The 57,671-nt window shown below is 40.7% G+C and carries 49 protein-coding genes and 1 pseudogene (2 of these 50 only partly in view); 41 read left to right on the plus strand and 9 right to left on the minus strand.

Going from position 1 to position 57,671, the window contains the following annotated elements:
* The 4 genes from IGJ28_RS13630 to IGJ28_RS13645 all read left to right on the plus strand — a co-directional run.
* A protein-coding gene (locus IGJ28_RS13630) for a carbohydrate ABC transporter permease (RefSeq protein WP_103300199.1) crosses the window boundary here: on the plus strand, positions 1-698 show its 3' portion. Its footprint begins 142 nt before the window's first position; the window shows 698 of its 840 coding nt (coding positions 143-840); its start codon lies beyond the left edge, outside the window; it ends in the stop codon at positions 696-698.
* A 25-nt stretch (positions 699-723) separates the two neighbouring features.
* Positions 724-3,705 carry a glycoside hydrolase family 2 TIM barrel-domain containing protein gene (locus tag IGJ28_RS13635; RefSeq protein ID WP_252711566.1) on the plus strand — a complete coding sequence of 994 codons (2,982 nt, stop codon included), beginning with the start codon at positions 724-726 and terminating at the stop codon, positions 3,703-3,705.
* Between the two features lie 4 nt (positions 3,706-3,709).
* Complete coding sequence (gene arfA / locus IGJ28_RS13640) at positions 3,710-5,236, plus strand: arabinosylfuranosidase ArfA (protein WP_081131967.1); 1,527 nt, start codon at positions 3,710-3,712, stop codon at positions 5,234-5,236.
* Positions 5,237-5,297: 61 nt separating this feature from the next.
* Positions 5,298-7,418 carry a glycoside hydrolase family 95 protein gene (locus IGJ28_RS13645; RefSeq protein ID WP_179135081.1) on the plus strand — a complete coding sequence of 707 codons (2,121 nt, stop codon included), beginning with the start codon at positions 5,298-5,300 and terminating at the stop codon, positions 7,416-7,418.
* A 335-nt stretch (positions 7,419-7,753) separates the two neighbouring features.
* Here the strand turns inward: IGJ28_RS13645 and IGJ28_RS13650 are convergent, their stop codons facing one another.
* Positions 7,754-10,366 (minus strand): HAD-IC family P-type ATPase, encoded by a 2,613-nt coding sequence (locus tag IGJ28_RS13650; protein WP_252711565.1) that lies wholly within the window; start codon positions 10,364-10,366, stop codon positions 7,754-7,756.
* A 248-nt stretch (positions 10,367-10,614) separates the two neighbouring features.
* Between IGJ28_RS13650 and IGJ28_RS13655 the strand changes: the two genes are divergently transcribed.
* The gene (locus IGJ28_RS13655) at positions 10,615-11,262 is read left to right on the plus strand and encodes an HAD family hydrolase (protein ID WP_175413528.1); all 648 of its coding nucleotides are present in this window, start codon (positions 10,615-10,617) and stop codon (positions 11,260-11,262) included.
* Positions 11,263-11,606: 344 nt separating this feature from the next.
* Complete coding sequence (locus tag IGJ28_RS13660; protein ID WP_252711563.1) at positions 11,607-12,944, plus strand: amino acid permease; 1,338 nt, start codon at positions 11,607-11,609, stop codon at positions 12,942-12,944.
* A 94-nt stretch (positions 12,945-13,038) separates the two neighbouring features.
* Here the strand turns inward: IGJ28_RS13660 and IGJ28_RS13665 are convergent, their stop codons facing one another.
* The 3 genes from IGJ28_RS13665 to IGJ28_RS13675 all read right to left on the minus strand — a co-directional run bounded on the left by IGJ28_RS13665 (position 13,039) and on the right by IGJ28_RS13675 (position 15,559).
* The gene (locus IGJ28_RS13665; RefSeq protein ID WP_081131963.1) at positions 13,039-13,398 is read right to left on the minus strand and encodes a hypothetical protein; all 360 of its coding nucleotides are present in this window, start codon (positions 13,396-13,398) and stop codon (positions 13,039-13,041) included.
* Positions 13,399-14,039: 641 nt separating this feature from the next.
* Entirely contained in the window at positions 14,040-14,936 is an 897-nt protein-coding gene (locus tag IGJ28_RS13670) for a hypothetical protein (protein ID WP_230322297.1), read from the minus strand.
* Between the two features lie 2 nt (positions 14,937-14,938).
* On the minus strand, positions 14,939-15,559 hold the full coding sequence (locus tag IGJ28_RS13675) for a helix-turn-helix domain-containing protein (protein ID WP_244323371.1): 621 nt from the start codon (positions 15,557-15,559) through the stop codon (positions 14,939-14,941).
* Between the two features lie 254 nt (positions 15,560-15,813).
* Between IGJ28_RS13675 and IGJ28_RS13680 the strand changes: the two genes are divergently transcribed.
* The 13 genes from IGJ28_RS13680 to IGJ28_RS13740 all read left to right on the plus strand — a co-directional run bounded on the left by IGJ28_RS13680 (position 15,814) and on the right by IGJ28_RS13740 (position 29,664).
* Complete coding sequence (locus IGJ28_RS13680) at positions 15,814-18,132, plus strand: VWA domain-containing protein (protein ID WP_438845550.1); 2,319 nt, start codon at positions 15,814-15,816, stop codon at positions 18,130-18,132.
* A 165-nt stretch (positions 18,133-18,297) separates the two neighbouring features.
* Positions 18,298-18,669 (plus strand): GntR family transcriptional regulator, encoded by a 372-nt coding sequence (locus IGJ28_RS13685; RefSeq protein ID WP_252711561.1) that lies wholly within the window; start codon positions 18,298-18,300, stop codon positions 18,667-18,669.
* Positions 18,670-18,672: 3 nt separating this feature from the next.
* Entirely contained in the window at positions 18,673-19,521 is an 849-nt protein-coding gene (locus tag IGJ28_RS13690; protein ID WP_003125549.1) for an ABC transporter ATP-binding protein, read from the plus strand.
* Entirely contained in the window at positions 19,521-20,177 is a 657-nt protein-coding gene (locus IGJ28_RS13695) for an ABC-2 transporter permease (RefSeq protein ID WP_171917291.1), read from the plus strand. The genes IGJ28_RS13690 and IGJ28_RS13695 overlap by 1 nt, the downstream gene beginning before the upstream one ends.
* Before the next feature lie 337 nt (positions 20,178-20,514).
* Entirely contained in the window at positions 20,515-20,967 is a 453-nt protein-coding gene (locus tag IGJ28_RS13700) for a MarR family winged helix-turn-helix transcriptional regulator (RefSeq protein WP_003125551.1), read from the plus strand.
* 184 nt (positions 20,968-21,151) lie between these two features.
* Entirely contained in the window at positions 21,152-21,862 is a 711-nt protein-coding gene (locus tag IGJ28_RS13705; protein WP_252711560.1) for a B3/B4 domain-containing protein, read from the plus strand.
* 358 nt (positions 21,863-22,220) lie between these two features.
* Positions 22,221-24,995 (plus strand): sigma 54-interacting transcriptional regulator, encoded by a 2,775-nt coding sequence (locus tag IGJ28_RS13710; RefSeq protein WP_438845452.1) that lies wholly within the window; start codon positions 22,221-22,223, stop codon positions 24,993-24,995.
* Between the two features lie 83 nt (positions 24,996-25,078).
* Positions 25,079-25,498, plus strand: a complete 420-nt coding sequence (locus IGJ28_RS13715; RefSeq protein ID WP_005470492.1) for a PTS sugar transporter subunit IIA — start codon at positions 25,079-25,081, stop codon at positions 25,496-25,498.
* A gap of 10 nt (positions 25,499-25,508) precedes the next feature.
* Positions 25,509-25,979: a PTS sugar transporter subunit IIB gene (locus tag IGJ28_RS13720; RefSeq protein WP_029486434.1), complete on the plus strand. Its 471-nt coding sequence runs from the start codon at positions 25,509-25,511 to the stop codon at positions 25,977-25,979.
* 17 nt (positions 25,980-25,996) lie between these two features.
* The gene (locus tag IGJ28_RS13725; protein ID WP_029486435.1) at positions 25,997-26,782 is read left to right on the plus strand and encodes a PTS mannose/fructose/sorbose/N-acetylgalactosamine transporter subunit IIC; all 786 of its coding nucleotides are present in this window, start codon (positions 25,997-25,999) and stop codon (positions 26,780-26,782) included.
* Positions 26,766-27,587 (plus strand): PTS system mannose/fructose/sorbose family transporter subunit IID, encoded by an 822-nt coding sequence (locus IGJ28_RS13730; RefSeq protein WP_034706995.1) that lies wholly within the window; start codon positions 26,766-26,768, stop codon positions 27,585-27,587. Before IGJ28_RS13725 ends, IGJ28_RS13730 begins: the two co-directional genes overlap by 17 nt.
* A gap of 12 nt (positions 27,588-27,599) precedes the next feature.
* Complete coding sequence (locus IGJ28_RS13735; RefSeq protein ID WP_060813775.1) at positions 27,600-28,649, plus strand: SIS domain-containing protein; 1,050 nt, start codon at positions 27,600-27,602, stop codon at positions 28,647-28,649.
* A gap of 10 nt (positions 28,650-28,659) precedes the next feature.
* Complete coding sequence (locus IGJ28_RS13740; protein ID WP_060813774.1) at positions 28,660-29,664, plus strand: SIS domain-containing protein; 1,005 nt, start codon at positions 28,660-28,662, stop codon at positions 29,662-29,664.
* Between the two features lie 514 nt (positions 29,665-30,178).
* On the opposite strand, the gene IGJ28_RS13745 is transcribed toward IGJ28_RS13740, so the two are convergent.
* Together IGJ28_RS13745 and IGJ28_RS13750 are read right to left on the minus strand one after the other, a co-directional pair.
* Positions 30,179-30,505 (minus strand): YbjQ family protein, encoded by a 327-nt coding sequence (locus tag IGJ28_RS13745; RefSeq protein WP_029486440.1) that lies wholly within the window; start codon positions 30,503-30,505, stop codon positions 30,179-30,181.
* A 16-nt stretch (positions 30,506-30,521) separates the two neighbouring features.
* Positions 30,522-31,253 (minus strand): MerR family transcriptional regulator, encoded by a 732-nt coding sequence (locus tag IGJ28_RS13750; RefSeq protein WP_252711558.1) that lies wholly within the window; start codon positions 31,251-31,253, stop codon positions 30,522-30,524.
* Between the two features lie 243 nt (positions 31,254-31,496).
* On the opposite strand from IGJ28_RS13750, the gene IGJ28_RS13755 reads away from it, so the two are divergent.
* Together IGJ28_RS13755 and IGJ28_RS13760 are read left to right on the plus strand one after the other, a co-directional pair.
* Positions 31,497-32,537: a DUF1002 domain-containing protein gene (locus tag IGJ28_RS13755; RefSeq protein WP_156247722.1), complete on the plus strand. Its 1,041-nt coding sequence runs from the start codon at positions 31,497-31,499 to the stop codon at positions 32,535-32,537.
* Positions 32,538-32,639: 102 nt separating this feature from the next.
* Entirely contained in the window at positions 32,640-33,011 is a 372-nt protein-coding gene (locus IGJ28_RS13760) for a YccF domain-containing protein (RefSeq protein WP_252711787.1), read from the plus strand.
* A gap of 296 nt (positions 33,012-33,307) precedes the next feature.
* Here the strand turns inward: IGJ28_RS13760 and IGJ28_RS13765 are convergent, their stop codons facing one another.
* Positions 33,308-33,682 (minus strand): VanZ family protein, encoded by a 375-nt coding sequence (locus IGJ28_RS13765; protein WP_252711557.1) that lies wholly within the window; start codon positions 33,680-33,682, stop codon positions 33,308-33,310.
* Positions 33,683-33,962: 280 nt separating this feature from the next.
* Here IGJ28_RS13765 and kdpA point away from each other — a divergent pair, with 280 nt between their 5' ends.
* The 5 genes and pseudogenes from kdpA (at position 33,963) to IGJ28_RS13790 (ending at position 41,536) form a co-directional block, all read left to right on the plus strand.
* Entirely contained in the window at positions 33,963-35,639 is a 1,677-nt protein-coding gene (kdpA, locus tag IGJ28_RS13770; protein ID WP_138371160.1) for a potassium-transporting ATPase subunit KdpA, read from the plus strand.
* 10 nt (positions 35,640-35,649) lie between these two features.
* Positions 35,650-37,686, plus strand: a pseudogene (gene kdpB / locus IGJ28_RS13775) (potassium-transporting ATPase subunit KdpB); the annotation flags it as partial.
* A 24-nt stretch (positions 37,687-37,710) separates the two neighbouring features.
* Positions 37,711-38,232, plus strand: a complete 522-nt coding sequence (locus IGJ28_RS13780) for a potassium-transporting ATPase subunit C (protein WP_003125567.1) — start codon at positions 37,711-37,713, stop codon at positions 38,230-38,232.
* Between the two features lie 25 nt (positions 38,233-38,257).
* Positions 38,258-40,834 carry a DUF4118 domain-containing protein gene (locus IGJ28_RS13785; RefSeq protein ID WP_438845453.1) on the plus strand — a complete coding sequence of 859 codons (2,577 nt, stop codon included), beginning with the start codon at positions 38,258-38,260 and terminating at the stop codon, positions 40,832-40,834.
* A 15-nt stretch (positions 40,835-40,849) separates the two neighbouring features.
* The gene (locus IGJ28_RS13790; protein ID WP_021150372.1) at positions 40,850-41,536 is read left to right on the plus strand and encodes a response regulator transcription factor; all 687 of its coding nucleotides are present in this window, start codon (positions 40,850-40,852) and stop codon (positions 41,534-41,536) included.
* A gap of 261 nt (positions 41,537-41,797) precedes the next feature.
* On the opposite strand, the gene IGJ28_RS13795 is transcribed toward IGJ28_RS13790, so the two are convergent.
* Positions 41,798-42,646, minus strand: a complete 849-nt coding sequence (locus IGJ28_RS13795; RefSeq protein WP_003125570.1) for a MurR/RpiR family transcriptional regulator — start codon at positions 42,644-42,646, stop codon at positions 41,798-41,800.
* A 151-nt stretch (positions 42,647-42,797) separates the two neighbouring features.
* Between IGJ28_RS13795 and gnd the strand changes: the two genes are divergently transcribed.
* The 15 genes from gnd to IGJ28_RS13870 all read left to right on the plus strand — a co-directional run bounded on the left by gnd (position 42,798) and on the right by IGJ28_RS13870 (position 56,762).
* Positions 42,798-43,700, plus strand: coding sequence for a phosphogluconate dehydrogenase (NAD(+)-dependent, decarboxylating) (gene gnd / locus IGJ28_RS13800; RefSeq protein WP_252711554.1), 903 nt, complete (start codon positions 42,798-42,800; stop codon positions 43,698-43,700).
* 16 nt (positions 43,701-43,716) lie between these two features.
* Positions 43,717-44,721: a D-isomer specific 2-hydroxyacid dehydrogenase family protein gene (locus IGJ28_RS13805; RefSeq protein ID WP_103300213.1), complete on the plus strand. Its 1,005-nt coding sequence runs from the start codon at positions 43,717-43,719 to the stop codon at positions 44,719-44,721.
* 12 nt (positions 44,722-44,733) lie between these two features.
* Positions 44,734-45,837: an iron-containing alcohol dehydrogenase family protein gene (locus IGJ28_RS13810; protein WP_081131955.1), complete on the plus strand. Its 1,104-nt coding sequence runs from the start codon at positions 44,734-44,736 to the stop codon at positions 45,835-45,837.
* 11 nt (positions 45,838-45,848) lie between these two features.
* Positions 45,849-46,679 (plus strand): PTS mannose/fructose/sorbose/N-acetylgalactosamine transporter subunit IIC, encoded by an 831-nt coding sequence (locus IGJ28_RS13815; protein WP_003125578.1) that lies wholly within the window; start codon positions 45,849-45,851, stop codon positions 46,677-46,679.
* A 21-nt stretch (positions 46,680-46,700) separates the two neighbouring features.
* Positions 46,701-47,558, plus strand: a complete 858-nt coding sequence (locus IGJ28_RS13820; protein WP_003125580.1) for a PTS system mannose/fructose/sorbose family transporter subunit IID — start codon at positions 46,701-46,703, stop codon at positions 47,556-47,558.
* Positions 47,559-47,576: 18 nt separating this feature from the next.
* A complete protein-coding gene (locus IGJ28_RS13825) occupies positions 47,577-48,083 on the plus strand; it encodes a PTS system mannose/fructose/N-acetylgalactosamine-transporter subunit IIB (protein ID WP_003125581.1) in 507 nt (168 codons plus the stop codon).
* Between the two features lie 123 nt (positions 48,084-48,206).
* Positions 48,207-49,079, plus strand: a complete 873-nt coding sequence (locus IGJ28_RS13830) for a hypothetical protein (protein WP_231598608.1) — start codon at positions 48,207-48,209, stop codon at positions 49,077-49,079.
* A 46-nt stretch (positions 49,080-49,125) separates the two neighbouring features.
* Positions 49,126-49,581, plus strand: a complete 456-nt coding sequence (locus tag IGJ28_RS13835) for a PTS sugar transporter subunit IIA (protein ID WP_252711553.1) — start codon at positions 49,126-49,128, stop codon at positions 49,579-49,581.
* 15 nt (positions 49,582-49,596) lie between these two features.
* Complete coding sequence (gene uxuA / locus IGJ28_RS13840) at positions 49,597-50,691, plus strand: mannonate dehydratase (protein ID WP_103300215.1); 1,095 nt, start codon at positions 49,597-49,599, stop codon at positions 50,689-50,691.
* A gap of 1 nt (position 50,692) precedes the next feature.
* Complete coding sequence (locus tag IGJ28_RS13845; RefSeq protein WP_252711552.1) at positions 50,693-51,325, plus strand: bifunctional 4-hydroxy-2-oxoglutarate aldolase/2-dehydro-3-deoxy-phosphogluconate aldolase; 633 nt, start codon at positions 50,693-50,695, stop codon at positions 51,323-51,325.
* A 74-nt stretch (positions 51,326-51,399) separates the two neighbouring features.
* Complete coding sequence (locus IGJ28_RS13850; RefSeq protein WP_081131951.1) at positions 51,400-52,116, plus strand: HAD family hydrolase; 717 nt, start codon at positions 51,400-51,402, stop codon at positions 52,114-52,116.
* Positions 52,117-52,433: 317 nt separating this feature from the next.
* Positions 52,434-53,417 carry a LacI family DNA-binding transcriptional regulator gene (locus tag IGJ28_RS13855; protein ID WP_029486451.1) on the plus strand — a complete coding sequence of 328 codons (984 nt, stop codon included), beginning with the start codon at positions 52,434-52,436 and terminating at the stop codon, positions 53,415-53,417.
* On the plus strand, positions 53,414-54,808 hold the full coding sequence (locus IGJ28_RS13860; RefSeq protein WP_252711551.1) for a glycoside hydrolase family 1 protein: 1,395 nt from the start codon (positions 53,414-53,416) through the stop codon (positions 54,806-54,808). The genes IGJ28_RS13855 and IGJ28_RS13860 overlap by 4 nt, the downstream gene beginning before the upstream one ends.
* Positions 54,809-55,038: 230 nt before the next feature.
* Entirely contained in the window at positions 55,039-55,842 is an 804-nt protein-coding gene (locus IGJ28_RS13865; RefSeq protein WP_003125590.1) for an AraC family transcriptional regulator, read from the plus strand.
* Positions 55,839-56,762: a DMT family transporter gene (locus IGJ28_RS13870; RefSeq protein ID WP_003125591.1), complete on the plus strand. Its 924-nt coding sequence runs from the start codon at positions 55,839-55,841 to the stop codon at positions 56,760-56,762. The genes IGJ28_RS13865 and IGJ28_RS13870 overlap by 4 nt, the downstream gene beginning before the upstream one ends.
* A gap of 425 nt (positions 56,763-57,187) precedes the next feature.
* Here IGJ28_RS13870 and IGJ28_RS13875 read toward each other — a convergent pair whose 3' ends face one another.
* A protein-coding gene (locus tag IGJ28_RS13875; protein WP_003125592.1) for an ROK family transcriptional regulator crosses the window boundary here: on the minus strand, positions 57,188-57,671 show its 3' end. Its footprint extends 683 nt past the window's final position; only the last 484 of its 1,167 coding nucleotides appear in the window; the start codon falls outside the window, past its right edge — the gene reads right to left on this strand; the stop codon is at positions 57,188-57,190.

Here is a 57,671-nt window from a genome sequence, read left to right on the forward strand (position 1 = left end):
ATCCATTAAGTGTCTTGCCGGAGCATGCCACCATGCAGAATTATCTCGATGCATGGTCCAGTCTAGATTTCGTAAGATACTTTACAAATACTTTGAAGTCGTCCGTTATTACCACGATATTGACGGTTATTGCCAGTGCAACGTGTGGCTTTGCATTTGCAAAATATGATATGAAGTGGTTGAAATTCTTTTTTGTCTGCATTATTGCAACAACGATGTTACCTACCGAAGTAATCATGAATCCAGTGTTTACAGTGATTCGAGAATTAGGTTTGTATGATAGTTTAGCCGGGATCATTATTCCTTCAATCAACACTGCTACAGGAATTTTCATGTTCAGAACCTTCTTCGTCTCTATTCCAGACGACTTAATCGAATCCGCACGCATCGATGGAGCCTCGGATGGGGAAATATTTATGAAAATCATGTTACCTATTGCCAAACCAATCATTATGACGCTGAGCATCTTTTCATTCCAATGGCGTTGGAATGACTACATCTGGCCCTTGATTGTTTTGAACGACCCCAAAAAATACACTTTTCAGGTAGCTATTAGGAGTTTGGTGGGGGCAGAAAATGTCAACTGGACCGTGTTGATTGCTGCTTCAGTGCTTTCAATTATTCCCTTAGTTCTCGTGTTTATCGTGTTCCAACGTTATATCTTAGATTCTGGTGCAACAACTGGTATGAAAGACTAATTATGAATGAAAGCGAGAAAAACGAATGTTTAAGACAAACTACTTGTCAGATCCCCAGCGCATTCATGAAAATAGACAAAGCCCGCGAAGTTATTATCTCCCCTATGCTCCAATGGATGATCATGACAATTCTTCGCGAGTTTTGTCATTGAATGGATTTTGGCGATTTCGATATTTTCCGTCTCATCTAGATGTTGAAAGGGAGCGGTTTTTTGCTGATGATTTTTGGCAAAATAGTCACCTGATTTCTGTACCAAGTAATTGGCAAATGGAAGGGTATGGACAACCGCACTATACGAATATACAATATCCATTTCCAATCAATCCGCCCTTTACGTTCTCTGAGATTCCGGTAGGGGTTTACCGATATGATTTTATTTGTGACTCTCAAAAAATGCGGCAATTTCTTAGGTTTGAAGGAGTGGATAATTGCTTTGCGTTGTATCTTAATGGTAAATATATAGGATTTAGTAAGGGCAGCCGCAATCCAGCTGAATTCGATGTAACCGCTTCTATCGAAAAGGGAGAAAATCAACTTGTCGTTGAAGTTTTTCAATGGTCCGATAGTTCATATATTGAAGATCAAGATATGTGGTGGTTGAGCGGCATCTTTCGTGATGTAGCTTTGCTGCATCGCCCCCAAGAATGTATCTGGGATTTCCACATTCAAACATCATTTGACAGCAACTATGAGAATGGTATTTTGACTATTGATTTTCCGAACATTCATGGTAATCAGCTCGATTGCGAAATTTTTTTAGAAAAAGAATCACTTGTCTTTCAAAAAAAGATTGTGATAGATAAAGAAAACCATCATTTTTCTTTTCCAGTCGTTTCACCTCAAAAATGGACTGCTGAAACACCAGAATTGTATCGGTTGCGCTTTGTCACTTCAGAAGAGGAAATTTGTCAGGAAATCGGCTTCAGAGAAGTGGCTCTTTTGGAAAACAAAATTTGTATTAATGGCAAGCCAATTCTATTTAAAGGAATCAATCACCATGAGTTTCATGAGACGAAGGGACGAGCTCTGCCAAAAGGTTTCTTGGAAAAAGAGATCCAGTTGATGAAAGAAGCGCATTTTAATGCCATTCGAGCAGCTCACTATCCTCATAGTCCTGAATTTTATCAATTGTGTGATCGCTACGGATTATACGTGATGGATGAGGCGGACTTAGAGTGTCATGGAATAGGGAGTACCGGAGATAAAAATTATTTGAGCAGCAATCAAGATTGGGAGGAAGCTTATCTTGATCGCATGAAACAAATGGTCGAGCGAGACAAAAATTATCCTTCAATCATTATCTGGTCGGTAGGAAATGAGTCTGGAAACGGAACAAACCACGAAGCAATGATTCGTTGGTGCCGCGAAAAAGATCCTACTCGATTGATTCATCATGAAGGAGAGTCCCGTGATTGTATTTCAGAAACAGATGGGCGTTACTTTAAAGATGTGCAGCAAGCCGATTTTAATTCTAGAATGTATGCGACGATTCAAGAATTACAAGAGGTCGCAGACAATCCGCAAGTTATCAAACCATACATCCTTTGTGAATATGGACATGCGATGGGGAATGGCCCCGGTTCGTTGAAAGAATACTGGGAAATGTTTTATAAAGAACCGCAATTACAAGGTGGCTTTTTATGGGAATGGAAAGATCAAGGAATCAAAGCAAAGCGGGAAGGGCAACCGACCTATTTATACGGCGGCGATTTTGGTGATATTCCTAATGACTACAATTTTGTTTTGGATGGGTTAATGACCCCTGATTTACAACCATCACCCAGTTATTTCGATATTCAACGACAACAAGAACCAATCGCCATTGATTTTTCCTTGTATGAAGTCGGAAAAATAATCCTACGCAATCGCAATCAATTCAAAGACTTGTTAGGGATGAAGTGTTGTTTTGAAATAAAGCGAGATCAAGAAGTATTGGTAAGTAAGATCGTGACAGTTCATTTACCCCACGAAAAAGACGTCGAAGTGATATTACCTAGCGAACTGTTGCACACAAAAAAGGCCAATTTGCTAAAAGTGCAGATTTTCGATGAGCAAAAGACGCTTCGTGGCAAATTAGCTCGTATTGTCGCATCTATGCCAATCGAAGGAGACTCTCTACCAGGGCAAGAACCTGATATACTCCTATTTAATGAAATTCAGGATGATGCAAAAATGTTGCTGCTCCGAAATGGGACAAATTATTTGAGAGTAGATAAAACTACTGGTAAATGGCAGTTCATGAACGAGCATCAAGACATTTATCTAGCCTCTCCAGAAAGTATTTTTTGGCGGCCGACAACAAACAATGATTTTATTTCTAGTGAAATATGGCGGGAATATGGTGTCGATCGCATGATGACAAATTTAATGAGCTGCAGCATTGTCGCCAATGATTCTGATAAATTGAAACTATCTTTAAAGGAAGCAATCGGGCCAGCAGGAAAGTTTTGGCATATTGAGCAAACAACGAATATCACTTTTTTCAAGGATGGACGAGTCACCTATGAAATATCTGGGGAGCCTAAAAACCATTATCCGCTGACAGTTCCTCGTATCGGACTTGTTTGGCAGCTGCATAAACGATTTACGAAAACTTGCTGGTCTGGAAAGGGACCTAAAGAAACCTATGCAGATACTGAAAATGGCAGTTACTTTGATGTGTTTTCTCAGGCAACAGATGAACTGAGTTTCCAATATTTATATCCACAAGAAAGTGGCAATCATTGCCAGACGAAGTGGGCGATATTCAAGTCGGACGATCAATTAGCACTCAAGTTCCAAGGAAACCATTCCTTTAATTTTAGTGTACATTCTTATTCTGCTGCGGCTATTGATTCCGCACAACATATTCATGAACTAAAAAAAGCAGACCGCTATTATTTGTACATCGATTATCAACAGCACGGGATTGGTTCCAGAAGCTGTGGTCCGGATGTACTAGACAAATACCAACTACATTTACAGGATTATCATTATCAATTTGAGATAAGAATAAAAGGAGTGTGATCAAGTGAAGGCTAGGGCACGTATTTCACAAACACAACAAATTTCGAGAATCGATCGCCGAATTTATGGTTCATTTATTGAACACATGGGAAGAGCAGTCTATGAAGGTATTTATCAACCAGATCATGAAACGAGTGACGAAAATGGCTTTCGGCAAGATGTTTTAAAACTTGTCAAAGAATTGGCAGTACCAATTGTTCGCTATCCTGGAGGAAATTTTTTGTCTGGCTATCGTTGGGAGGACGGCATTGGGCCAAGAGAAAAGCGACCTAAACGACTCGACTTAGCGTGGCAAAGTATTGAAACGAATGAAGTAGGTTTACATGAATATATGCGTTGGGCTAAAGAATGCGATACTGAAGTGAATATGGCCGTTAATTTGGGAACGCGGGGTATCGATGCAGCGCGTCATCTAGTTGAGTATTGCAATTTTGAAGGAGGCACCTATTGGTCTGATCTTCGAAAGCAAAATGGAGACGAAAAACCCTTCGCAATTAAAACCTGGTGCTTAGGCAATGAGATGGATGGAGATTGGCAAATTGGGCATAAGACAGCAGAAGAATATGGTCGTTTAGCAGAAGAAACTGCCAAAGCGATGAAATGGGTAGATGATTCAATTGAACTAGTGGTGTGCGGCAGTTCCAACAGCTCTCGCCCGACATTCGTGGATTGGGAATTAACGGTACTTGAGCACACATACGAATATGTCGATTACTTATCACTGCATCAATATTATGACAATAAAACTGACAACCTTGCTGAATTTTTGGCCAAGTCAGAAGATATGGACCGTTTTATCAAGTCAGTAATCGCCATTTGCGACACGATGAAAGCAAAAAAACGAAGTGACAAGACCATGATGTTGTCCTTTGATGAATGGAATGTCTGGTACCATTCCAATGAAGAAACCGCGGCGCAAAAGCCATGGACGGTAGCACCTCACATTTTGGAAGACATCTACAATTTTGAAGATGCTTTACTTGTTGGCAGCATGCTCATTACATTATTAAAGAATTCTGACCGAGTGAAGATTGCTTGTCTAGCGCAATTGGTGAACGTGATCGCACCGATTATGACTGAGAAAAATGGGACAGCTTGGAAGCAGACCATCTTCTATCCGTATCAACAAGCTTCATTGTATGGACATGGCAAAGCATTAACTACAACAGTTGATGTAGTAACTTATGATACCAACAAAATCAAGAATGTACCCTATCTTGACAGTATTGCTATTTTAAACGAAGAAAAAGATGAACTAGTTATTTTCTCTGTTAACAAGCATAGTTGTGAAGAAATTACATTCACGGTTGACTCTGATTTGAGATTGGCGTGTGTCATTGAGGCTACTGAAATGGCTGATTACGATACAAAAGCAGTTAATGGACCAAATCAAGAGTTAGTTGTCCCTTGTGATTCGAAGGAGCGGGTAGTGATTGATGGAGGAAGCGTTACAATCAGCACAAAGCCGCTTTCTTGGAATATGACTAGAATTAGGTTGAGCGAAAGAGATCACAAGACTATGACTGATTAATCAAGGAACAATACTTTTTCAAGAACAGCCATAGGACTTTTTTATGATGGAGGTCCTCAAAATGAATTTTTTCTTTACAAACCCAGCGCAGGAATGGGAGGAAACGTTGCCTATTGGGAATGGTAGTCTAGGGGGAATGATCTTTGGAAGTTTTCCTGAAAAAATTGGCTTGAATGACGAATCACTTTGGTCGGGATACGAATATGACAAAAATCGACCAGAAGCTGCGAATTATTTATCAGAAATCCAACAAGCTATTTTGGAAGGCCGTTATCTAGAAGCGGGGCAACAAGTGGAAGAGTCTTTTTTAGGGAATTACACCGAGAGCTACTTGCCTTTGGGAAATCTGATTATTACACAACCAGACCAACAAGGAGCGATTGATCAGTATCGCCGTTGTCTTGATTTAAGCAGAAGTAAAGTAGAAATAACATACCAAGGAACGAGAGGTGTCTATCAGCGCGAGTATTTTGCTAGTTATCCTGACCAAGCCTTGTGGGGAAGATTTATTGCTCCGGAAGCTGAATCCATTAGTATTGCTTATGAGTCACAGTTACACTCAAAAGTTGTTTACCATGCTAATGAAAGCTGTGTTGAAATACAGGTTCAATGTCCGGAACATGTCAATCCAAACTATATAAGCAATGAATGGGATTTTGTACAAGGGACTCGCGGGGAAACACATATTTATGAATTAATCATTGAGCAAACGGATGGAAATCTTGTTTTTAACAACGATCGACTTATCATTGAAAATGCCCGAAACGTATCATTTCTTTTTAGAAGAAAAGGGGCAGGAAAAGTTCCAAGCTTTGTAGAAGCTAAAAAGCGTCACAGGAAAGACTATCAAGAACTGTTCAATCGAGTAGAGATGTATTTGGGCGACCAAGTCCAGTTGCCGCTGAATGAACGTATTGCAAGGGTAAAAGAAGGGCAGTTAGATCCTGGCCTAATCGCTTTATATTTTCAATATGGACGCTACTTATTGATCAGTTCTTCTCGTCCTGGGAGTTTGCCGAGTAATTTACAAGGGATCTGGAGTTGGCAGCTGCGAGCGCCTTGGTCATGCAATTTCACAACAAATATCAATTTAGAGATGAATTACTGGTTAGCGGATACTTGTAATTTACACGAATGCTTTGTACCTTATAGTAACTTTATTGAACAACTCTCTAGCGCAGGAGAAAAGACCGCCTTCCTTCATTATGGTGTAGCAGGATCTGTGTGTCATCATAATACAGATCGCTGGTTTACAACCAATCCAGTGGGGACTCCTTATCGATCTCAGACTGGTAGAGGAGATGCTTCTTGGGCGATGTGGCAAATGGGCGGGGCTTGGCTAGCCAGTGATTTATACCGGCACTATGAGTACACGGGAGATAGGACATACCTGAAAGAGGTGGTCTATCCAGTATTGCGAAAGTCTGTTATGTTCTTAGTCAATACATTAATAGAAAGTGACGGAATATATCACAGCTGTCCCTCGACGTCACCAGAGAACCTGTTTTTCGATGCTGCTGGCAACAAATGTTCATTGCAGCTATCAACTGCAATGGATATCTGCTTGATCAATGAAAATTTTGATTTCTTCCGGTTAACTTGTGAATCACTAAATATTCATGATGATTTGTTGGATAGAATGAAGCGAATCCAGCCCTATTTAGCAACTGTAAAGATTGGGTCAAAAGGTCAAATTTTAGAATGGCAAGAAGAATTTGAAGAAGTGGAACCTGGACATCGCCACGTTTCCCATCTTTATGGCGCATACCCTGGTGAACTTTATAGAACAGAGGAGCTTTTAAATGCAGTGAGAAAGTCAATTTCTCTGCGATTAAAAAATGGTGGCGGACATACCGGATGGAGTAATGCTTGGTTAATCAATTTATTTGCTATCCTAGGAGATTCACAGCAAGCCTATCAACATATTCAGCATGCCATTTTAGAAGCTTCGTATAGTAATCTTTGGAGCAAACATCCTCCATTCCAGATTGACGGTAACTTTGGCGTGGCTGCTGGGATCGCCAATCTGTTTATCCAAGATCGCAACGGACATGTTAAATGGTTGCCGTCCTTACCAGCCGAATTGAAAGATGGTTTTGTCAAAGGGCTGAAAATCAAAGGGAATCAGACCGTTGAGATGCAGTGGAAAAACGGTGAGCTGATCAGAAAAAATATTTATTAAAAGCTTTGCAACAAAAGTTTGTAACAAAATAAAGAAGACGGGACTGTGCCATAAGTCTCCTACAAGTAACGCTATCCGAACATTAATTATTATTGCTCCTGCGGTGCAGGGACTCCTCGTCGCAAAAGTCAGAGGAATCAAGCCTAGCAACAGACTATTATTCGGTTTAGCTTGTTGGATGATGACTTATGGCACAGTCCCACTTTTTACTCATCCTTCGAACGTAATCGTCGTTTCTTCCCTAAATGTCTAAATACTATTGAACTAGTGATACGTTCAATAGTATCAAGACTAGTAAAAGGCGCATTTATCTGAGGAAAGTTTGCTATTGCTTATTATTCGAATGAATTGAACTGTTCAGAAAAACTTTCATTCAGAATCACACGTGTAATGTGCTTTTCCGACTCTACTAATAGAAATAGTAGTAAAGCAGGAAGAATGCTTATCAGCATATTGTTCAAGCTTAATGAAGTTGTTTGGACGATTCTCTGCAGCGGCGGGAAATAAACCATCGCTAATTGTAATAGAGCCATCACTGACAACGAATAGATCAGGGCTTTATTTTGCTTGATTTTATTACTGAAGGCAAAGCTAGTGATCTCACGACAATTGAGCATGTAAAATGCTTGACCAAAAACGATCGCATTGATGAGGACGGTCTGTCTTGTCGCTTCATCACTAAATAAATTCATGGTAAGGAAGCCAAAAAAGGTCAATAGGATACCCACGTATAGGATTCGAAACAACGTATATTTGGAAATGATTTTCTCATTCATGTCTCGAGGTGCACGGTTCATGATCATTTTGTGCGCGGGTTCAAAGCCTAGCGCATAAGAAAGTGTGATGGATGCGACAAGATTAAGCCAGAGAATTTGAACGGTGGTCAATGGCAAAGGCATGTTTCCCAGCATGGAGACGATCAGCAATAGACCTTGTGCCAAACAAGTTGGTAAATAGAAGAGGATCGTCTTTTTTAGATTGTCAAAAATTCTGCGACCTTCTCTAATAGCTTTGGCAATCGTCGCAAAATTATCATCGATCAGAATCATGTCTGCCGCTTGTTTGCTTACGTCGCTCCCTTTGATCCCCATAGCAATGCCGACGTCGGCTTTTCTAAGTGCGGGTGCATCATTTACGCCATCGCCCGTCATCCCTACAATCTCACCTTGTTCTTGCAGGAAAGTCACGATTTGAAGTTTGTGTTCTGGTGTAGTCCGGGCAAAAATATTGGTGTTTTTCACAACGGTTTGCCATTCTTCTGCTGACAAACGATCCAATTCAGTACCAGTAATTGCTCGATCAGCATGATTGATTCCTAGTTGCTGGGCGATCGCTTTGGCTGTTGTAGGGTGGTCTCCGGTAATCATTACTACTCTGACACCCGCTTTTTTACAGTCTGCGACAGCCTCGATCGCGGATTCTTTCGGCGGATCAATAATACCTGCTAATCCGGTCATAACTAGATCATTTATTTCGTCATGGGTTAATAGGGTATCGTTTGCTACATCTTTGTAGGCAAAAGCGATCACTCGCTGACCTTCAGAAGCAAAAGATGAGTTGACTTGTTCCCACTGCAGGCGATCAAATTTTTGCATAATTCCATCGATATGAGCTGCGGAAACTTTGGTCATAATGACATCCGGTGCGCCTTTGACAAAAATACGTTTCTTGCCATTTATTCTATGACTTGTAGCCATATATTTGTATTTTGAATCAAAGGGCAACGTCTCTACACTTTCTATTCGTTGGGCACCGATCCGATTCGTCCACTTTAACAAGGCTAACTCTGTGGCATTTCCTGTAACTGGACAATGAACATCCTCAAAGCTTTGCGTTTCTTGACAATTTTGCATGATCTCTGCGAGCAGTTCATTCTCCGGGTAATCTTCCTGGTTTGTCTTCAACACATCAGTTACCTGATTGTTTGTAAACAAAGTAGTTAACGTCATGTCGTTTTTTGTTAAAGTACCAGTCTTATCTGAACAAATCACTGTCATTGATCCAAGGGTTTCTACCGTAGGCAATCCTTTCACGATCGCATTTTGCTGAGACATATTTTTTACCCCAGAAGATAGAATAATCGTCAAGATTGATGGCAATCCTTCTGGGATAGAGGAAACGATCAGCGCAATGATCGCAGAGACGATATACATCATGCTCATCCCGTAAACAAAATAACTGATCAGTCCAAGTAAAAGAATGAATAGTCCAATACCTTTAAAGATTGAATGATTCATTTCATTGACCTTTTTCAATAAAGGCGTTTCTTTGACTTCGATCGATGAAAGAGATTGGTTGATTTTGCCAATCTCAGTCTCGGAACCAATTGCGACGACGATGCCTTTCCCTGTACCTGATTGGACTTGCGTTCCAGAGTAAGCCATATTGGTTCGATCGGCTAAAGCTGTCTGCTCATCTAAGCGAGTGACGGTCTTCACGACTGCATCAGGCTCCCCTGTCAAAATCGACTCATCGATCTTCAATTCATTGACTGATTCGATTCGCAGATCAGCAGGGATAATATCACCTGGTGCCAAATAGACACGGTCGCCAGGAACTAGCTCTTCTGCATCAATAGACAGTCTTCCCTCTATCGATTCGATAGTTGCTTTTGAACTGAGAAGCTTTGTGATGCTTGATAGCGATTCGTCTGCTTTTCGTTCTTGATAATAACCAATCATGGCATTGAGGATAACGACTAATAAAACGATTGCTCCTTCAACAAAACTACCTGTAATAAATTTCAAAACAGCAGCACCGATCAAGACATACATTAGAGCATCATGGAAATAAGAAAAGAATTTTTTCCATTCTGGTGTTTTTTCTGATTCAGTAAGTAAGTTTTTTCCATGCTTTGCCTGATAACTTGTACGCGTTTCCGAAGTGATAAGTTCCGTACTGGTTTCTGATTGTACTGCGTCGATTTCTAAATTATGCCAATGTGTCATTTTTTTCCCTCCATATTCTTTACACCCTTAGCATAAAGGTTAGAGTCGTTCTAAGGTCAACAGTTATTTTTGACTTTTTGAAAAAAGAGTCCATTTCCTCTTTTTTTAGAAGATATGAGCGATACGTAGCGCTAGGATCTGCTTGTGGTGATCAATAGCTTCTAACGAGGAAAAAATCAATGATTGTTTTCTATTAAAGAATAGGATACGATGAATAAAACTTTTTGATCATGAAGGGGGAGGATGGAATGAGAACTAAGGGATTGATTTTTGACTTTGATGGGACACTAGGTGACTCTAGAGAATGTGGGATATTGGCGACGCAAAAAGCATTTAGTGACATAGGTCTAATGATTCCTGATGAAAAAACGATCGAATACTACATGGGGATTCCTATTGAAAAATCATTTCTAGAGATGGCGAACAGGCAGTTATCCGAAGAGAAATTAATGGAACTTCTCACTATTTTTCGAAGCCATTATCAATTTTTTGAAGAAAAGTCGCTTAAGGTGTTCGATGGCATCCCTGAATTACTGGCAATTCTTAAAGAGCAAGGCATCAAATGTTTTGTGGTTTCCAGTAAGAAAACCGATATATTGAATCGAAATCTGAAGGGATTAGGCATTGCTGCTTTTTTTACAGAGACGATCGGATCGGATAAAGTGACGCATTATAAGCCGCATCCTGAAGGGATAACCATAATTTTGAAAAATCATGGGTTGCAAAAAGATGAGGTGAGGATGATTGGTGATGCGACCTTTGATATCGAGATGGGGCAGGCAGCCGGTGTAGGCACTGTTGCTGTTGCTTGGGGAAGCCATACGAAAGAAGCCTTATTAGCCGCTAGGCCGGACTTTTTCATTGAGCATCCACTGGATTTGATTGAAACGCTGTAAAGCTGCTTTGGCTAATTTGGCCAAAAAGCCAGCTACTTTCTAGCCGTTGAAACACGTTTTTCTGCTTTTATTGAAGTGGAAAAACGTGTTTTGTTTGTTAACGGATTGTCACCCTTTTGATAGAATAAGAACGTTTCTTTGAAGGAACTGAAAAAGATTAAAATATGGTAGAATTTTCAGAAAAAATAGATTATTTTTTCAATTTTTAGTTGCAATAGGTTATTTAACTGTGTATGATCTGGGCAAGGAGCTTAGCTCCGTTATTTTTTTGAAACCAGTTATAAGAAATGATGATTTTTTTGATTGATTTCATTTATGCCTATCGGAGAAACAAGGAGGATCTTATGAACGAAGAAAATCAATTAAAAAGACAAATGAAAACTCGCCACATTACTATGTTGGCTCTTGGCGGAGCAATTGGCGCTGGCCTCTTCAAAGGAAGCGGAGAAGCGATCGACTTGGCCGGTCCTTCGGTATTACTCGCCTTTATTTTTTGTGGTCTTATTTTATTTATGGTGATGACAGGACTTGGAAAGCTGGTTCTAGAAGATCAAAAGCAACATGGTCTTTCTGGGTTGGTCCAACCTTATCTGGGGGTGCATACGGCTGATTTTATCGATTGGCTTTACTGGTCGATGTGGATGATCAATATCATTGCCGAAGCGGTAGCAGCTGCCAGCTTTTTGCAGCTTTGGTTTCCCAATATTCCGGCGTGGGTCTTTGTTTTGATTTTGGCCCTTTTAACAACAGCCATTAATCTTTTCTCTGTACGTTTGTTTGCAGAAACAGAATACTGGCTCTCTTGGGCAAAAATCAGTGTAGTGATTGCGTTGATCATTATTGGCATCTATTTAGTCGGCACACAACTACTTGACATTGGCTTCTTGCCGACCTTTAGTCAAATCACTGACCATGGTGGTTTTGCCCCTCATGGGATTCAAGGATTTATCAACTCATTGCTAGTAGTTATTTATTCCTATGGTGGCTCAGAATTGGTGGCAATCACGATCAGTGAAGCAGAAAATCCAAAAAAAGCGATTCCTAAAGCGATCAGAGGGGTCATGACACGTATCACAGCTTTTTATATTATTCCGCTGTTTCTATTACTGATCATCTACCCGTGGAATCAGTTAGCGGATCCGAATGTGAGTCCATTCGTGATGGTCTTTCAAAAGATCCATTTGCCTTTCGCGTCGGACATCGTGAATTTGGTAATCATTCTGGCTTTATTTTCTTCGATCAATTCAGGAATCTATGCGTCTTCGCGAATCCTGTATTTCCGACTGAGCAACAATGGCAATGCTAAGCATAAATTTATTGCTTTAAATAAAAATAGTGTCCCGCAACGAGCAATCATGTTTTGTAGTGGAACGTTATACTTAGGTGTTGTGCTTTCCTATTTTTTAGGAGACAAATTGTTTGGCTATTTAGCTGGATCTCTTTCCTACACTGTTCTTTTGATCTGGCTATTGATCAGTCTGGCCGCTTTTGTCTTAACCATTAAGCAAAAGAATCTTTTTCGTAAAGGTTATTTAAGTTTGGCGATTGTTTCTCTCGTCTTACTGTTTCTGGGGATTTTGATCACAAATTCGATTGCCGTCACTGGTTTTACAGCGGTGTTATATGCAATCATTTTTTTCAGCTTTTATCGTCAACATAATCGGAAAGAAAGCAATCTTTGAAATAATAAATGAAGCAACGAGCAATCAATCGTAGTTATCGTTTGATGGAAAGACGAAAAAACTGCTACCTCTGTTTTTGAGAGGCAGCAGTTTTTTATTTAGCTGACTTGACAACGAGCAAACCAACTTGTTCACTACTGCGAAGATTTTTGTTATATTCTCTAAAGCCATCGCGGACGATAACTGAATAATCCGCCTTCAGTTCGATGACCGCTTTTAGCACTTTGATAAGGGCATGATCGTAGATATTTCCATTGATTACGACCTTTGCGTCCCTCTCCGAAATTTGGTCTTTTAGTTTATGACATAACTGATCAGGGGATCTTAATAATTCATGGATTGTGATGAAGTAGATGATTTCGTTAGGGGAGTGGCCTAAAAAAATATCTTTTTCCACGGTTTGCTTTGTGGATTGCTGCATTTGTTGTTTTAAATAATCATCGATTCTGGACACTCATCTGTTCTCCTTACATATAGAAATAATAAAAACGAGGGTAGCGCGTTACTGAATTTCATCAGGTTTGAATAGTTGGGAGGAGTGGCAATCATCTGTTGATTCAGGCAAAAAATGTGCGTTATCATTTTGCCTTTTCATTGACTGGATCTATCCAAAACATTGAAGCAGTCAACAAATGGCCAAACCAACTAACTCAACAATCAACTTTCAATTATAGAAACATTTCTTAGTATCAACCTCCTTATTCTTTCTTTGCTGCTAAGTGTCACTAATAATAAGAATCGGTTGATTCTTCAAAAAATTAATCAGAGAAGTATTTATGAGAATGAAAGCAGGTTGAGAGCCGATTTTTCGAAGGTGTGAAGCTATTCAGAGAAGCACTGCTTGAAAAGAAATTGTAGTGAAAAAAATACTTTGACTGTATATTATCTATCAAGACCATCCGAATACTAGTAAAAAAACAATCTGTCAGCCAATTTGGAATAGTGACAGATTGCTTATACGATTGTTTGTCAGCATCAGATAAGAGCTTATCGTCTTCCTGTAACAATCACCAACTGGAACTAACGAATGCGGTAGCAAGAAGGGGGGGAGCAGGATGTCCTATTTTTCTCAATGACTAACTGCATGCTTAAGTTTCAATGGTGCGGACGATTTTGCTGGGTCAGCTCCTCGAGGGCTTGATGGATCGCCAACAAATCAGGTAGTGTGATCTGGGCATTGATCAGTAATACAGGGACTTTTTCAAAAGTTTCAGTCAACGGTGTGGTACTTAAGCAAAGATCATATGCCTCTTGGTCAAAGTGTTCGCGAATATCAATATTATAAAAGCCTTGGAAAGGCATTTTGATCAGTTTTTTTATTGTCAGTGAAACGGCTAAAGGTAAATCCGTTTCGAGTTTGATTCTGATTTGTTTCTGAAACGCAGCGGGTGATATCACTTGCGTCCAAGCCGTTGCGACATGCAATGCAAGTCCTTTGCGATTGAGTGGTTCATCATGATACAAGCTTGTCTGTTCTAAAAGTTTTTCTGACTGCATCCGCAATTCTGGGAAATGTTCTGCGAGAAATTGGACGGTGTCATAGCCTGCCAACGTATGATCGGTTTTTCCAAAAAGCGCAATGGAGAGAATGCCATTTAAAATGGTGTTCAACATCAGATTTTTCTGAGAGGATGGGAATGTTTTTCTCTCATGATGTGATGCCATTGAAGCAATCACTTCTTGAATGGCAGTAGGGGGCTTCTCCGCCTCATTCGACGAAAAATAAGTCTCTAGCTGAGATTCCTTAAATGTACGGTCAAGATTGGATTGCAGCCAAAGAAAACAAAAACGGCGTTCGTTTTCTGGTAGAAAGAAGTGTTCGGATAATTCTTCTGCTAAGTGATTGAATATGGGCGTATTCTGATCAGTCAGTTGTTGAAACAATTGCAAGTCTTCATCTGCGAGAAAAGGTGCCATCTCCAATGAATCCGTTGGGATCGACTGCCCTTTGCGAAAACGTAAAATAGTGACGGCTAGAATATACGTCGTCATTCTTAATTCGATTTTATTGAAAGGAATCTGGTTATTTTGATAGAAGTCTTGAGCGATCGTTTCACATTTTTTTGTGAGAGTCCCTTGAACGGCCAATGCAACCCAGAGAATGTCCGCCAAAAGAAGGCGACCATAAAATATCTGATACGTGCTTCGTCGCCAATTAATCGAACCATGCCTTTTTGTTTTCGCAAAGAAAAGCCAATAGGAGTCAATGCGTTTTCTAATTCATAAATTCTTTTACGAACAGTCGATTCAGAGAAAAAATTGTTAGCAGCAAATTGGATCAAATTGATTTCATTTTGCAGCAGCAGGGTTTTAAGTAGTTGAAAAAAAGGATTGGATGCTAAAAGCTGACTCGTCAATCGTTTATAGTCTGTTTTGGTGCCGCTGAATTTATACCCGGATCCGTGTTTGGCAATTAGAATCTCGTTTTTTTCTGCTTGATTGTTTGCCAGCTGTTTGGTCAATGAGTCAAAGCTCTTTTGAACAGAACGACGATCGAGACCTAATGTTTGACTGATTTCTTCTATAGGGACAAAGCGTTTTTGCAAATACAAAAAGCGCAGTAACTCAACGTCTTTTTTGAGGCCACTCCCAAAAAATGTATGGAATCGTTCCATCGATTTGCCTCCGATCTAGTAATTTTTTGTATCAATTTTCTTTTATCATAGCACAAAAAAGGATATTTTTTTGTGTTTGAAATTTGCATTTTTTTGCCTCTTTTGTTAGCCGAAACAAACTACAATTTGGATTGGCAAATTTCGTTCACAGTTAAACGATGATTCTCCCATTAAATGAGTGGACATGAAATAAAGGAGTGTAAGAATTGCAAGTTAACAAAAAAAGATCAGGTAAAACAATTGCTTTTTTACTAATGATTATTGGATCAATGGTCATTTTTATTGGTATACAGGCAAGTGCTGCTACTTATGATTTTGATTATCAAGCCAATCAATCTGGACAATATATTACTGATGGTGTCGAACAAGGGGATACCTATAATTATGACTACGGCAATGCACCAGGTGTCGATTTTGATAGTGAAAACTATGTGAACTATCATGATGAAGCTTATGTAAAGAAGAGTGTCAAAGAGGTAGCCGGGCAGCAAGGTCTCTTTGACGTTACTTTAGATGTGAAAGGGAATCAAGTAGATAATCCAGTTGATCTTGTCCTTGTGATTGATTACTCCTCCTCTATGAAAGGAGAGAAATTAACCAACGCCTTAAAAGGGCTGCAACAATTTGGTGAGGAATTAGGAGATTCCCTGTCAAACGGCTCTATTCGTATCGGAATTGTTGCCTATAACCGAACAACTTATTCTACGAATGGCTTCTCCACAGACATCGATTATCTGCAAAATTTTTTACAGCATACGGCGGAATCACACTCAGGAACATTTATGCAAAAAGGCTTGATGGAGGGACAACGTCTGCTCCTTGAACAAAGTCGACCTGAAGCTGAAAAGATGTTTATCCATATTGGCGATGATAGTGCCAATCGCAGCTATTTACCTGCTGAAAATGCAACTGTGTATCCCAATACAGGAAAGATCGATGATTATAATGGCTATCATACTAGCAGCTATACCAAAGCTTTCCAAACAGCTAATCCTCAATACCATACAACAAGTAAGACTTCAACAGATAGTTTAGCAGTTCCAGTCAGCAGTCAAGTGGTGACTGATGAAACATTGGGAACGATCGTTGACATCAAGGAATCGAACTTTGCGGTTTATTCAGTGGCAACGGCACCTTCGGCAAGGGGTGAATACATTGCCCGTAATCTTGCTACTGCACCGGCTAATTATTTGACGACGGACGAAAACCTTAGCGGTCTTGGTTCAGCATTGAAAGAAATTGCGAACCACATTGATAAAACGATTCCCAATGGAACGATCACAGACCCTATGGGGGAAGGAATCCTTTTACAAGGAGCCGGTACGTTTGATAATAGCCATTATCAATTGGTCGGGTGGCGCAAAAATGATCAAGGAGCATGGATCCAAGCTCCTGAAATTGTTGCAGCAGTTCAAGTAACGGAAGCTAATCAAACCATCTCTATCAGCAACATCGCGTTAGGTGAAAATGAAAAACTTACCCTAACTTATCAGGTTCGAATAAATACAGAATCCGCTGAGTTTCAAGGAGAAACATGGGTCTTGTGTAATGGACGCACGACATTAACAACAGGAAGTGATGGTGAATATTTAGATTTTCCTATTCCATCCATCAAGGCACCTGTCGTAGAATTGAAAATTATGAAGAAGTGGGTCAATGTTCCAGATGCTGAGATTCCTGATCAGATCGAATACCATGTCAAAAGAACAACCACCGTTAGTGCTGAAAGTTGGCAAATGTCAGATAGTTTAACCTTGAATAAAGGCGAGGGCTATCAAGGAACACGCACAAAAGTCCCAGTTGAAGGCCAAAATGTAGTATTACCAAAGTACAATAACCAAGCGGAAGATTTCTTTTACACTGTCGAAGAAGTCAATGTTCCAGATGACTTTGAAAGTGCGGTAACCAATGAGGGTGGTACCATCATTATTACCAATACTAAAAAAGAAACATCAAGTACGACAGAGCCAAGTGTTACCGAACCAAGCGTAACGGAACCAAGCGTAACGGAACCAAGCACGACAGAGCCAAGTGTCACAGAGCCAAGCACGACAGAGCCAAGCACAACGGAACCAAGTGTTACCGAGCCAAGTGTCACAGAGCCAAGCACCACCGAGCCAAGTACGATGGAACCAAGTACGACAGAGCCAAGTGTCACAGAACCAAGCGTAACGGAACCAAGTACGACAGAGCCAAGTGTCACAGAGCCAAGCACGACGGAACCAAGTACGACAGAGCCAAGTGTTACCGAACCAAGCGTAACGGAGCCAAGTACGACAGAGCCAAGTACGACAGAGCCAAGCGTAACGGAACCAAGTACGACAGAGCCAAGTGTTACCGAACCAAGCGTAACGGAGCCAAGTACGACAGAACCAAACACAACTGATTCGTCCATGTTAGGGACTCAGAACAATCAATCAGAATCAAGTCACTCTGCTGCCTTAAACGCTTCAAATAAAACGAATGATAAAAAACTTCCACAGACAAATGATGAGAAGGCGAGTTGGATGCTTGTCCTCGGCATAATGATTGTGAGTGTTATAGGTGGGACAATTATCATACGCATGAAATAACTATCTATCTTTCACGATTAAATCGTGTTCTCAGCTAGGCTTTTGCCTAGCTTTTTTTGTTTATGTTCAGTAAAAACTCAAAAATTTTTTAATAAACAGTATATAACACTTGATAACAGTCGTGTACTGTTATATACTGTTTGTAACGAGAAGGGGGAAGAAAATGTGAGATTGATTATTAATACTTCCTTAATGGTGCCGATTTATGAGCAGATTGTCGATCAAATCAAAGGGCATATTCGAAATGGGGAGCTGAATGAGAATGATCCGTTGCCATCTGTCCGCACACTGTCAAAAGAATTAAAGATCAGTGCTTTAACGGTCAAAAAAGCCTATGATACGTTAGAATCTGAAGGTTTTACAGTAACGGTTCACGGGAAAGGAACTTATGTAGCTGCTACCAATACAGAGCTTTTATTGGAAGAGCAAAAAAAGGAGCTGGAACAAGACTTGGAACAAGCAATTCTAAAAGGGCGACGTTGCGGGGTTAGTGATGAAGAGATAAAAAGTTTGTTTGAATTGATATTGGAGGGTTGAAACATGTTGAAAATTGAGCATCTAAAAAAGCAGTATGATAATTTTTCTCTTGATTGTTCATTAGAAGTTCAAAAAGGTACTATCACAGGGCTGATTGGTCAAAATGGAGCAGGTAAAAGTACTACGTTTAAAGCAGCTCTTGGTTTAATTCCTTTTGACAGTGGGAAGATCACACTTTTAGGCAAGGATAGTAAAGAACTCACCCCAAAAGAGAAGGAAAAGTTAGGTGTTGTTTTATCCGATTCTGGCTTCAGCGGCTATTTAAGGATTAAAGATATTGTTCCTATTTTACGGACAATGTATAGCGAATTTGACGAAGACTTTTTTACCGAACAAATTCAGCGATTCCAACTACCAGTGGATAAAAGACTCAACGACTTTTCAACAGGGATGAAAGCAAAACTAAAAGTATTAGTAGCTATATCGCATCACGCTAAATTGTTGCTTTTAGATGAGCCGACAGCTGGCTTGGATGTGATTGCCAGAGATGAATTACTTTTGATGTTGAGAGAGTTCATGGAAAAAGATGAAGAGTGTGCGATTTTGATCAGTTCCCATATCTCTAGTGATTTAGAAACACTTTGTGATGATCTTTATATGATCCATGATGGACGAATGATCTTACACGAAGAGACCGATGTCTTGTTAAGTGATTATGCACTATTGAAAGTTGATCCGGAGCAATACAAAGAACTGGATAAACAATTTATTCTCCGATACAAAGAAGAAAGCTATGGGTATAGTTGTTTAACGAATCAAAAACAATTTTATATGGAGAATTTTCCTAAAATAGTCATTGAAAAAGGATCAATTGATGAAGTGATTATGATGATGGTAAGGGGGCGTGAATAATGACAGGTTTGTTGGTAAAAGATTTTAAATTGATGGCCACACAAAAAAATTTCTTTTTGGTTATTCTTTTGATTGTAATAGGAATGATCTCGTTTACAGAGGATGTATCATTCCCACTAGGTTTCTTAACCTTTGCGCTTTCTTTATTCACATTAAGCACTATCAGCTATGATGAATTTGACAATGGGTATGCGTTTTTATTCACTTTACCTATTACTCGAGTGGGCTATGTGCTGGAAAAATATTGTCTAGGATTTCTACTGGGATTTAGTTCATGGCTTTTGGCAACTTTCTTAGGATTGATTGCAACAGTTGTTAGAGATACTACTTCTCTCACTGAGATCTGGCAGATTGCAGCAATGATTCTGCCTGTTATGATCATCATCCAATCTATTATGATTCCCTTCCAACTAAAGTTTGGCGGCGAAAAGGGCAGAATTGCCATTATTGGTGCTGTTGGACTTCTGATAGTCGCTGGTGTTGTGATTGTAAAAGGGGCAAAGCTCTTCTTTAATGTTGATCTGATTGCTCAATTGAACACATTGCCCATCGTCAGCATGGGAATGCTCTTTCTTATTGCATTAGTGATTGCTATGCTACTTTTTGCACTCTCTGTGAGGATCAGTATTTCGATTATGAAAAAGAAGCAATTCTAAAGAGTTCTTTTTTGAATAAAAGAGAATACGTGTCAGAAAAACAGACAAAACGAACTGAGGGAAAAAATCAGCTAGTCTTTAGATAGAGGATACCTCTGACGGGTTCTAGTGAATGATCAATGGTTTAGCTCTCTTCCTCCAAGCAATGAGCAAATGAAACAATCTTTGTTGTTAGTCATGTGGTTGGCGAAATATGATCAACTAGCAACAGAATGTATAAGTGATAAAAATATTTTTTAAAAGAGTGAAACATTGGTTTCGCTCTTTTCTATTCTGGGAAAATGTTGCATTTGCAACAATAAAAAGGTAGGATAATGATAGAAGAGGAGAAAGAAGAATGAATGACATTTTACGAGAAATTGGCTCGATTAGCCGAATGCTTGATGCCATTGCCAATATTGAATTTAAAGAGTTAAAGCTGAACAAAGGGCAGTATATTTATTTGGTTCGTATTTTTGAGAATGAGGGGATTATCCCTGAACGATTAGCAGAGGTGATTAAAGTCGATCGGACAACGCTGTCAAGAGCTGTCCGAAAGTTGGAAGAGAATGGATTCATTTTAAAAGAATCCGATCCGTTCAATAAAAAAATCAAACATTTATACACAACTGAAAAAGGAAAGCATGTTGTGCAGTTTATCTTAAGAGAAAACGAATACTCGAACAAAATCGCTACCACTCAACTATCCGCATCAGAAATAGAAACGGTGTCAAATTTACTTTCAAAGATCAGAGAATCTATTGAATCGGATTGGGCGATTGTAAAGAATGGTGGAAAAAGAGACTACTAATTAGATAGAGCAGGAGAAATCGGCACTGTAGGATAGAAAATCGTTTTCTTTTTCAAAAATGTGATCAACCTTCCCTAGTTTAAAAGGACAGGTTTAAATAATGATCAACTTTTGGAATCAATTGGCGGAACTAGCAAATATTGTTTTGCCGCTTTTTTATTAATACATTTGGAGTGTGAAAGTAATGAAGAAAATAGTGATTGATCAAGCATTCTGGGAAATCTTTCCCCAAGCACAAATTAGTTATCTCGTTGTGAAAGGGATCGACAATTCAATAGATCCTGCAAAAGAAAGTTATTTTACGGAATTGCTGGAAAACGGTAAGCGCGAAGCTAAGCGATTCTTAACGAATGCAACCTTCAGTGAAAATCCAGTTGTCCAAGAATGGCGGGAAGCTTTCCAAAAATTTAAAACAAAAAAAGGTGCCCGTTCTTCCTTAGAAGCATTGTTGAAGCGTGTCAATCAAGATCGAACTTTTTTTCCAATCAATCCATTAGTAGATCTCTACAATAGTGTCTCTATGAAGTATGGGATGCCTTTAGGTGGAGAAGATTTGGCTGCAATCGCAGGTGATTTACACCTTGGACTAGCCAAGGGTGGGGAGTCATTTTTCCCATTAGGCGCCGAGGCGGATGCGCCAGCTCTAGCAGGAGAATTGATTTACTATGACGAGCAAGGAGCCATCTGCCGCTGTTTAAATTGGCGAGAAGCGCAACGCACGATGTTAAAAGAAGAGACCGTCAACGCAGTATTGTTCATTGAATCAATCAATGAAGAACAACATTTACGGGCTGATGCCGCAATGGCTGAGTTGAAAAAATTAGTCGAAGACTACTTCAAAGTCGAAACCAGCCTATATACCTTGAGCCGAGATCATACGGAAGCAACGATTTAAGAAAGGAATAGAATGCAATAAGTAGAGAGTATTGTAAAGGAATAAACAGGGAGGACTTGTTGCGGAACCGTCAGCTTTGATGATTTACTTTAGATTGCAAGAAATAGAAGTATCTATGAAAATGAAAAGAGTCTCTAGCGGAAGGGCAAGATCTGTGAACGGTCTAAAAAAAATGTGACTGCCTTGAGTGATTTTTATTGGATCATAAATTTTATGCTAAGGACTCTTTTCAAGATGACCTATAGTCGAGGGAAATATCCTCGAAATTATTCATTCCAAGCAACTTCCTCTGTCACCTCTTGGCTTTTTAAGAATCGTAAGCTATGATAAACGGAGAAAGAGGACAAGGAGAACAGCGATGAAAGAACAATTACTTGCTTACTTGCAAAACCAGACGGCTTTTTTCTCTGCAGAAAATGTAAGCGATGTCTTTACAGCGAAAGATATTGCCGAGAAGTTTTCAGTCAAGAGAAACACGATCAGTCACTATTTGAATCAGCTAACGGAAGAAGGTCGTTTAGTGAAAATTGCGACCCGACCCGTTTATTTTTTTCATAAGCAGGCATTTGAGAGCCAAAACTACCCCTTAACACAAAACGTATACGAGAGTCTGGCTGCTGTTGCGGCGGAAAAACCTTTTTTTGATCAAAAAGAAGATTTCTTTTCCAGTGTGATCGGCAGCAAAGGCAGTCTGGCAGAAGTCATTGAACAGATCAAGATGGCCGCCTTCTATCCAAATGGTGGGCTTCCCTTCTTACTGACGGGGGAAAGTGGGACGGGGAAGAGTTTTCTGGTAAAAATGTTCCATCACTATTGTGTGGCCAATGAATTATTGGAGGTTGATGCGCCTTTGATCACCATCAATTGCGCACAGTACGCCAACAACCAAGAGCTATTGACTAGTAATTTATTTGGACATGTCAAAGGGGCTTTTACCGGCGCAGAGGAAGATCGTGCTGGTGCTTTTGAAGCAGCAGATGGCGGTGTCTTGTTTCTCGATGAAGTTCATCGGTTGAATGCTGAAGGACAGGAAAAATTATTCACTTTTCTGGATCAAGGTGTCATCTATCGAATGGGGGATACAAGACGACCAGTCACGGTGGATTGTCGGTTGGTGTTTGCAACGACAGAAGATTTGAAACAAACTTTTCTAACAACTTTTTTGCGGCGAATCCCGATCCAAGCGACATTACCTGCTTTGGAAGAACGAACGATTTCTGAACGGAAGCAACTGATCTTGCAAGCATTTTTTGAAGAGCAAAAGCGCATCGGTTTGCCGTTAGAACTCTCACCTCAAGTGATCGAAATGTTAACGACGAGTCATTTTTCTGGGAATGTCGGTGAATTGAAAAGTACGATCAAGATTATTACTGCCAAAAGCTATACTGCTAGTCTAAAGCGGAAAGCCAAAAAAATAGCAGTCACGGTCTATCATTTACCAGAACATTTACTGCAATTGACAGATGAACCCAATGAGTCAGCGACGACGCAATCGATTCTTATCGATGGGCAAACGCAAATCCAGCAGCTGACTGCCGAAAGTGAGCCAGAACAACAAAAGATCATTCAAACATATGAACAAATCCTGCTCAATTATGTCCAGGCAGGACAGGATTTTACAGCTGCAGCTGATCCTATTTCTAAAGTGATTGAAAGACTATTCGAAAATTTATTGTTTGATCATAAGCAAGAACAAAAGCAGCGGACGATGATTTTTGTGACCGAGCATGTCCAGCGAATGATGGAGCAGATTGAACATTCCTTCCAAATCAGCTTTAACGGCAGCATGGTTTATACGATCAGTTATTATTTATGGCTGCGGCGAAATGTGGAGTGGCTGCCGGATGATCAAGACAAACTTTTATTGACAGAGAACCTACTGAAGAGCGTTAAAAAGCATTATTCGACAAGTGATCGCTACACCGAAAATCTGTTAGGGCTAGTACAAAAAGCATTGGATATCGAGTTAACCAGTATGGACCGCATTATCTTTACACTCTATATCAACGATATGGGGTATACCAAAGATTCATTGCTTCCGAGAAGTATCATCGTGGCTCATGGCTACGCAACTGCCAGCAGCATTGCGAATGTAGCGAATCGTTTTTTGAATGAATCGGTTTTTCAGTCTTTCGATATGCCATTAGATGTCACGCCCAAGCAAATTGCAGAAAGGGTCACCGCATATATTCAAAAAAATGATGTATCTAATGGACTAGTGGTCTTGTTCGACATGGGTTCGTTGAAAGAAATCTATCAGTATATTCCAGAATTGACGGTTCCAATCGTCATGATGAACAATGTAACGACAAGTGTAGCCATCGCTGTGGGGGAATGTATCCAGCAAAATGTTTCGCTGAGGGAAATTCCAGAACGGGTAAATGCCTACAGTCAAAATGAATGGGAGATTATTCTTCCGCAAATGAAAAAAGAGAAAGTTGTCATCACAACGTGTTCAACAGGAATTGGAACTGCGGTTCAAATCTCAAATTTATTAGAAAAGAGCATTCCAGATCATTTACAGATTCGAATTCTCCCTTATGAGTTCAATCAGTTGGAAAATAGGGAACATGTCAAACAGGCTTTGACATCGTATGACATTGTTGGTGTTGTAGGAACCAACAAACCTCGTCAAGAGCTGGCTCCTTTTATTTCTTTAGAAGAACTGATTTCTGGCGCAGGTACAGCAGTGCTATTAAGTTGGCTGAAAGAAGAATTGGATGAAGAGATGATTGCTTATGTGAACAATCAATTAGTAAGAAACTTTTCGCTGGATCGAGTGATTCAATCTGTGACGATTCTAGATACAGAGAAAGTGATTTCTCAAATGGAATTCTTTGTGGGGAATCTGGAACGTATATGGCAGCAAAGAATCACTAATGACCGCAAGCTTGCGTTGTTTGTCCATACAAGTTGTTTGATCGAACGACTGATTCGAAATGAAGCCATTGAGAATTATCATGCCAGCGGCACACTGCTTCAGTGTCATGAAAAACAGCTGAAAGAGATCAAAAAGGCGTTTAGTGTCATTGAAAAGGTTTACAGTGTCGCGATACCAGAATCTGAAGTTTGCTATATTTATGATGTTTTATTTGGAAACACGGATTCTTCAATGGTTGAAGCGGATTTTTAATCGATAAGGAAAGCGTGCCACTTTTTTTGGCACGCTTTTTGCGTTTAATAAAGTGTAACTTGGCGCAAAGAGAGGTGAAAGCAGTGGAGCAAATCATTATTTTAGCATCACACGGTAAATTTGCATCAGGAATCTTGCATTCTTTAGAACTTATTTGTGGAAAAAAACAATCAGTCATTGCCATTGATTGTTATGTTCAAGAAGCATTCGATCTAACAGCAACTATAGATACACTGATGGAAACCTATAAACAGCACGAAATGATCGTTATCACAGATATTTTCGGTGGCAGTGTGAACAATGAATTTTTACGTTATATCCAACAACCGAATTTCTACTTGATCGCAGGATTGAATTTGCCATTGTTGATTGAATTGACAACACAACTTCAAGGAGGAGGTGCCATCTCAGAAACGATCCACCAAACGTTGGCTAATTCGAAAGATATGATCCAGTTCTGCAATGAGAGTGTAGCAAAAGAAATCGAAGAAGAAGAATTTTAGGAGGAACGACATGATTATTTTGACACGAGTCGATCACCGACTCTTACATGGACAAGTTGCATTTTCTTGGACGCAAAGCTTAGGGGCAGATTGTATCTTGATCGCCAATGATGATGTGCCGACAAATGACATTCGTAAGACAACGATCAAACTAGCTAAACCACAAGGCGTTAAGCTAGTAATCAAAACAATCGAAGATTCTATTCATGCGTTGAAAAGCGGTGTGACCGATAAATACAAGTTGTTCATCGTGGTGGAATCCATTGAAGATGCCTATAAGTTAGCGGAAAACTATCCAGAGATCACTAAAATCAATTTGGGCGGGATCAAAGCCAAAGAAGGCACCAAGAATATTGGCAAAGCAGTCAATGTTTTACCGTTTGAAGAAGAACTTCTGAAAAAAATGGTTGCTAAAGGAATCGCTGTCGATATCCGGCAAGTACCTTCAGATAAAAAAGTCGCTGTCGAAGATGTTTTATAAAGAAAGGAGTAACAGAGATGCTGCAAGCAATATTACTTGGAATTGTTGCATTTATCGCGCAATCTGAATATGCATTAGGAACGTCATTACTGTCGCGTCCTATTGTTACTGGATTGTTTACAGGAATCGTATTAGGGGATGTCAGCACCGGAATCATTATGGGTGCAACACTGGAACTAGCGTTTATCGGCTCTTTTTCTGTTGGTGCGTCTATTCCGCCCGATGTCGTAACTGGTGGGATTCTTGGTACAGCCTTTGCAATTACAGCAGGAGCGGGAACGGAGACGGCTTTATTGTTAGGACTCCCGATCGCAACATTGACACTTATCTTGAAAAATGTTTACTTGGGACTGCTCATTCCTATGATGAACCAAAAAGCCGATTTGTACGCGGCAGATGGTAACTACAAAGGTGTGGAAAGAATGCACTTATTGGCAGGTTTTGGCTTATCACTGATGTTGGCCCTTGTAGTTACGATTTCCTTCATGGTAGGCAGTAATACGATTAGTAAATTGTTGGATATGATTCCGGCCTTTGTTCAGAACGGTTTATCAGTAGCAACTGGCTTGATTCCAGCCCTTGGATTTGCCATGTTGGCTAGGTTACTGATCAATAAACAAGTTGCTCCTTATTTCTTTTTAGGGTTTGCATTAGCAGCTTATTTAGAGCTGCCTGTTACAGGAATTGCAATCTTTGGTGCGATAACAGCCGTTGTAGTTGTGAATCTAAGAAACATACGCGGACAAGGGCAATCTGTTCAAACGACTTCAGGGGAGGTACTAGATGATGATGAAGACTTCTAATGAGAAAGCCGAAATTACCAAAAAAGAATTGAATCGTGTCTTCTGGCGTTCGTTTCAAATGGAGTTCTCATGGAACTATGAGCGGCAAATGAACCTGGCTTATGTCTATGCGATGATTCCGATTTTAAAGAAACTGTACAAAACAAAAGAATCGATGGCCGATGCATTGAAACGTCATCTGGAATTTTTCAACACGACCCCTCATATCGTGACACTTATTTTAGGAATCAATGCAGCGATGGAAGAAGAAAATGTGAATGATCCAAATTTTGATTCCTCAGCGATCGATAACATCAAGACATCCTTGATGGGACCTTTAGCTGGGATTGGGGATTCCTTCTTTTGGGGAACGTTACGGCTGATCGCCACTGGAGTAGGAACTTCATTGGCTTTACAAGGAAACATATTGGGACCGATTCTCTTTCTGCTGATTTTCAATATTCCTCATTTACTGTTTCGTTATTTTGCTACTGGTTGGGGATATAAGCTTGGAACAGGATTTTTAAAGAAAATCCAGGAAAACGGTATGATGGAAAGCTTAACATACGGCGCCGCGATCATTGGATTGATGGTCGTGGGAGGAATGACAGCTACGATGATCGATATCAATATCCCATTACAGATCGGTTCGGGTGAAAATGCTGTTACAGTACAAAGTATCTTTGATGATATCGTCCCGAAAATTTTATCATTAGGTGCGTTTGGGGCTGTCTTTTATCTGCTGAAAAAAGAAGTCAAGCCGTTGATTATTCTGCTTGGATTAGCAGTAGTTGGTATTTTGGGATCCTTGATTGGACTTTTTTAAGGAGGAATTGTTGTGGCAACGATGATGGATTATATTCAGGAAGAGCAAGAAACATTAGTTGAGATATTGCAGGGATTTGTTCCTAAAAAAGAAGAAAGAAGATCAGCGATTGAACATTTAATGATTTTGGCAACAGGCTCTTCTGCCAATGCCTGTTTAGCAGCAAAGTACGCACTGGAGAAGTTGGCGCAGATCACTGTCACGATCGAGGAACCATACCACTTTAATCATTATGGTCATCTTTCAAAAGAAATTGAGACAGTTCTGGCGGTTTCTCAAAGTGGAAAAAGTGCCTCGACAATAGATGCCGTGGCGCATTTGTCAGAGCAAGGTCTTTACACCATCGGTTTGAGCAGTGATCTCGAAAGCCCCCTTGTGCAAAAAGTAAACGAAAGAATTGATCTAGGAACCGGGATCGAGACCGTTGGATTCGTGACGAAGGGATATGTCGCAACGGTATTGCAACTCTATCTGTTAGGCGTATCGATTGGCTACAGCAAAGGCTTATTGTCCGATGACCAAGTGTCGATTATCAAAAGCCAGTTAGAGAAGATGATTGAGGCCGTTCCTCAAGTCATTGATAAAACGATAGCTTTTTTTGAGAAAAACGTCAGTACTTTTAAACTAGCCAATCGGTTTGTGACAATTGGTTACGGTCCAAACTGGGGAACCGCAAAAGAATTTGAAACGAAATTTACCGAAACTGTTCGAGTACCTTCTCAAGGCGTGGAATTAGAAGCGTATATGCACGGTCCTTATCTTGAAGCAAACCATGAACATGTGCTTTTCTTTATTGAAGCGCCAAGCTCGAATCAAACAAGATCTCAGTTATTGCGTGATTATATGACTTCTCATGTGGGGAAAGCTTATACAATCACTGTAGCAGCAGCGGCTGACTCCGATACACTTGGGCTGGATGTTGCATGTGAGGAACTTTTTTCTCCGTTGCTCTTAGTTATTCCGTTTCAAATTTTCTCCTATCTTGGGGCAGCTGCTAAAGGAATCGATTTAAGTAAACGTATTTTTGACGATTTTGATCAAGTGTTAAAAAGTAAAATTTAGAGGTGGAAAAATGCTTAAATTTAATGAACAACAACAAATTGACGATATCCAAGGAATGTTAGACTTGCGCCCAGAAATTGAAAAGTTGGTCGACACCCTTGACGAAAAAGGCTTTGATGCGATCTATTATCTAGGAATTGGCGGCACTTATGCTTCTGCTATGCAAGCAGTTACTTATATCAATGGAAAAAGTGATCTGCCTGTTTATGTCCAACATGCGGCGGAATACTATACAACAGGGAACCGTCGCTTGACAAAAGACTCATTAGTTATCTTGTCATCTGTCACTGGTACGACACAAGAAGTGGTAAAGGCTGTCGCAGAAATCAAAAAAGTAGGAGCGACATTGCTAGGATTTATTGATACAAAAGGCAGTGTCTTGGCAGAACAGTGTGACCATGTCATCACGTATCCTGCACCAGGAACAGAACAAATCAAATTCTTTATGGTTGCGGATCGTTTAATGAAAAATCATGGGGATTTTCCTGATTACGAAGAGTATTATCAAGAATTGGATCAGCATCTAGCAAAAGGATTAGTAGAAGCAGAGAAACAAGCGGATGAATTTGGCCGATCGTTTGCGGAAAAACATCGTCATGATGCGATGCACTATTTCATCGGTGCGGGAAATCAATGGGGTGCTGTTTATTCTTACGCTATGTGTTACTGGGAAGAACAAAGCTGGTTGCGTTCTAAATCAATCCACGCCGCTGAATTTCTTCACGGGACGTTGGAAATCGTTGATGAAACAACCCCTGTGACCGTCTTTTTAGGCGAAGATGAACAGCGGCCATTATCAGAAAGAGTAGCTAAATTATTGCCAAGAATTTGTGGCGACTATACATTGATCGACACGAAAGACTATCCTGTTTCAGGAATCAGTGAGAAATATCGTGGCCGTGTACTGTCTCATTTATTGATGCATTGCGTGACACAACGTATTGATGCCTATGTCGAGCAAATGAATTGCCACCCAATGGAGATACGACGCTACTATCGCCAGTTTGAGTATTGATAGCATACAGACCTTAGATAACTCTTATAAGTTTCAAAGAAACGAGGCATATAACGCTTACTTCATAATGAAGAAGCAGGAATAGATTCAATTATGAACAAGCGGCCTACTGGTCAATCTACTCAGGATTGATCGATAGGCCGTACTTTTTTGACTTGTTAAGAGGTCTATGTGTTTAGCGATTGAAGATATATTAATAGACAAATAGAAGCGAAGGCTTTTTTCTTTTTTCTAATAAATTTTCTATTTAAATCACTTTGTCACAGGTGATTTTTTGTTTTTAATTGTGCATAGTGTAAATGATAGACTTTTCTTCCTAAATTTGTTGCTGGGAAAAAATAGTGCCGCTTGATTGGAGTTGTGAGTTATTAAAAGGGTCTTATACCTAGACTCTCAAAAAAACATACTTTTTTCTCAGGAGAAAAATTAATGTGGAAAGAATGAGCTATCACGGCATAATGCTGCCTTACATTGTTTAGTAAGCTGATTTTTTATAGATGAGAGCCTAGTGCATCTATTCTTCAACAACAACTGCTGTTCCGCTAGCTGTTACAACGATGAGCATGATATCAGAATTTACAAATTGATTATAACTAACACGGGTATTGATTATCGCGTTTGCAGATAGACTACGGGCTTGTGATTCTAATTCTAAAAGAGCCAATTTCCTTCCGCTTGAATATTCATTAGAATAAGTAGTAGATTTTCCGCCAAATATCCCTTTAATACCACTGATTGTATCTTTCACAATGTTAATTGAAATGACTTGTTCATTAAAGATAGCTCCTTTTACTTCACGAATTCTTTTATCCGCAATTGTTTCCGTTGTTACTGTAAACATATCCAATCCTCTTTTCTTATAATTTAATCTCAACAGTAAAAATGGTGGCATTATTATAGGCTAATGAACAATAGATATTTTCAAAAACTAAGAAATGATGTGGTGAAGTATCCTTTATAGCCAGTAATTTATCAGCTAAAAAAAGATCAATATTTTTTTTAATGCAGTCTTCCGTATTAACGATAAAGCTCATACTGGCATAAGTCCCTTTAGCAAAGAAAAGATCATCCTCTTTATTTTTGCTTTGAAAGCAAGGAATCACTTCATTTTCATTATGAACATAGAATAGTTGATCGAGGGACGAGAAGTTCATTTTTGTTGCTTTGATCAAATCAATCTCGGAATTATCAAGAACCGTTTCCGGAAAAGGATGGAAGTAGCGATCCGCTCTTTCAAAGAAAGTTATTTCATTTAGCTTGTAGCGTTCTTGAGCCTGGATGATGTTCTGCACGGTATTTTTTATAGCAAGTAATTCGTCGATTTTTTTTTGAAGATTTTGTTCAGCTTCCAAAAAATAGTGGGCTACATCCTCTTCAGTTAAAACCGTTTTAATTGTTTTAAGAGAGTAGCCAATGTTCCTAAGAACGATAATTTGATATAATCTATAAACATTTTCTTCATCGAAAAAGAAATAACCATTGTCTCTCCTTTCCTTAGGTGTCAGCAAATCAATATCAATATAGTGCCGGATTGTGTGTTTTGAAATAGAAAATAAGGTTGCTAGTTCACTTGTTGTCAGTAATTTCATCGTTCGCCTCCTAATAATCAGTATATAGTGTCGGGTAACCACACAGTCAATAACAAATGTAATAAAGATAATAAGTACGTTTGTAGTCAGTATCCTCAATATTGCGATAAAAAAACATTTTTAATTTTTTCTTTAAACAAGTAGATCATAAATTTTCCTTCAAATCCGACCCTAGCCGTAGGTCGAAACGTATCTCTTATAGTACAATAATAGAAACAGGAAAATAGTTAGATGGAGGATACTATGAAAAAAAATATCAGAAAAAAACAAATGATTTTAGCCACTCTCTTGGTTTCTAGCCAAGTTTTAGTTGCCGCACCATTAGCATTTGCTGAAGAATCAACTTCAAGTGAAGGGAGCTCAGCAATCTCACAAACGATCGAAACCTCGTCTTCGGCAGCTTCAGAGACAGCAAGCTCAGAAACTGCGACTTCTACGACGGATAGTAAAGAAAAATTGCAGATCAATGCGGTAGCCATCGGTAATGCATTAACAAAAGAGCAAGAAAACTATACCCTGGATCAACTGGGGATCAAAGGAGAAACACCGATCTATACGACTTCAGGTTCCGATTTAATGAAATATATCCCTGATGGTGGCTTTACTAAAGATTGGGCGGTGTATAGTTCTGTCCGCATGCAGACCCTTGATAGTGGCGAAGGAATCACGGTGGATATTGCGACACCTAAAAATATCACCCGCATCACTGCCGCACAATACCAAAATGCCGCACTGACTGCTGGGATCACAGATGCTAAGCTAACAGTAGCTTCTGCTGTACCGATTGACGGTTCTGGGGCATTGGCAGGAGTCTACAAAATCGTTGAAGAATCCGGCGGCATCATCAATCAAGATCGTGTCAGTGTTGCGCAAGATGAAATGGATGTCTTATCAACCATTACAGAAGAAAACAAAGACAAAGAAGGCTATTCTGATGAAGCTCTGAATGCTGCACAAGAACAAGCGAAAACAGAGCTAGCTGCTCAAACAGCTGATGGCTCAGAGTTGACTCAATCCGATATTCAAGCAACTGTTGAAAAAGCATTGAAAGACAATGGTTTAGAGGGAATCGTGACTTCGGATCAAGTTACTGAATTGACAACATTGATGAGCGACATGAAAGACAAAAATATTTTTGAAGATTTTGTCAAAGAGTTGGATCTTTCAGAAGCCCGCAAACAAATTGAAGAAAAATCCAAAGGACTATGGGAAAATGTTAAAAACTTCTTCAGTGGACTTTGGTCTTCGATCACGGGTGTATTTGGCGGAAATTCTAACGAATAAGCAGTTGGCTAAATGAATGTAATCAAAAACGAACGAAGGATAATGCAAGGCGGTCGTCATTTATGATGGCCGCTTTTTTCAAAGGAAAGGAATGTGATGAGTATGAGTTGTTTAGGAAACCTGATTTGGATGATTTTTGGTGGATTGCTTGGTGCAATTTCGTGGTTTTTGGCCGGTTGTCTGTGGTGTGTGACGATCATCGGTATCCCGATTGGTTTGCAGTGTTTTAAATTCGCTTCTTTATCATTGGCCCCTTTTGGAAAAGAAGTTGTCTATAGTGGTTCAGGGGTTTCTTTGCTATTGAATATCCTGTGGCTGATTTTTTCAGGAATACCTTTGGCAATCGCTCATCTGATGAGTGCCATTCTCTTAACGATTACGATTATTGGGATTCCTTTTGCGAAACAGTCGCTGAAACTAGCGGGTCTAGCATTGATGCCTTTTGGTGCCACGATCGTTTCAACAAATTGCTAAACAAAGTGATCTGCTTGATTTCCGGCAACAGCAATACCCATCTAGTAAAACTGCAAGATTTTCTTTTCGAATAGACAGATACGAAAAAGAGCCTTTTGACGGGCTCTTTTTTGCTTGCTCCGATAGTTGATTTACGACTCACTAGGGGAATGAAGCATAAATTTTCTAAGAAAGGATCGCTCAGGCAGCACAGTGAAAAGAAAGCGACTGAGCAAATAACCAAGTAATGCCCCAACGGTATTTGCAATCAAATCCACGACATCTGCCCCTCGCCAGCCGCCTAGGAAATAATTGCTTTAAAACTGCAGTACTTCGATACTAAAGCTGACTAAAAAAACTAGCAGAACAGCTCGTAAGGCAGAAGTTTTTTTTACCATCAGATAATAAAAAACAGTTAATGGGGCCAACATAATGAGATTAGGGAGCATCGAAAGATCTGCTGCTAAGGAGAAGTTGATGCGACTAAGCCAATCGGATTGATTGGCATAGACCCCTGTTTGGATTTGAAAAGGGAAAAAAGTCAAGTAAAGGACAGCGAAACTATAGAAAACAAAGGCTCCAACCGTTATTTTTTGAAAAAGTGAAAGCTGAGCAGCATTGTAACGCAGAATCAAATAGCAAGTAACAAGAAATAACGGGATTAAGACCAGACCCGAGATCGTAAACTGCATTATTGATTGCTCCTTTCTAGATTAAGTGAGACAAGTATAACCAAATATAACAGGGTGGGCAAGAAGATAAATCCGCTAATTCGCTGTAAACAGACAGATTGTGTTACAGCTCATCGTATAAAGAAGATATAAAGAAATCCAGCGAACCTTGATACTATCTTTACAACATTTTTTTTAAGATAAGATCAAAGGAGAGGAAGAAGATGTTACTACTTTTAGGATGTTTGAGTTTTGGATTGATGCTTTATCTATTTTGGTTTCTGTTCAAGGGGGAAGAGTTATGATGAGCTTTGTTTTTCAAGGGCTGTTTTTCTTTTTTGTATTACTGATTTTAGCAGCCCCTTTAGGGTTTTATATCAAGATGATCATGACGGGGGAGACGCCCCGTTTCGTCCGCTTTATCCAACCGATCGAGCGTGGTTTCTATCGGTTGATCGGTTCTGAAAGTCAGCGAAAAATGTCCGCAAAACGTTATTTGATCAGTGTATTAGGGCTAGGAATCAGTTCGCTGCTGTTTTTGACGGTACTTTTAATGGTTCAAGGTTGGCTGCCGGGTGGAGCAAAGGTTGATAATCTGTCTTTTGATTTAGCACTTAATACAGCTGTCAGCTTTATCACTAATACGAACTGGCAAGCATATTCTGGCGAGTTGGCACTATCCAATAGTACGCAAGTCTTTGGTTTGACTGTCCAAAATTTCTTGTCGGCGGCAGTTGGATTGGCTGTTCTTTGTGCATTCATTCGTGGATTGGTTCAGAAAAAAGAATCCTATTTAGGCAATTTCTGGCAAGACATGGTTCGCGGATTATTGTATATCCTATTACCACTGTCCACGATCATTGCGATTTTATTGATCTCTCAAGGAGTCGTTCAAACCTTCAGTAGCGGAATGGCCTACAACAGTTTGGAAGGAGAAAATCTTTGGTTATATCTTGGCCCTGTTGCTAGTCAAGTGGCTATCAAACAGTTAGGGACGAACGGTGGCGGCTTTTTTGGGGCCAATTCGGCCCATCCATTTGAGAATCCGACGATTTTTTCAAACTTTATCGAGAATTTAGCCATTCTCCTTTTACCAGCTGCGCTGATTTTTGCTTTTGGCTTTTGGGTAAAAGACTGGAAACAAGGACGAACGATTTTATTTGTTTCGCTGTTTTTCCTATTTGCCGCTTTTTTAGGCGTATTGATCAGTGAAAACTATGGACCGATTTTCAACGATGTCGTTGGTTCAGCCAATATGGAAGGCAAAGAAATTCGCTTTGGGATTGGCTGGTCAAGTTTGTGGGCAGTCAGTACCACGGCAGCTTCCAACGGATCGGTCAACGCGATGTTGGATAGCTTCACTCCATTAGGCGGTGCAGTGCCGATGTTTCTCATGCAACTAGGGGAAATCATTTTTGGTGGTGTCGGTAGCGGGCTTTATGGGATGTTAGCATTTCTGCTTTTAGCAGTGTTCATTGCCGGACTGCTTGTTGGACGCACACCAGAATATTTAGGCAAGAAAATCGAAGCCTTTGATATCAAAATGGCAAGTTTAGTCATTTTGACGCCGCTTCTGCTGACGCTGTTTGGGGCGATGGCGCTTGCGATGCACCCGGATATTTTGGAATGGTTGACCAACAAAGGGGCTCACGGATTTAGTGAACTGTTATACGGAGCAACATCATTGGCTAATAACAACGGAAGTGCATTTAATGGGTTGTTAGCAGATACCCCATTCTTGAATGTCTTAGGTAGTGGACTCATGCTTTTCTCTCGGTATATTCCGATCATCGCCGTTTTATTTTTGGCTGAAAACATGGGACGCAAGAAGAAAGTAGCTGTGAATGACGGTACTCTTTCTACCGTCAATCCGACATTCGTCACGATGTTGATGATTGTGATTTTAGTGATCGGGGCATTAAGTTTTCTACCTGCATTGGCATTAGGTCCGATCGCAGATTTTCTTACACTGAAATAAAAAGGAGAAGAATAAAATGAAAAAGATATATCGCTGGGCAATCAAGCAAGCATTTCTCAAACTAGATCCGCGGCAACAAATAAAAAATCCAGTGATGTTCGTGGTTTATATTGGTGCCATCGCAGCGACGGTTCTCTGCTTTGAACAATCTGACATTCCATTGTGGTTTACCATCACGATCACCAGCTTACTTTGGCTCACATTACTGTTCGCAAATTTTGCTGAAGCGGTCGCGGAAGGTCGTGGGAAAGCTCAGGCAGATAGCTTAAAACAAGCCAAAAAAGATGTCATGACTTACAAAATCAATGATTTACAGGATATCCAATCAGAGCAGTTCATCGAAATGAAGTCATCAGATTTGAAAAAAGGTGACTTGGTTTATGTCGTTTCTGGACAACAGATTCCGGCAGACGGCGATGTCATTGAAGGTGCTGCCTCGGTAGATGAAAGTGCCATTACGGGTGAATCAGCGCCAGTAATTCGAGAATCAGGTGGAGACCGCAGTGCAGTCACTGGCGGGACAACAGTGGTTTCCGATTACTTGGTCATTCGAGTGACGTCTGAAAATGGACATTCGTTTTTGGATAAAATGATTTCAATGGTAGAAGGGACACAACGCAAAAAAACGCCTAATGAAATTGGGCTGCAGATTTTTCTGATCACATTGACGATCATCTTTTTAGCGGTGGCAGTAACATTAGTCCCATTTACGGAATTAAGCAGTATTCTTTCGCAAAAAGGAACCGCGCTTTCTAGTATTGTAATTATTGCATTGCTCGTTTGTCTAGCCCCAACGACCATCGGTGCACTGATCTCTTCGATCGGGATTGCTGGAATGAGCCGTCTGACGAAAGAAAATGTTATTGCCATGAGCGGTCGTGCCATCGAAGCGGCTGGTGATGTCGATATTTTGTTATTGGATAAAACAGGAACCATTACACTGGGAAATCGTCGGGCAAGTGCCTTTCTACCTGTAGCCGGTATTAGTGAAGAACAATTAGCAGATGCCGCGCAGCTTTCCTCATTAGCTGACGAAACGGCAGAAGGCCGCAGTATTGTTATTCTAGCCAAAGAAAAATTTGGGATTCGAGAACGCGCTTTTGAACAATCCGAAGTGAAATTTATCGATTTTAGTGCCAAAACACGGATGAGCGGCATGGATTATCGTGGCGATCAAATTCGTAAAGGTGCGGCGGATACGATCAAGAAATATGTGCTCGCTCGTGGCGGTACCTACCCACCACAGTGTGACCAAATCGTAGCCAAAGTGGCGCACTCTGGGGGTACCCCGTTGGTAGTTGTCAAAAATGACCAAGTCATGGGGGTCATCTATTTGAAGGACATCGTCAAAAACGGTGTGCAGGAAAATTTTGCCGATATGCGGAAAATGGGTATCAAAACTATCATGATCACAGGAGACAACCCGTTGACCGCAGCAGCGATTGCAGCAGAAGCGGGAGTCGATGATTTCCTCGCTGAAGCAACGCCAGAAAACAAAATGGAATTGATTCGGCAATACCAAGAAAAAGGACACTTGGTTGCCATGACCGGCGACGGAACCAACGATGCACCAGCATTGGCTCAAGCAGATGTGGCAATGGCTATGAATACTGGAACACAGGCTGCCAAAGAGGCTGGCAACATGATCGATCTGGATTCCAGTCCAACCAAATTGCTGCAGGTCGTACGAATCGGTAAACAGCTGTTGATGACTCGTGGTGCATTGACGACATTCAGCATTGCCAATGATGTGGCGAAATATTTCGCCGTGATCCCTGTTCTTTTTTATGGCATCTATCCTGAACTGACGCAATTGAACGTGATGCAGTTAGGTAGTCCACTGACGGCGATCTTGTCAGCCGTGATTTACAATGCGGTCATTATCGTTGCTTTGATTCCATTAGCTCTAAAAGGAGTCAAATACAAAGAAAAACCAGCCAGCCAAATTTTGCGCCACAATTTACTGGTATATGGACTAGGCGGATTGATCGCACCTTTCATTTTTATCAAATTGATCGATATCGTGCTAAGCTTTTTCCTACTATGAACAAATTGAAAGAAGGATGCAGAAATGAAAAAGATTCTAGGGACTCAATTGCGTTTCTTGGTGTTTAGTATTTTGTTTTTTGGCGGGGTGTATACGGCTGTGATCACTGGTGTCGGTCAATTGCTATTTTCCAACCAAGCCAATGGTAGTCAACGAATGGTAGAGGGAGAAGTAGTTGGTTCAACACTGATTGGTCAGCAGTTCCTGCAACCAGGCTACTTTGCTGGCAGAAGCAATGCGGTCTCCCAATTGTCTCCGGTCTCTGCGGAACAAGAGGGACTGGTATCCGACAGAAAGACCGCGCTTCAAAGAGAAAATCAAATCACAGAGGTACCGGTTGATCTGGTGACTGCATCAGCCAGCGGATTAGATCCGCATATTAGTGTCGCTGCAGCCGAGATACAAGTACCTCGCATCGCCAAAGAACGTAAACAGAAGGAAACAGCCATTCGTGCTATAATAAAAGAAAAGACACAAAAAGATTGGTTTTCTGATCGAACATTTGTCAATGTGCTTGAACTGAATTTAGCATTAGATAAACTGTAAGTGATTGTTGATGGGAGAAGCAAACATGGATAGACCAACATCAGTAGATACATTGAAAGCAGAAAATCGAAAAAAAGGCCGGCTGCGGGTGTACTTTGGCTTTGCTGCAGGAGTAGGAAAAACTTACGCCATGCTTTTAGAAGCACAGGAACTAAAAGCCCTCGGCAAAGATGTGGTGATAGGCTACATCGAACCCCATGATCGTCCAGATACCAATAGTCTGCTGGTTGGTTTGCCGCAGATTCTGTTGAAAGAAATCCAATACAAAGGGATCACGTTGACTGAACCAGATATCGATGCGATCATTCAGCAGCAGCCTGCGATTGTCTTAATCGATGAGTTGGCCCATACGAACGCTGAAGGATCAAGAAATCGCAAGAGGTATCAAGACATTGAAGAACTTTTAAATGCCGGTATTGATGTGCATACGACGGTCAATGTCCAACACATTGAAAGCTTGAATGATATTGTAGAAGAAGTAACTGGGATCGAAGTCAAAGAGACGGTCCCAGATACATTCTTCCAACAAGCAACATTGAAAGTGATCGATGTCGAGCCGGATGAGCTGATCGATCGGTTGGCACAAGGAAAAATCTATGCCAACGAAAATGCCAAGCGAGCGTTGCAGAATTTTTTTATTCCCAAAAAACTGGAACAACTGCGGGGATTGGCGATTCAGCGGGCTTCTGACCACATCAATCGAATCAGTGGCCGAACCAATGGAATCCAGAGCAAACTGATCACGATTGTCCAGGATGCATTCCCTAAAATGGCAGAAAAAAGTATTCGTTGGACAGCGCGATTAGCGCAAGGCCTAGGTGCTGAATGGACTGTGCTTTACATACGTTCGGAAGAAAAAAATGAAGCAACGACATTAGCCGAAAAGTTAGGCGCGGAAGTCGTTGTCATTGAAGAAGACAATTATTTTGAAACAATCATCGAATATGCCAAGCTGGTGGGAGCCACCGACATCATCATGGGTAAAAACCTGGCCAAGCCATGGTATGAGAAACTGTTTGTGGAAGAACTTGATGTGCGGCTACTGAAACGGTTGCCTGACACTGAGATTCATTTGATTCCTTACAAAGAGGAGCGTGCTTCTATTTTTTCTCTTTCCAAGAAAGTCATTGAAGGAGGGGGAAAGGATCTAGCGATTGCCCTGATCAGTGTTTTCTTAGCGACACTGACGACTGAAGTGATGCAGTATTTGCATTTTGGTGATCAGAATTTGATGCTCGTCTACATTTTTTTTATTCTACTTGTAGCGCGTCTAACTTCAGGCTATTTCTGGAGCGCTCTTTCTTCGATCCTGAGCGTCCTAGCCTTCAACTGGTTCTTCGTTGAACCACTGTACTCCTTGACCGTCTATAAACAAGGTTATCCGATTACGTTAGTCATCATGCTGCTTGTCGCACTAATGATCAGTAATCTAATGGTTCGTTTAAAAAAACAAGCTGTTCATTCAATGGAAAAAGAACAGCAGATGGAAATACTTTATGAGCTGAACAAGCAATTTGTTCTAGCAGAAGACCGGCAGCAGATTTTTGATTTGTCAGCCACCTATCTGGCCCGCTTGTTAGATCGCGAAGTGATTTTGTATGATGCACAAGCGCAAAAACAAAGCCAATATGGAGCAAAAAAACAATCCGCATTGAGTCATCCGGAAGAAGCGGCTGTTGCTTATTGGTCTGCCAAAAATCAGAAAGAGTCTGGCTATGGGACCGATACATTAAGTGGTGCAAAGGGATTTTATTTACCGATTATTGCCAATAGCAAAACACTGGCCGTTTTAGGAATTCGCAGAAGCCGTAATTTTCCACTTGAGAACAGCCAACTAAATTATCTGCGCTTAGTGTTGACCCAGTTAGCTGTGATTTTAGAACAAACAGAATTGAAGGATGAAAAAGAAAAAATTGAATTAGAAAATGAACGAGAAAAAGTTCGCAGCAATTTGTTGCGGGCCATCTCTCATGATTTACGGACACCTTTAACGGCAATTTCAGGAATTGCGGAGACGCTCTTACAAACTAATAACTCTTTAAAGGAAGCGACTCGCAGCAAGTTATTGAGAGACATCCAAAGTGAGTCCCAATGGCTGATCCGCATGGTGGAGAATTTGCTTTCGATCACTCGCATCAACATGGACACGATGCAAGTCAAGAAAACCCCAGAACCAATCGAAGAGATCATTGGCGCAGTCTATGAACATGCAAAAAAAGTCTATCCGGAAAAAGAGTTGATCGTTCAGTTGCCGGAATCGGTCCTGTTCGTAGAAGTAGATCCGATTTTGATGGAACAAGCGATTTTTAATTTAGTAGAAAATGCCTTTCGACATGGTTCAGACTCGGAAAAAGTCTACTTGTCTGTATTTCAAGAAGGAGCGAAAACGGTATGTGAAATAAAAAATACCGGGGAAATATCGATGAAGCAGTTTGAACGGATCCAATCAAATCTGTCTTCAGACAATGAAGTGCCGGTAGACTCAAAAAATGGTCTCGGCATCGGCCTGAGTATCGTCAAAACCATTGTTCATGCCCATCATGGCAAGTTGGAGATGGCCGTAGCAGATGGTCAAACGGTCGTACGCATTTATTTGAATTAACTGGAGGTGGGCATCATGGGAAGAACTGTCTTGCTGATTGAAGACGATCCGACGATCGCCGATTTTATGGAAGTCGTTTTAGAAAAAGAAAGGTATCATATTCGAGTAGCAGAGACTGGAATGGCTGCTCTGACGATTTTTCAGGAACAATCCTTTGACTTGATTTTACTTGACCTAGGACTACCCGATATTGACGGCATGGAGTTATTGAAAATCATTCGCAAACGGATGGCGGTGCCATTGATCGTGATTTCAGCTCGCAGCAATGAAAGCGAGAAAGTCAAAGCGTTGGATCTTGGTGCGGATGATTATGTGACCAAGCCATTTGGTATGAATGAATTGCTTGCAAGGATCCGCACAGCATTCAGGCATCGGAAGCAAGAGCCAATGCCGCTAGTCATCAAGAATGGTGAATTAACACTTGATACTGAAAGGCAGCTTTTGACTAAGGCCGGAACAGAGATCCATTTAACCAAAAATGAGTACCGAATTTTAACTGTTTTGTTCCAACATCTAGGCAAAGTCGTAACGTACCAAACGTTGGCGACAGAAGTTTGGGGACCTTATGGCACTGATCCGCAAGTATTGCGGGTCAATATGTCAAATATACGAAAAAAGATCGAGACCAATACCATCAGTCCCGAATACTTGATCACTGAGATCGGTCTCGGTTATCGCTTAAGGGATCATCGCGACTTGTGAGGATTTTTAACAAGAGAAAGCAGACTGTTTTTCTATGAGGAAAGACAGTCTGCTTTTTTCTATTATCATGGACTAAAAATCGAACACGCTTATGCTTAGACGGTATCAGAACTTTAATCGTTAGCTTTGGTTTTTATTTAGACTAGCCATCAATCCTCTGAAGTCCAAAGAAAGGAGAGCAGAGGAAATTACTTTTACATAACCCATTAGTACATGATTGAAAGGTTTTAAAGATTAGGCTGCTACGCTATTTAAAGAAGGCTATTCTTTGATTTTAGAAATCGTACGTCGAACTTTCGCAATGGAGTCTTGGGATTTGTTGCGGTTGATAAACATCAAAATCACATAGAGCGAATCGATGATACTTAGTTGAGAGATTCTGGAAGCAAGAGCTTCTGAACGAAATTCGATCTCTTCGGAAACAGAAATAAATACGACATCCCCTAATTTGGCTAGCGGAGATGCTGCGTGACTGGTAATAACGATAACTTTGGCGCCGCAATCTTTGGCGACTTGCGCAAGTTCAATCGTTTCTTTCGATTTACCCGTATGAGAAATCAACAGGGCACAATCTTCTGGGGTCAGTAACGCTGCTTCCATCAACTGAATGTGATAATCCGCACTGTGAACGACAGAAATCGGTGAGCGCAAGAATTTATGGTATGCATCAGCTGCAACGATTTCAGAACCGCCTACGCCAAAAAAGAACAATCGCTTGGCACTGTCGATCATTTGGACGGCTTGTTTCAAATCTTCTTCTTGCAGTAGTTTTCGCGTATCGGTCAATGTGGTGAGGTTGGAATCAAAGACTTTGCGCGCCATGGTCAGCTCGTTATCTGATTGCTGAATATTTTCGTGGAAAGAGATGGCGGATAAATCATTTTCTTGCATCAACATGGCCATCTTAAAGTCTTTAAAACCGTTGTAACCAAGTTTTTTTGTAAATTGAAAAAATGTCGAATCCGCCATTCCTAGCTCATTTGCTAAATCACTAATGGAACTATGGCTAACCTTACTGGGGTTTTCGAGTATGTAATCGGCGATTGCTTGTTCTTTGGGGCTTAAGTCTTTATAGAGGGTCTTGATTTTTAAGCGAATCGATATAGTCATAGTGTTTTTCTCCTTTTTCAATACATTCCGAAGCCTTCATTTTTAAAGTACAACGATTTCCAAAGAAATGCAAATAAAAAATATTTTTTATTATTTATATTTACAAAAAAATATTTTTTTGTATAATGAAGATAGAAATGGAGGCGCTATCATGGAGATTGGTATTATCGGTCTTGGCAAAATGGGCTTGAACTTAGCAAGCAATTTAAAAGATCATGGCTATCGAACGAAAGGGCTGGATCTTTCAGAACAAGCACGACTTGCTGCACGAAGGGAGGGAATAGAAACATATGAGACTATCAGCCAAATGGTCGCTTCATTTACTGGCAAACGAGTCATCTGGCTGATGCTGCCAGCAGGGGAAATCACAGAATCGGTACTAAAAGACTTGCTGCCACTTGTTTTGCCAGAAGATATCGTGATAGAAGGTGGAAATTCAAATTATAAAGATTCGATTCGACGAGGGAAACAATTTGCAGACAAAGAGGTTGCCTATTTGGATTGCGGCACTTCAGGAGGAATCTCCGGTGCGCGCAAGAATGCTTGTCTGATGGTCGGCGGCGACTTAAATGCCTTTCATTCGATCGAACAAGTATTCAAAGATGTTGCTATTGAAGGCGGATATCTTTATGCAGGCGCATCAGGAAGCGGTCACTTCTTGAAGATGATCCACAACGGGATCGAATATGGCATGATGCAAGCAATCGGTGAAGGGTTCCAACTGATTGAGCAGAGTGAGTATGCTTTTGATTTAGCAGCAGTAGCCCATGTCTGGAACCACGGATCGGTAATCCGCAGCTGGCTGATGGAGATTGCCGAAGCACAATTTTCCAACAGCCCCCACTTAGAAGAATATCGGGGTATCGTTGCTGCTTCAGGAGAAGCCAAATGGACGGTGGAAACAGCACTGGAAATGGACGTTGCCGTTCCAGCGATTGCATTAAGTCTTTTCATGAGAAATTTATCACAAGAACAAGACAGCTTCTCAGCAAAAGTGGTGTCTGCGCTGAGAAATGGATTTGGCGGACACGAAATCGTAACAAAAACGGAATAAAGGAAGGAGACTTAGGATGCTTGAGTATAAGATTGCGATAGTCAACTCTAGTAGTTTTGGCAAAATATTTCCTCAACATATCCAGAGGCTCGAAAAAATCGGCACAGTGACTCATTTTGATGTGGAAAGTGACATTTCCGGGAAGGAATTGGCGCAACGTTTACAAGGTTATAATCTGATCATCGCCAGTGTGACGCCTCACTTTACAGAGGAATTTTTTGAACACAAAGATGAGCTATTATTGATCACTCGTCATGGTATTGGCTACAACAATATCGATCTAGCAGCTGCACGTAACCATCAAACGATCGTTTCGATCATCCCAGCATTGGTGGAACGAGATGCGGTGGCAGAAAATAATGTGACGAATCTGTTGGCGCTTTTGCGGTGTACCGTAGAGTCATCTGTGAAAGTTCGGCAAGATCAATGGGAGTCACGAGCCAAATTCGTCGGGCGAGCATTGTTCAATAAAACAGTAGGTGTCATAGGTGTAGGCAATACAGGAAGTTGTGTCGTGGAGATTTTGCGCAATGGGTTTCGCTGTGAGGTATTAGCCTATGATCCCTATCAATCAGCACTCCACATACAAAGTTATGGCGGGAAGAAAGTTGAGTTAGATGAGTTACTGACTCGTTCAGACATCATTTGTCTGTGTGCCAATTTGACAGAAGAAAATTATCATATGATTTCAACCAAAGAAATTGAAAAAATGAAAGACCAAGTATATTTGTCAAATAGTGCTCGCGGAGCACTTTTAGATGAACAAGCAATTGTAAACGGTTTAAAATCCGGGAAGATCGCTGGCTTAGCGACAGATGTTTTAGAAGAAGAACCGGGGCGCAAGGATCACCCATACCTGGCATTTGATAACGTAATCATGACACCTCATACGTCTGCTTACACAATGGAGTGTCTCGAACAGATGGGAGAAAAATGTGTGACGGACATCGAACAGATCATTCAAGGGCAATTACCAGAACGAGCTGTTCAAGATCAAAGCGATTTTCTTGTTTTCTCATAAGGAGGGAAGGAAATGTTAACTGATTTAAAAGTAAAAGTTGGTCCTCAGTTTTATCGTTACCATGAAGGTGCATTAGCCCATATTCCAGAGCTGCTGCAAGAATATCAAGCCAAACGATTATTAATCGTTCATGGCTCGATTTCATGGCAAAAAGCGCAACCCAAATTGACTTTTATCAACGAGGCGCCCCAGGATGTTTTTTATCATCAGTATACTGGGGAATGCAGTTACTACGGTGCAAATTTGATCAAAGATCAAGTAGAAGCACATCACATTGACTTTATTATCGGTGTCGGCGGCGGAAAATTGACCGATTTGGTCGGGTACGCAGCCCATCTGACCAATACGCCATTTGGTGTCGTGCCAACCTTAGCAAGTAATTGTGCACCATGGACACCGTTAGCTGTGATGTATAAAGAAAACGGCGAATCTGAAGGAAAGTCAGAGCACTTCTTGCGGCAAGCAGCTTTTTTGATTACAGATCCGACACTAGTGATTGATGCGCCAGTTTCCTACTTTATTGCTGGACTAGCAGATACCTTAGCAAAGTGGTATGAATCAGAAACAATTTTGGCGCAACCACAGCTTCAACATGAGCCTTTTCTACAATTGGCTGGCTACACAGCCAAACTATGCGAGAACGCGATTGTATCTCAGTCAAAACAAGCAATCCAGGATATGGAAGAGCAAAAGGTAACAGAAGAATTCATTCACTTGTCAGAGATTGTGTTTGCAGTTGCCGGTTTAGTTGGTGGATTGGGTGACAAATACGCCCGCAATGCGGCAGCCCATGCGATGCATGACGCAATCAGCAAATATCTGCCAGCAAGTCATCAGTTTTTGCATGGTGAAAAAGTTGCTTACGGCATTTTTTATCAATTAGCGATTGAAGAAAGATGGACGGTCATTGATCAGTTATTGCCGTTTTATCGAGAATTGCAGTTGCCAATGTCCCTGCATCAAATGGGGATCTATCCAGAAGACCCGCAAGTGATCGATCAGTTGGTGGCATTTGTTGATTCAAAAGAGAAAGTTCATCTGATTCCGGTTTCTATAACGAAAGAACGGCTGAAAAAAGCACTTTTAGATTTAGAAAACTATATTGAGCAGGTTTAGGAGGAGGAAAAATGGAAACTTTAAGCATTACACAGAGTTTACTGATTGCTTTATGGGTTGCGGCAGTCATGTCTAGATGGCTTGGTGGTGGGGCAACACTAACCCTTCGTTTCTCGCCATTGATGACTGGGTTGGTTGTTGGGATCGTGATGGGGGATGTAGCGCAGGCGATGATCGTTACTGCTGCACTACAGATGATTTATATGGGGGTCTTCTCTCCCGGCGGCTCAATGCCAGCTGAACCATCGATTGCTGCGGCTATTGCTGTACCGGTAGCATTATTAGGTAATCTGAAGCCCGAAGCGGCGATCGCAGTTGCTGTCCCAGTGGGACTTTTAGGCAGTTATTTGTATCAGTTCCGGTTCTTTATCAATACATTTTTAGGGAAATATACGGATAAAGCAGTGGAAGACATGAATACAAAAGCAATTACTCGTTCGATCATTTTGTATCCAACGTTGGCCTCATTTATTTTATTTGTACCGCTTGTTTTCATCGCACTTTATCTGGGTGCACCACTGATCGCTGATGTCATCAATGCCCTTGAAGGGACTGTCGTCATCCATATTCTGGAGGTAGTAGGTGGTGGCTTGGCAGCGATCGGGATTGCAACGACTGTTTATGTCATTGGTCGGAAAGATTACATGGTTTTCTTTTTCCTTGCCTATTTTATGAGTGTCGTACTGAAATCATTGGAAATCACTATGGTTACTTACGCAATCTTTGGTGTTCTGATCGCATTGATCTTTGTACAATCACAAAAAGGAAAATTAGCTCCAGCTGCTGAAACGAATACGTCCAATGCATCCTTTGATGAGGACGATTACGATGATGGATTCTAAGAAACAAGGAGGAATGAAAAAATGACAGAATCAGTGAAAGCAACACAGATCGCTCCAGAGGAGATCACAAAAAAAGATGTCACGAAAGCATATCTTCGCTGGCACTTTGCCAACGAGATCCCTCATTCATTTGAACGCTATCTGGCACCGTCACTTTTATATGCAATGATGCCGATTTTACGAAAATTATATAAGAACGAAGACGCCCTCAAGGCTGCCTATAAGCGGCAACTGCTCTTTTTCAACACGCAATTGAGCTGGGGGGGCGGCGTGATCACAGGCCTGATGTCTTCTATGGAACAGCAGCGGGCAGAAGAAGAACATGAAAACAAAGAAGTTCTGATGCAAGATGATTTGATGTACAACACAAAAGCAGGGTTGATGGGTGCTTTAGCAGGGATCGGTGATGCGATCGATTCTGGAACAGTACAGTATATCTTTATTGCGATCGCTGTCCCATGGGCCCAGCAGGGAAGTCCGCTAGGTGCATTGTTCCCATTTGTCTGTTTCGCTTTATACCAAGCATTTTTAGGTGTATTTTTTGCTCGACAAGCTTTTGCAATGGGACGAAACGCGACCGGATTGATGCAAAGCACCGGTGTTCAGACAGCAATCGAAACGTTGTCTGTTCTCGGGTTGTTTATGATGGGGGTCTTAGCTGGAAACTATGTCAATGTTTCTTCTTCGCTGAAATTTGATATTTCAGGACGAGAATTTATCATTCAAGATATTCTTGACCAGATTGTTCCAGGTATCTTGCCATTGGCTGTTGTAATGGGTGTTTATTGGTTCTATACGAAAAAAGGCTTAAAAGTTACGCAAGCACTGCTCTGGCTGACTTTGATCTTGATCATTCTAGCCGGCGTAGGGATTTTATAGAAAAGGAAGTGGAAAACAATGGGTGTAGTAAATTTAGCACGTGTGGATGAACGGTTGATTCATGGGCAAGTCATGATGACGTTGTCTCAAAAAAGCGGGGTCAACTCTATCTTCGTCGTTGATGAAGTGGTTGCTAAGGATAAATTCATGCGAGATCTATACAAAAATGCCGGCAGTCGCACAGGACAAAAAACGATTGTCGTGACACCAGAAAAAGCAAAATTTTATTGGGATGAATATGCGTTTAAAGAGTACAACTGCATCCTGATCGCAAAAACCATCAGTGTGATTTATGATCTGGTCACCCATGGTGTGCCAATGAAAGAGTTGAACATTGGCGGGATCGCACAGAAAGATCCAGAAAAAGATCTGTTAGTTACAAAATCCGTCTACTTGAATAAAGCAGATGCCGCAAGATTAAAGGAAATGAATGAACACTATGGAGTCGAAAACATCTATTTCCAAGCAACACCTTCTGCTCCTAAATCCTCTTTAAAAGAGGTCTTGAAACAATTCGGATTATAACTGCCAAATACAGCAACTGAGCTAGTTCCATCAATAACAAAAAAGCAACGGTCATTTGATGGTTGCTAGCTCAAAGGCTGTTGAAAACGTGCTGGATCCTTCGAAAAATGGGAGATGAAAAAGATGCAGAAAGACCGTTTCAATGATTGGCTGTTTCGTTACCGCTATATTTATCGTTCTCGCTTAAGTGACCGCAGCAAAAAAAGATTCCTAAATGCTTTAGTGACAGATATCTCACAAATAAGAAAAGATATTCGCGTAATCGAATATGATTTGAAACATAAAGCAGCTTCGAGAAATGTTTACATCGGAGATATTGCTCAAGCAGATCGAATCATTTGTACGTATTATGATACACCGCCGCAACATTTTGGCGCTTATCATTTTTTTGATCGAAAGGCGCAAGGTCGTCAAACAATGAATTTTATTCTTGTCAGCTCATTCATAACGATTGGGATCGGCGCAGTAGCAACATGGTTCTATAGTCAATTCGCTGCTGACGGTTTTGTACTTTTTTCTTGGCAAACATTTTTCTTAGTTCTGGCATTTGGTTCGTACTTTCTTTTATTGGGAAAAGTGGTAAAAGGGGCGGTCTTCCAGAAAAACTTAACGAGAAATACTTCTTCGGTTTTGGCATTATTGGCTTTGATCAGTGAAAATGAACGACAAAACACTGCGTTTGCGTTCTTGGATGAAGGAAGCTATGGCGAACGAGGATTAGAAGTTTTGCGAGACTCAGCCAAACGCAAGGCTACGATTTATTATCTGGATTCTGTTGGTGCCAAAGCACCTCTACATGTAGTAGGAACAGAGTTTGATCGCAAACAACTAGCAGGGCTCGGAATCCTTCAAGAAGAAGGAATCCATGCAACAATCAATTATGTGATCAGCGGGAATAAGGAATCAACAGAGGGATATTATCTGCCTAAACAATTATTAAGGCAAAAAGACATCAATATGGAAAATGTAAACAAGACGATTGCCTTGTTACAGTAAACGTTTTGCATGGAAATCCATGCAGGGAGACAAAGGAGGAATGACAATGTTGGGAATCGTACTTGCTACTCATGGCACATTAAGCGATGGACTGAAAGATGCGGCAACAGTCATCATGGGAGCAGTCGAAAATATAGCGACAGTCAATTTGTATCAAGGAGACGATGTTCAAGCACTGGGAGAAAAAATCAGTACCGCGGTACATCAAGTCAATCAACAAGATGGGGTGCTGATCTTAGTAGACTTACTGAGCGCTAGCCCTTACAACCAGTCAGTTTTGACGATCAATCAGTTAGAAAAAGAGCTGCAAGAAGAAGTTTACGTTATTGGCGGTACCAACTTGCCGATGGTGTTAGAAGCAATCAATCATCAATTACTGCAAACACCAATTGCATCAGCGGCACAAGCAGTGATCGATCAAGGAGAAGATAGTGTTGCTTTTTGGCATATCTCGAATGAGACGCCAGCTGCTGGCGCTGAGGATGACGATGATGATTTTTAAGAAAGGATGTTGACTATGAAATGGGGCTTTAGATGGTATGGCGAAGGAGACTCGATTCCTTTGCAAAATGTCCGTCAAATACCTGGCATCAATGGGGTCATCGGCACCTTGTTAAACAAACTGCCGGGAGATATTTGGGAAATTGCCGAAATTGAGGAATTAAAGCAATCAATCGAAAAAGAAGAACTGACATTACTAGGAATCGAAAGTGTGGCGATCCATGACGCGATCAAGGCAGGAACAGAAGAACGGGATCACTACATCGATCATTACATTCAGACGATCAAAAATCTTTCTGCTTGTGGCATACATCTGATTTGTTATAGTTTTAAGCCGATTTTTGGTTGGGCAAAAACCAATCTTTTTTATGAAAATGAGGATGGCAGTTTCTCATTGCTGTATGACCAAGCAGTGGTTGAGGGGATGGAACCTAGCGAAATGTACACATTGATCCACAGCCAATCAAAAGGATTCAAGCTGCCTGGTTGGGAAGAAGAACGGTTAAAGAAATTCAATCAGCTGATGGAGACTTATGACGGAGTGACAGAAGAGGTTCTTTTCGATAACTTGGCTTATTTTCTGAAACGAATTATTCCTGTTTGCGAAGAAATGAATGTTAAAATGGCCATCCATCCGGATGATCCGCCTTGGGAGATCTTCGGCTTGCCGCGAATCACCAAAAACTTGTCTGACTTGAAAAAAATATTGTCTATTGTTGACTCTCCTTACAATGGATTGACGCTATGCACTGGTTCGTTAGGCGCCGATCCGAAAAATGAACTAGTGTCGATCATCCATGAGGTTGGTGACCGAATTAATTTTGTCCATTTCCGAAACGTTCTCTTTATGGGAGACCGCAAATTCAAAGAGTCTGCACACTTGTCTACAGAAGGTTCACTAGATATGTATGCCATTATGAAAGCCTTGGTGGATGTAGGATTTACTGGAGTGATTCGTCCAGATCATGGGCGAACGATCTGGGGGGAAGTAGCAATGCCAGGATATGGTCTGTATGATCGAGCTTTGGGGATTAGTTACTTGCAAGGACTGCATGAAGCGGTTGTCAAATCGCAAATGTCTGCAGAAATTGATCAGAAAGCGGGGGAATAGAATGGCAAACGTCGAATCATTGACCGAACATTTAGCGGCTACGAAAGTTTTACCGCTTTATACCGCCACAGACATGTCGTTGCTAGATCCACTAGAAGAATTATTGATTAAACATGATATTCGTTTGATTGAAGTGACTTTCCGCAGCGAACTGGCGTTAAAAGCAATCGAACACTTAGCACGCTCAGGGAAGTTGCTCGTGGGAGCCGGCACGGTGAGAACACTTGAAGAAGCCCAACAAGCGGTAGCAAAGGGGGCCCAGTTTATTGTCTCTCCAGCTATTGTTCCAGAAGTTATCGATCACTGTCTAAAGAATCAGATTCCGATTTTTCCAGGAACAGCGACACCAACTGATATTCAGAAAGCCGTATCGTTTGGGATCAAAACTGTGAAATTTTTTCCAGCAGATATTTATGGCGGGTTACAAGCAATCAAAGCGTTAAGCGGTCCCTTCTATGATGTTCGATTTTTGCCAACTGGCGGAATCTCTAAGGACAATTGCCAAGACTACCTTGCTCATCCGCAAGTAATCGCAGTTGGGGGTTCTTTCATCCTTTCAGAAGAGCTGGTCAGAGATTATGAGCAAGGGAATGCACATTTAGCATCCTTAAAAGCAATCCTTGAATCGACCTGAGTATCAAAACGAAGAGCGGTGCGATCTAATGCTAGACGCATGGCTCTTTTTTAAAATAAAGTAGGAGAAAGCGAATGAACACAATCCAACTAGTAATTTTTGACATGGATGGCTTAATGTTCGAAACAGGACGACTTGCCTACCGTGCCTATCTAAAATCTGCTGAAGAACACGATTTTGAATTGATCCACGATGTCTATTATTATTTGACCGGGAAAAGAGAAGCCGAGATTCGTCAAGGAATGAAAGAGTTGTACGGCGATGTCCCTGTCGACCAATGGCGGGATTCGATGAACCGATACAAAGAAGCCATTTTAGCCGAAGAAAAAAGAGTCTACAAAAAGCCAGGTTTGCTCGATTTACTAAAGGAGCTGAAGCAGCACACCTGCCAAATCGCATTAGCCTCCTCTTCTTCCCGAGAAAAAATCGCCACCTATTTTGAGCTAGAAAAGATGCCGTCTATCTTTGATATCATCGTAGCTGGCGATCAAGTCAAGCAAGGAAAGCCCGATCCGGAAATTTTTTTGACGGCTTGTCGTCAGGCAAAGGTTCTCCCAAAAGATGCCTTAGTCTTAGAAGACTCGTTTGCCGGGATAGCTGCTGCTGAAAAAGCGGGCATCTCAGCGTTTATGGTCGAAGATGATTTGACAGACTTACCGACAAGAAAAGGAAGATACCCATTGAGCAAACAACCAATCATCGACAAAGAGGCGCTCTTTCAAGGTGTTCGGCGTTTTACTGATTTAACCGAAGTCAAAGACTTTTTACTAGCCAATCAATTACTTGGATAAGCGGGACATTGTTTGGTTTAATCTAGATGAATGGTTCTATTCAGCTCTTGAAGCGTATTAGCAGCCATTCATCTTTTACATTTTTAGCGTAATTATATGTAAAGGGAAAATGAATACGTATCCAAAAAAGATTGCAATTTTGGAAAAACGTGCTATAGTTTAAAATTGAACCGGTTCAATTTTTTAACAAGCTGATGATTTTTATTAGATCGTGAAGGGGATCAACACTCGTTACCAAAAGCAAATCAATGAATCCAGCGATTCATAATCATTAGAAAATGGATCGTGAAAAATGGCATCAGAGAAAGGTGAGAAACATGGCTTCGATTCGAGATGTTGCGCAATTAGCAGGTGTTTCTGTAGGGACTGTTTCCCGATATTTGAATGGACATCAGCTGAAACAATTGAATAGAGAAAAGATTGCTGCTGCTATTGAGTCGCTTGACTACAAAGAGAATATTATTGCGAAGGGTTTAAAGAACAATCGTAGCTATTCATTTGGCTTATTGATGAATCGCATCTCCAGTCGTTTTGGCTCGGAAGTTGTTTCTGGTATCGAGAAAGTCGCGGAAGAAAATGGCTATAGTATTTTGCTGAGTGGTTTTACGAATAGCAAAGAGGACCATGACAAACTCGATTATTTATTGCAGCATGCTGTCGACGGATTGATTGTTTTCTTTTCTGATGAAAAAAAGTTTGATTTGTCGAAATGGCAGGACATTCAGATACCCATTGTCTTTTTGAATCATCCTGAGACACAAGGAATCGCCGATGTTCTCTTATTGAACGACCGTCAAAGTGTTTTTGACGTCATCAACCATTATTTAGCAGCTGGACATAAAAAAATCGGTTATCTTTCCGCCCCACAGTCGGATCACACTGCGAGGGAACGACTGTTTGGTGCGCAAGCTGCTATGGCAAACAATGAAGCAGAAATGAAAATCGTGGTGGGTGACTACACAAGACAAAGCGGTTATCGGGGAACTGAAGAATTAGTCGCATGGGGAGCGACTGCAATTTTTGTCAGTAACTATAACATGTCAGTGGGGGCTTTGGAATGTTTCAATCAAAAGAGACTGATCGTTGGAAAAGATATCGCCTTTGGTCACTATGATTATCTTTCTGAAGCAGAACAGAGTTTGTTGCCGCAAATAACTGTGAATCCGCCAGCAGAAAAAATGGGGGAGAAAGCCGCAGAACTTGTCTTAGAACGAATCAAAATGGGAAAAGCGGCCACTGAAAAACAAGTGGTCTTAATGGAAAATCAATTACTAGGATTACCGAAGGGAGCAGAAACATGAAGGTTCAATTTCCAGAAAATTTTTGGTGGGGTTCCGCAGCAAGCGGCCCACAGACAGAAGGTCGGGTAGCCGGGGACGGCAAAGGCGAGAATATTTTTGATTACTGGTATGCCAAAGAACCGGAAAAATTTTTTGATCAAGTAGGTCCAGACCAAGCATCGGAAGTCTATCTCAACTACAAAGAGGATGTCCAATTGATGGTTGAAACCGGCCATAACTCTTTTCGGACTTCGATTCAATGGAGCCGTTTGATTCCTGAGGGAACGGGGGCAGTCAATCCTAAAGCTGTTTCTTTTTATAATGATTATTTTGATGAATTGATCAACAATGGGATCGAACCATTTGTCAATCTGTATCACTTTGATATGCCAATGGCATTACAAGAAAAAGGCGGCTGGCTCCAGCGAGAGACTGTGGAGGCATATGCCAGATATGCCAAGACATGTTTCGACTTGTTTGGGGATAAAGTCAAAAAATGGTTTACTCATAATGAACCGATCGTTCCTGTTGAGGCGGGCTATTTGTATCAATTGCATTATCCAGAAGAAAGTAACATGAAACATGCCATTCAAGTCGGATTTAATGAAGCATTGGCTTCTGCTTTGGCGATCAAGGCTTACCATGAAAGTGGGCAAACTGGTCAAATCGGCATCATACTGAATCTAACTCCAAGTTATCCAAGAGACAGTAATAATCCCGAAGATGTTCGAGCAGCAGAAATCGCGGATGCTTTTTTCAATCGTTCATTTCTTGATCCTGCGGTCAAAGGAATTTTCCCAGAAGAACTGGTAAAAATCGTGAAAGAATTAGACATGGTACCTGAGATGCAAGCGAGCGATCTCGACATCATCAAAAATAATACTGTCGATTTGTTGGGGGTCAACTATTATCAGCCACGGCGGATCAAGGCGAAAGAAACGCCTGTCGATCCAGCAGCAGAGCCAATGCCAGAAAATTATTTTGATGTGTATGATATGCCAGGCAAAAAAATGAATCCTTATCGTGGTTGGGAAATCTATGAAAAAGGCATTTACGATATCCTGATCAACCTGCGGGATAACTATGGCAACCTGCCGTGCTTTATCTCCGAAAATGGCATGGGGGTTGAAAACGAACGTCGTTTCTTAGGTGAAGATGGGATGATTCATGATGACTATCGGATTGAATTTGTCTCAGAGCATTTGAAATATGTTCATCAAGCAATTCAAGAAGGGGCAAATTGCCTAGGCTACCACATGTGGACCTGCATGGACAACTGGTCATGGACCAATGCTTACAAAAATCGATATGGCTTTATTTCTGTTGATTTAGAAAATGACCGCAAACGGAGTATCAAGAAATCAGGATATTGGTTCAAGCAAGTCTCTGACAATAATGGCTTTGAGGGATGATTTTTCCGTGAGCATGCGCCGATAAAATGTCTGGTAAATCCAAACTAGAAGAGCAGATCAAACAATTAAAGCAGATAGAGGAAAGGCGATCTTTCTTTTATCTGCTTTTTCGTTGGTTCATAAATAGGGTCTGGAAAGGTTAAATGTAGGATGATTCCGAGAAAAGTATGGAATATTTTACAAGAAATCGAAAGGTTCAATGCTAAAATAGATAGAAAAGGAGGAACAGTATGAAAAAGGTTCACTATGATGAAATAGTTGGCATTGAGGCTTATGCGTTAGAAAAGTATCAAAAGAGCTTTCCCCTCCATTTTCATGATTATTATGTAGTGGGTATTTTGTTAGCAGGAAGAAGAAAGCTGTATTGCGGAGAGACACAAATCCTCGAAAAAGGCGATCTGAATTTATTCAATCCCTATCAGCCTCATAGCTGCCAAAGTCTGGAGAACCAAGAAATTACCTACCACGCCCTCAACATTTCCAAGCAAGCAATGACACAAGTGGTAAAAGAAATTACCGGCAAAAAGGATCTGCCTTATTTTAGTCAAGTCATCCTGCGAAACAATAGCACAGGAGAACTAGTCGAAGAATTGTACCAAGCGATTCTTTCAAAGAAATCACCTCTATATCGAGAGGAATTGATGTATTTGCTTATTGAAAACTTACTTGCCTATACAGCGGAAGGGTATCAGAATGAACCCGTTGAAAATGTCCTGTTAGAAAATGTTTGCCATCATTTACAAAAAAATTATACAGAAGACATTCGTTTAGAGAATCTCGTTGCGTTGACGAATTTGAAAAAAAGTTCTTTCATTCATCAATTTACAAAAAACTATGGCATGACACCTTATCGGTATCTGTTATCGATCCGAATCGATGAAGCAAAGAAATTACTGGCAAAACAGCAGTCCTTATCAGAAGTGGCGTTGATGACGAATTTCTCCGATCAAAGTCATTTCTCCAATGTATTCAAAAGCTTTATTGGGCTGACACCAAAACAATATCAAAAAATGTATTTAAGGAGTACAGAATGAATCATTTATTTAAGAATCCCCATGTCACTGCCTTGATCACGGTTTTCTTCTGGTCAACGACTTTTATTGCCACAAAACTGCTGCTGATTGATTTTTCACCCACGGCGATATTATTTTTACGATTTATCATCGGACTAGTGGCGTTGAGTGTGTTATCCAAATTTAGCAGGATACACTATCACTTTCGTCAACATCTTTATTTGATGGCAGCAGGAATATCTGGCGTTTGTTTTTATTTCTTTTTAGAGAACATAGCTTTAAGTTATACAAGTACATCGAATGTTGCGGTGATTGTTTCCATTTCTCCACTCTTCATTGGCTTAGCCTCTGCTCTCATTTATCGAACGAAATTAAAGGGAACATTCTTTATTGGTTTTTTGCTTTCTTTTTGTGGTATTTTTCTGATCAGCTTTGCAGGGAATCTTTCGTTTCATCCCTTTGGCGACTTTTTAGCTATAGCAGCCGCCCTGATGTGGATGGTCTATTCACTGTTGGTCAAAAAGATCGCTAGTTGGGGACATTCCGTGATCGACACGACGAAAATGATCTTCCTATATGGCATTCTATTTATTATGCCGCTATTCTTTTTGACGAAAAGTTCCCTTTCGTTAGATAAATTGCTTCAAACGGACAATCTGCTTTATCTGCTGTTTCTTGGACTGGGGGCTTCCGCGTTGTGTTTCGTTCTATGGAATTACACCGTCGAACAGCTAGGTGCTGTTATGGCTGGCCTCTATATTTATTTGGTTCCTGTGACGACATTATTTGCTTCTTTTCTTATCCTAGGAGAAGGGATCAGTTTAGTGAAACTACTAGGCGTGACGTTAACGCTATTCGGTCTTTTTGTATCAGAAGGAAAATCAAGCCTTCCAATAAGGGCAAGACTAAAAAAGACAAAACTAAAGAACCAAGATGAGTAATGATCAAAAGCAATGGGGAAAATTCAAGCAATTCTGACTTTATAGGTCTATTCCTTTTTTAGAAGGGGAAGAGACCTTTTGATTTTGAATAGGAGTAAATGATTGCAGTCGAAATATATCGTTGGCGGGGTCACTGCAGGAGACATAAAAGGATAAGCCGCTGGGAGAAGGGATTGATGAGGGGGGGGTCAATATTGTCTTGCTGGCACTGTATGATATAAGGAAAAATAAAGAATGAGAACCAAAGTATCTGACAGGAGAACACGTATGAAATTGTGCAGGAGCACAGAGTACTCCTGCAGCGCAGCGACAGTCAGCTACCCAAACTTATGTCCCAGCCCATTTGTTGTGTTGCCACTTATTGAGGTTATACGGTGGCTAAATGAATGAGTGGATTTTCTGTATCAGAAAAAAATTTTTATGGATTAAAGGAAATCAATCGTTGGAAAGCGCAGATCTTCAATGTTTAAGAAGTTCTTGGCAATCAGAACATTACCACCGAACAGAGGTGCCTGTTCGCCCAAACGACTGTTTTTGATTTTCGTATTCTGAGTGAACTGACTGGTTAATTTTTGTTGCAGGTCTTTGGTCAATTGAGGGATTTTGCGATAGACAGAGCTGTTGATATAAACCTCTTCAGGATCGAAAAATGTAATGACATTATTTAAGCCGATACTCAAAAATTCGACATTTTGTTGTGCTAGTTCAAGCGCTGATTTCTCGCCAGAACGAATAGCCTTTGCAAAAATATCTGAATTGACAAGCTCTTTTTTTGTATAGTGACTGTAGGTATCGAATAAAACTTTATTAGAAGCGTATTGCTCTAAACACCCGCGATTTCCACAAGGACAAAGGTTTCCATGAGGGAACAATGTAGAATGACCCACTTCTCCAGCTGTTCCGTGAGTT

The sequence above is a fragment of the Enterococcus sp. AZ091 genome (genome assembly GCF_051714805.1).
Classification (GTDB): Bacteria; Bacillota; Bacilli; order Lactobacillales; family Enterococcaceae; genus Enterococcus_D; species Enterococcus_D gallinarum.

Bases quoted from the DNA above. Each gene is read 5' to 3' on its own strand.
- IGJ28_RS13635 (WP_252711566.1), top strand. From the start codon at position 724: ATGTTTAAGACAAACTACTTGTCAGATCCCCAGCGCATTCATGAAAAT.
- IGJ28_RS13645 (WP_179135081.1), top strand. From the start codon at position 5,298: ATGAATTTTTTCTTTACAAACCCAGCGCAGGAATGGGAGGAAACGTTG.
- IGJ28_RS13650 (WP_252711565.1), bottom strand. From the start codon at position 10,366: ATGACACATTGGCATAATTTAGAAATCGACGCAGTACAATCAGAAACC.
- IGJ28_RS13655 (WP_175413528.1), top strand. From the start codon at position 10,615: ATGAGAACTAAGGGATTGATTTTTGACTTTGATGGGACACTAGGTGAC.
- IGJ28_RS13660 (WP_252711563.1), top strand. From the start codon at position 11,607: ATGAACGAAGAAAATCAATTAAAAAGACAAATGAAAACTCGCCACATT.
- IGJ28_RS13670 (WP_230322297.1), bottom strand. From the start codon at position 14,936: ATGACGACGTATATTCTAGCCGTCACTATTTTACGTTTTCGCAAAGGG.
- IGJ28_RS13675 (WP_244323371.1), bottom strand. From the start codon at position 15,559: ATGGAACGATTCCATACATTTTTTGGGAGTGGCCTCAAAAAAGACGTT.
- IGJ28_RS13680 (WP_438845550.1), top strand. From the start codon at position 15,814: ATGATTATTGGATCAATGGTCATTTTTATTGGTATACAGGCAAGTGCT.
- IGJ28_RS13690 (WP_003125549.1), top strand. From the start codon at position 18,673: ATGTTGAAAATTGAGCATCTAAAAAAGCAGTATGATAATTTTTCTCTT.
- IGJ28_RS13695 (WP_171917291.1), top strand. From the start codon at position 19,521: ATGACAGGTTTGTTGGTAAAAGATTTTAAATTGATGGCCACACAAAAA.
- IGJ28_RS13700 (WP_003125551.1), top strand. From the start codon at position 20,515: ATGAATGACATTTTACGAGAAATTGGCTCGATTAGCCGAATGCTTGAT.
- IGJ28_RS13705 (WP_252711560.1), top strand. From the start codon at position 21,152: ATGAAGAAAATAGTGATTGATCAAGCATTCTGGGAAATCTTTCCCCAA.
- IGJ28_RS13710 (WP_438845452.1), top strand. From the start codon at position 22,221: ATGAAAGAACAATTACTTGCTTACTTGCAAAACCAGACGGCTTTTTTC.
- IGJ28_RS13720 (WP_029486434.1), top strand. From the start codon at position 25,509: ATGATTATTTTGACACGAGTCGATCACCGACTCTTACATGGACAAGTT.
- IGJ28_RS13725 (WP_029486435.1), top strand. From the start codon at position 25,997: ATGCTGCAAGCAATATTACTTGGAATTGTTGCATTTATCGCGCAATCT.
- IGJ28_RS13730 (WP_034706995.1), top strand. From the start codon at position 26,766: ATGATGAAGACTTCTAATGAGAAAGCCGAAATTACCAAAAAAGAATTG.
- IGJ28_RS13740 (WP_060813774.1), top strand. From the start codon at position 28,660: ATGCTTAAATTTAATGAACAACAACAAATTGACGATATCCAAGGAATG.
- IGJ28_RS13745 (WP_029486440.1), bottom strand. From the start codon at position 30,505: ATGTTTACAGTAACAACGGAAACAATTGCGGATAAAAGAATTCGTGAA.
- IGJ28_RS13750 (WP_252711558.1), bottom strand. From the start codon at position 31,253: ATGAAATTACTGACAACAAGTGAACTAGCAACCTTATTTTCTATTTCA.
- IGJ28_RS13755 (WP_156247722.1), top strand. From the start codon at position 31,497: ATGAAAAAAAATATCAGAAAAAAACAAATGATTTTAGCCACTCTCTTG.
- IGJ28_RS13760 (WP_252711787.1), top strand. From the start codon at position 32,640: ATGAGTTGTTTAGGAAACCTGATTTGGATGATTTTTGGTGGATTGCTT.
- IGJ28_RS13765 (WP_252711557.1), bottom strand. From the start codon at position 33,682: ATGCAGTTTACGATCTCGGGTCTGGTCTTAATCCCGTTATTTCTTGTT.
- kdpA (WP_138371160.1), top strand. From the start codon at position 33,963: ATGATGAGCTTTGTTTTTCAAGGGCTGTTTTTCTTTTTTGTATTACTG.
- IGJ28_RS13780 (WP_003125567.1), top strand. From the start codon at position 37,711: ATGAAAAAGATTCTAGGGACTCAATTGCGTTTCTTGGTGTTTAGTATT.
- IGJ28_RS13785 (WP_438845453.1), top strand. From the start codon at position 38,258: ATGGATAGACCAACATCAGTAGATACATTGAAAGCAGAAAATCGAAAA.
- IGJ28_RS13790 (WP_021150372.1), top strand. From the start codon at position 40,850: ATGGGAAGAACTGTCTTGCTGATTGAAGACGATCCGACGATCGCCGAT.
- IGJ28_RS13795 (WP_003125570.1), bottom strand. From the start codon at position 42,646: ATGACTATATCGATTCGCTTAAAAATCAAGACCCTCTATAAAGACTTA.
- gnd (WP_252711554.1), top strand. From the start codon at position 42,798: ATGGAGATTGGTATTATCGGTCTTGGCAAAATGGGCTTGAACTTAGCA.
- IGJ28_RS13805 (WP_103300213.1), top strand. From the start codon at position 43,717: ATGCTTGAGTATAAGATTGCGATAGTCAACTCTAGTAGTTTTGGCAAA.
- IGJ28_RS13810 (WP_081131955.1), top strand. From the start codon at position 44,734: ATGTTAACTGATTTAAAAGTAAAAGTTGGTCCTCAGTTTTATCGTTAC.
- IGJ28_RS13815 (WP_003125578.1), top strand. From the start codon at position 45,849: ATGGAAACTTTAAGCATTACACAGAGTTTACTGATTGCTTTATGGGTT.
- IGJ28_RS13820 (WP_003125580.1), top strand. From the start codon at position 46,701: ATGACAGAATCAGTGAAAGCAACACAGATCGCTCCAGAGGAGATCACA.
- IGJ28_RS13825 (WP_003125581.1), top strand. From the start codon at position 47,577: ATGGGTGTAGTAAATTTAGCACGTGTGGATGAACGGTTGATTCATGGG.
- IGJ28_RS13830 (WP_231598608.1), top strand. From the start codon at position 48,207: ATGCAGAAAGACCGTTTCAATGATTGGCTGTTTCGTTACCGCTATATT.
- IGJ28_RS13835 (WP_252711553.1), top strand. From the start codon at position 49,126: ATGTTGGGAATCGTACTTGCTACTCATGGCACATTAAGCGATGGACTG.
- uxuA (WP_103300215.1), top strand. From the start codon at position 49,597: ATGAAATGGGGCTTTAGATGGTATGGCGAAGGAGACTCGATTCCTTTG.
- IGJ28_RS13845 (WP_252711552.1), top strand. From the start codon at position 50,693: ATGGCAAACGTCGAATCATTGACCGAACATTTAGCGGCTACGAAAGTT.
- IGJ28_RS13850 (WP_081131951.1), top strand. From the start codon at position 51,400: ATGAACACAATCCAACTAGTAATTTTTGACATGGATGGCTTAATGTTC.
- IGJ28_RS13855 (WP_029486451.1), top strand. From the start codon at position 52,434: ATGGCTTCGATTCGAGATGTTGCGCAATTAGCAGGTGTTTCTGTAGGG.
- IGJ28_RS13860 (WP_252711551.1), top strand. From the start codon at position 53,414: ATGAAGGTTCAATTTCCAGAAAATTTTTGGTGGGGTTCCGCAGCAAGC.
- IGJ28_RS13865 (WP_003125590.1), top strand. From the start codon at position 55,039: ATGAAAAAGGTTCACTATGATGAAATAGTTGGCATTGAGGCTTATGCG.
- IGJ28_RS13870 (WP_003125591.1), top strand. From the start codon at position 55,839: ATGAATCATTTATTTAAGAATCCCCATGTCACTGCCTTGATCACGGTT.